The sequence below is a fragment of the Microbacterium sp. SORGH_AS_0969 genome, assembly GCF_030818255.1.
GTDB lineage: Bacteria > Actinomycetota > Actinomycetes > Actinomycetales > Microbacteriaceae > Microbacterium.
Genome location: NZ_JAUTAG010000001.1, coordinates 1,943,487 through 2,001,157 on the forward strand (window position 1 = coordinate 1,943,487; position 57,671 = coordinate 2,001,157).

Genomic DNA, 57,671 nt, shown 5'->3' on the forward strand with positions numbered 1-57,671 from the left:
ATGCAACGGGGCGGTTGGGACGACGACGGCACCGACGGATACGTTCACAGCATGAGCGGCGACGAGGGTGGCAAGACGAGCCTTGCGGACCACGGCGGGACGGTGATAGCGCGCCGTCGCCACTACGCGGAGTTCTTCGGCGAGGCCCCGCTTCCCGCCCGCTTCGGCGTGGTCGTCGGCAACTGCCAGGCCGAGTCCCTGCGTCTCGTGATCGCCTCCGACGCGCTCCCCACCATCCGGGTTCCGGCCGTGCACGAGCTCACCAAAACCGACGCCGTGCGCCTGCATGACGTGCTCGCGCGGGCCTCGTTCCTCGTCGCACAGCCGGTCCGTGACGATTACCGGGGCCTCCCGCTCGGCACCGCGCAGCTGCGGGCGTCCCTCCCGAGCGGTGCCCGCGTGGTCCTCGTCCCCTCGATCCGTTACGCCGGTCTGCACCCGTTCCAGGTCGTGCTGCGCCTCCCCGGTTTCGAGCCCGATCCGCCGCTGGTCGCCTACCACGACGTGCGCCTGCTGGCCGAGGCCGCGGGCCTTCCGGTCGCCCGCGAGCTGCCGGCGGAGTCCGTACGCGAAGTCGCTGCGGACTCGATCGCCGAGCTGCGACGGCGTGAGGCGCTCGGCCTCGACGTCGCGGCATCCGACCTGTTCACCCCCGTCGTCGCCGACCTCGCCCGCACGGTCAACCACCCCGGCAACGCCGTCTTCCTCCCTCTCGGCGAGCGGGTGGTCGCGGCCCTCGGCGCGCCCGGACGAGCGGTCGATCCCGGGCGTCCGATCCTCGCCGGGGTGCGCGCCCCGCTCGAGGAGTGGGTGGTTGATGCCTGGAACCTGGATGCCGAGCCCCAGCCCGACTGGACCGTCGGGGGCGAGATCCTCCCCACCGCGACCGTGTCCGAGGCCCACCGCGCCTGGTATGCCGAGCGGCCGGAGTTCGTCGCCGCTGCCGTCACGCGCATCGCCCCGCTCCTGCACCGCTGGCGGGCGGCGTGACGGCCCCGGTCCTCCTCGTCCACCCCGGCCCTCACGGGGTCGCGGTGTACGGGCGTGACCTCGCCGACGCGCTGACGGATCTCGGGGCCGATCCTCGGGTGATCGACCCGGCGGAGATTTCATCCCTCACCCCGGGAACCCCTGTTCACGCGCAGATCACCGACCGGCTGTGGGGAACGTCGCCCGAGGACGCGACCGAGCACGTCCTGGCGCTGGCCGCCCGTCATCCGCTGACCGTGACCCTGCACGACGTTCCGCAAGCCTCGGATGGGGAGCGCAACCGGCCCCGCAGGCGAGCGTTCTACGCGGCGGTCGCCCGAGCGGCACGGGCGATTGCGGTCAACAGCGAGCATGAGCGCGCGTTGCTCGATGAAGAGGGCGTGTGGAGCGGGCCCGTCGCCGTGGTGCCGCTTCCCGTCACCGCGCACACGCTGTCGACCCGTCCCCGACTCGACGACGCCGTGGGGGTTCTGGGGTACTTCTACCCGGGCAAGGGACACGACGAAGCGCTCGCCGCGACCGTCGCGGCGGGACTGCCCCGGCTTCGCGTACTCGGGCGAGCATCGGACGGTCACGCCGACGAACTCGACGCCTTCGTCCGGCGCGCCCGCGATCTCGGGGTGACGACCGAGGTCACGGGCTGGCTCGACGACGCCGAGATGGCGGTGCAGGCACGCACGGTCGCTGTTCCGGTGATCGCCCATCGGCACGTCTCGGCGTCCGGGTCGCTGGCGTCGTGGATCGGCTGGGGCCGTCGACCCGTCGCGGTTCGGAACCGCTACGTCGACGAGATGTCTGCGCTGCGTCCGGGCACACTGCGCTCCGTCGAACCGGAGGCCCTGCCGGCTGCGATTCGTGAGGCTTTCGACGACCCGTCCTCGACCTGGCACGGCGTCGACCCCATCCCGTTCGATGGGGCCGAAGCCGCCCGCACGTACCTCCGGTGGTGGGCCGAGGTGCTCTCATGAGCGCACCCGGGTGGGTGGTCGGCAACCGGTGGGACGACGTCGCGGACGCACCGTCACGCCTCGCGCGGGTGAGCGTCATCGTGACGCACTACGACCAGCAGGCCGAGCTCGACCGGACGCTCCTCGCGCTGTCGCGTCAGGACTATCCCGCGCATCTCGTCGAGATCGTCGTCGCCGACGACGGCTCTCCCTCCGCGCCGATCGTGCCTCCGGGCGTCCGGGTCGTGAGCCAGCCGGACCTCGGGTTCCGGGCCGCCGCCGCGCGGAACAGGGGAGTCACCGCGAGTACGGGCGAGATCCTGTGCTTTCTCGACGCCGACACGGCGCCCGAGCCGGGGTACGTCCGAGCGATGACGCGCCTGCCCGGGCTCCTGCCCGAGGCGGTCACGGTGGGGCGACGCCGGCACGCCGCCCTCGCGGGGACCGACCCCTCTGCGCCGATCGCCGAGATCGCTCCGACCGTCGAGCTGCCCGAGCCGCAGTGGCTTCTCGACGCATACGCCCGCACCGAGAACCTCCGGCTCTCCGACGACCGCAGCTACCGGTACATCATCGGTGCCGTGATGGCCTGCTCACGCGCGATGTTCGACGACGTCGGAGGATTCGACGAGAGCTTCTCGTCATACGGCGGCGAGGACTGGGAATGGGCCCACCGCGCGTGGCAGGCCGGCGCCGTCTTCGCGCACATTCCGGATGCCGTCGCCTGGCATGACGGACCTGAGTGGGCCGAACGACCGGGCGTCGATCGCGCCCGCGAGGGCAATGCGCAGACACTCACGCTCGCCGACCTGATCCCCGTCGACGGATCCTCCGGTCGCGGCCTGCTGCCCAGAACCCCCGACCTCGCCATCCACCTGGACGGAGAGTTCGCGCCGGCGGCGACCTTCCTGTGCGTCGACTCGGTCCTCGAAGCGTTCCCTCGTGCAACGGTGATCCTGGATGCCACCCCCACCGTGCCAGTCCTGACGACCGACCCGCGGCTCGTGGTGGGGAACATCCCCGACGCTCGCGTGGTGCTCCGGCTGACGCAGCCCGTCGTCGTTCTCGACGCCGACGAACTGCGCGAGCGGCTCGCGAGGCTCGGACAGGGAGACGAGGGGCGTCTCATCGTCCGGTCTGCGGACGGGACGGCCATCGGCGAGGCGACCTCGCGTCGGGCGCGGCGCCGTGAGGAGCGATGGCACGGAGCCGTCGGGTTCACGACGGGCACCGTCGTGACGAACGGAGTACTTCCCGTGCGCGACGAGCCGCACCTCGAGTCGTGGGTCGGCCGATGGGGCGGTGTCGAGCGCTGGACCTGAGATCCGCGTCTTTCCGCGGTTTCGGGGGTGCGACACGCCCGGGCGGTGGTGTGGATTGGACGAGTGCGCGGGATCCGCGTAACTTATTACTTGTTCGCCCCACAGGGGAGAGCGGAGCGGCCGAAAGGCCCCGCGTCCTCTCAAGCGGTGAACCACCCCCAACGCGGCACTTGAGAGTTTCGATTCTCTGGTCTACAGTTGGGATCCTGCCACTCGGCGCCTGTCATCGACACAAGCTCTTCCTCTGGAAGTCTGTTTCGTCGTGTTGACTGCCGTATGTGGCACATATAGAAGTGAACTGCCTCACGGGTAGGTCGAGAGATCGTTTCTGTGGGTGCGTCCGTTCCTTGAGAACTCAACAGCGTGCACTTGTCAAATGCCAATTTATTCCTCGTCGGTCCGTTTTTCGGATTGCGAGAAATTCCTTTGGATCAAAGTCCAACCCTTTGGGGTTGGCATCTGGATAGTCAGTTTTGACTTCCTGTTTGGTCAGATTGAACTCGCTTGTCCCGACCTTATTCCGGTTGGGTGGGCATTTTTCTTTTACGGAGAGTTTGATCCTGGCTCAGGATGAACGCTGGCGGCGTGCTTAACACATGCAAGTCGAACGGTGAAGCCAAGCTTGCTTGGTGGATCAGTGGCGAACGGGTGAGTAACACGTGAGCAACCTGCCCTGGACTCTGGGATAAGCGCTGGAAACGGCGTCTAATACTGGATATGAGACGTGATCGCATGGTCGTGTTTGGAAAGATTTTTCGGTCTGGGATGGGCTCGCGGCCTATCAGCTTGTTGGTGAGGTAATGGCTCACCAAGGCGTCGACGGGTAGCCGGCCTGAGAGGGTGACCGGCCACACTGGGACTGAGACACGGCCCAGACTCCTACGGGAGGCAGCAGTGGGGAATATTGCACAATGGGCGGAAGCCTGATGCAGCAACGCCGCGTGAGGGATGACGGCCTTCGGGTTGTAAACCTCTTTTAGCAGGGAAGAAGCGAAAGTGACGGTACCTGCAGAAAAAGCGCCGGCTAACTACGTGCCAGCAGCCGCGGTAATACGTAGGGCGCAAGCGTTATCCGGAATTATTGGGCGTAAAGAGCTCGTAGGCGGTTTGTCGCGTCTGCTGTGAAATCCCGAGGCTCAACCTCGGGCCTGCAGTGGGTACGGGCAGACTAGAGTGCGGTAGGGGAGATTGGAATTCCTGGTGTAGCGGTGGAATGCGCAGATATCAGGAGGAACACCGATGGCGAAGGCAGATCTCTGGGCCGTAACTGACGCTGAGGAGCGAAAGGGTGGGGAGCAAACAGGCTTAGATACCCTGGTAGTCCACCCCGTAAACGTTGGGAACTAGTTGTGGGGACCATTCCACGGTTTCCGTGACGCAGCTAACGCATTAAGTTCCCCGCCTGGGGAGTACGGCCGCAAGGCTAAAACTCAAAGGAATTGACGGGGACCCGCACAAGCGGCGGAGCATGCGGATTAATTCGATGCAACGCGAAGAACCTTACCAAGGCTTGACATATACGAGAACGGGCCAGAAATGGTCAACTCTTTGGACACTCGTAAACAGGTGGTGCATGGTTGTCGTCAGCTCGTGTCGTGAGATGTTGGGTTAAGTCCCGCAACGAGCGCAACCCTCGTTCTATGTTGCCAGCACGTAATGGTGGGAACTCATGGGATACTGCCGGGGTCAACTCGGAGGAAGGTGGGGATGACGTCAAATCATCATGCCCCTTATGTCTTGGGCTTCACGCATGCTACAATGGCCGGTACAAAGGGCTGCAATACCGTAAGGTGGAGCGAATCCCAAAAAGCCGGTCCCAGTTCGGATTGAGGTCTGCAACTCGACCTCATGAAGTCGGAGTCGCTAGTAATCGCAGATCAGCAACGCTGCGGTGAATACGTTCCCGGGTCTTGTACACACCGCCCGTCAAGTCATGAAAGTCGGTAACACCTGAAGCCGGTGGCCCAACCCTTGTGGAGGGAGCCGTCGAAGGTGGGATCGGTAATTAGGACTAAGTCGTAACAAGGTAGCCGTACCGGAAGGTGCGGCTGGATCACCTCCTTTCTAAGGAGCATCTGGCACGGATGGCCTTCGGGTTGTTGGTGTCCAGGCGCCGGATCAGACCGAATGTGTCTGCCGGTTAGCTCATGGGTGGAACATTTGATGAGGTGTCAGGGACGAAGGTTCCGGGTTTAGTACGTGGCTTGCCACTGGAACGGTTCGGGTTGGAGTGTCTGATACATGCACGCTGTTGGGTCCTGAGGGGCCGGGCGCTGATCGCGCTAGTCGTGTGGCTGGTGGTGGTTGGTGGCTGTTTCCTTGAGGGCCTGTCTCGGTGCCGGTGTTCCGGTGGCTGGGGTGGGTACCGCCCGTACTTTGAGAACTACACAGTGGACGCGAGCATCTTCCATGCAACTCTTCGGGGTTGTGTGGTGTAGATGATCTTAAAGATCATTAGTCAATTTTTTGACGATTCAACTCATGTGATTTCAAGTCTTTAAGAGCAAACGGTGGATGCCTTGGCATCTGGAGCCGAAGAAGGACGTAGCAATCTGCGATAAGCCTCGGGGAACTGATAAGCGAGTTTTGATCCGAGGGTGTCCGAATGGGGAAACCCCGCCAGGGCGCGTGCGTACCTGGTGACTCCCGCCTGAATATATAGGGCGGGTAGAGGGAACGTGGGGAAGTGAAACATCTCAGTACCCACAGGAAGAGAAAGCAACAGCGATTCCGTGAGTAGTGGCGAGCGAAACCGGAAGAGGCTAAACCTAGCGTGTGTGATAGCCGGCAGGCGTTGCATGTTGGGGGTTGTGGGACTTTTCTGATTGTTCTGCCGAGCAGTCGACGTGACAAGAGGGTATAGACGAACGGTTTTGAATGGCCGGTCATAGAGGGTGCGAACCCCGTAGTCGAAATGCCTGTTCTTGGCGTGAAGAGTATCCCAAGTAGCACGGGGCCCGAGAAATCCCGTGTGAATCTGTCAGGACCACCTGATAAGCCTAAATACTCCCAGATGACCGATAGCGGACAAGTACCGTGAGGGAAAGGTGAAAAGTACCCCGGGAGGGGAGTGAAATAGTACCTGAAACCGTTTGCTTACAAACCGTTGGAGCCTCCTTAGTAGGGGTGACAGCGTGCCTTTTGAAGAATGAGCCTGCGAGTTAGCGATACGTGGCGAGGTTAACCCGTGTGGGGTAGCCGTAGCGAAAGCGAGTCTGAATAGGGCGATTCAGTCGCGTGTCCTAGACCCGAAGCGAAGTGATCTATCCATGGCCAGGTTGAAGCGACGGTAAGACGTCGTGGAGGACCGAACCCACTTAGGTTGAAAACTGAGGGGATGAGCTGTGGATAGGGGTGAAAGGCCAATCAAACTTCGTGATAGCTGGTTCTCTCCGAAATGCATTTAGGTGCAGCGTTGCGTGTTTCTTGCCGGAGGTAGAGCTACTGGATGGCCGATGGGCCCTACAAGGTTACTGACGTCAGCCAAACTCCGAATGCCGGTAAGTGAGAGCGCAGCAGTGAGACTGTGGGGGATAAGCTTCATAGTCGAGAGGGAAACAACCCAGACCACCAACTAAGGTCCCTAAGCGCGTGCTAAGTGGGAAAGGATGTGGAGTTGCTTTGACAACCAGGAGGTTGGCTTAGAAGCAGCCACCCTTGAAAGAGTGCGTAATAGCTCACTGGTCAAGTGATTCCGCGCCGACAATGTAACGGGGCTCAAGCACGCCACCGAAGTTGTGGCATTGACATTTTTGGTAGGCCTTCGTGGTCCAGCCGTGTTGATGGGTAGGAGAGCGTCGTGTGGCGAGTGAAGCGGCGGGGTGACCCAGCCGTGGACGCTACACGAGTGAGAATGCAGGCATGAGTAGCGAAAGACGTGTGAGAAACACGTCCTCCGAAAGACCAAGGGTTCCAGGGTCAAGCTAATCTTCCCTGGGTAAGTCGGGACCTAAGGCGAGGCCGACAGGCGTAGTCGATGGACAACGGGTTGATATTCCCGTACCGGCGAAGAACCGCCCAAGCTAATCCAGTGGTGCTAAGAGTCCTAGCTCAGAATGTTTCGGATCCCTTCGGGGTGATGATCGTCTGTGTGAACGCTCGACCCCATGCTGGTGCGGCTAGCGTATTAACAGGTGTGACGCAGGAAGGTAGCCCAAGCCAGGCGATGGTTGTCCTGGTGCAAGTGCGTAGGCCGACTCTTAGGCAAATCCGGGAGTCATTCAGGCTGAGACACGATGCGGATAAAAAGTGGGTGATCCTATGCTGCCGAGAAAAGCATCGACGCGAGGTTCTAGCTGCCCGTACCCCAAACCGACTCAGGTGGTCAGGTAGAGAATACCAAGGAGATCGAGAGAATCGTGGTTAAGGAACTCGGCAAAATGCCCCCGTAACTTCGGGAGAAGGGGGGCCATCCACTTATTAGGACTTGCTCCGAAAGGGTGTGGTGGCCGCAGAGACTAGTGGGTAGCGACTGTTTACTAAAAACACAGGTCCGTGCCAAGTCGCAAGACGATGTATACGGACTGACGCCTGCCCGGTGCTGGAAGGTTAAGAGGACCGGTTAGCCGCAAGGCGAAGCTGAGAATTTAAGCCCCAGTAAACGGCGGTGGTAACTATAACCATCCTAAGGTAGCGAAATTCCTTGTCGGGTAAGTTCCGACCTGCACGAATGGCGTAACGACTTCCCAACTGTCTCAACCGCGAACTCGGCGAAATTGCATTACGAGTAAAGATGCTCGTTACGCGCAGCAGGACGGAAAGACCCCGTGACCTTTACTACAGCTTGGTATTGGTGTTCGGTGTGGCTTGTGTAGGATAGGTGGGAGACGTTGAAGCATTCACGCCAGTGAGTGTGGAGTCATTGTTGAAATACCACTCTGGTCACTCTGGATATCTAACTTAGGACCGTGATCCGGTTCAGGGACAGTGCCTGGTGGGTAGTTTAACTGGGGCGGTTGCCTCCCAAAATGTAACGGAGGCGCCCAAAGGTTCCCTCAACCTGGTTGGCAATCAGGTGGCGAGTGTAAGTGCACAAGGGAGCTTGACTGTGAGACTGACAGGTCGAGCAGGGACGAAAGTCGGGACTAGTGATCCGGCAGTGGCTTGTGGAAGCGCTGTCGCTCAACGGATAAAAGGTACCTCGGGGATAACAGGCTGATCTTGCCCAAGAGTCCATATCGACGGCATGGTTTGGCACCTCGATGTCGGCTCGTCGCATCCTGGGGCTGGAGTAGGTCCCAAGGGTTGGGCTGTTCGCCCATTAAAGCGGTACGCGAGCTGGGTTTAGAACGTCGTGAGACAGTTCGGTCCCTATCCGCTGCGCGCGTAGGAAGTTTGAGAGGATCTGACCCTAGTACGAGAGGACCGGGTTGGACGAACCTCTGGTGTGTCAGTTGTTCCGCCAGGAGCACCGCTGATTAGCTACGTTCGGGATGGATAACCGCTGAAAGCATCTAAGCGGGAAGCCGGCCTCAAGATGAGACTTCCATACCTTCGGGTGAGAGGCTCCCAGCCAGACTACTGGGTTGATAGGCCGGATGTGGAAGCGTAGTAATACGTGAAGCTGACCGGTACTAATAAGCCGATGACTTGATAACACACCGTTTTTGGTGCTTGCGTCCACTGAGTGGTTCTCGATGTACGGTCGGGAACACAACAATGAAAGTAATCGTTGTTGGTTTTTGAAACATCAATAGTGTTTCGGCGGCCATAGCGAGAGGGAAACGCCCGGTCACATTCCGAACCCGGAAGCTAAGCCTCTCAGCGCCGATGGTACTGCAGGGGGGACCCTGTGGGAGAGTAGGACACCGCCGGACTTCTTCTAACGAAATGGCCACCCAAAGCTGGGTGGCCATTTCGCATTTACGGGTAGTTTTTTCCCGAGGAGGACTGTCATGTCGACCGACGACGCGAACGATCGCAAGGGCAACGGAGGGCGCTCGGGCGACCGTGCATCCGGTGGTGGACGGTCCTCGGGCGGAGCTCCGCGAGGGGATCGCCCCGCTCGGCGTGATGGGGATCGCCCTATCCGCCGCGACGGCGATGGACGTTCGCCGCGGGACGGCGGCCGCCCCTCCCGTCGTGACGGGCAGGGTGCTGGTCGCCCCGCACGCGAGGGCGATCGTCCGTTCCGTCGCGACAATGATGCGCGGCCGCCGCGGGATGGAGAGCGCCCGTTCCGTCGTGACGGGCAGGGTGCTGGCCGACCGCCGCGCGACGGTGAGCGCCCGTACCGTCGCGAGGGCGATCGTCCATTCCGTCGCGACAACGACGCGCGGCCGCCGCGGGATGGAGAGCGCCCGTTCCGTCGTGACGGCCAGGGTGCTGGCCGACCGCCGCGCGACGGTGAGCGCCCGTACCGTCGCGAGGGCGATCGTCCGTTCCGTCGCGACAACGACGCGCGCTCGCCGCGGGATGGTGAGCGGCCGTTCCGTCGTGATGGGCAGGGTGCCGGCCGTCCGACGCGCGACGGCGACCGGTCGTTCCGCCGGGATGGTGACGCGCGTCCGCAGCGTTCCTTCGATGGCCGCCCTCAGCGCGACGGGGAACGGTCCTTCGGTCGCGACTCTCGCGGTGCGGGTCGACCGGCCCGTGACACGGACCGTCCGTTCCGCCGTGACGGTGACTCGTCCGGTCGACCGCGGCGCGAGGGTGAGGGGCGCAGCTTCGGCGGCGGTGACCGCGGTCCGACCGGCGATCGTCGTCCCGGCGCCGGCGCGCCCCGACGCTTCGATCGTGAGGACTTTCGCGCGACGCGACCGCCCCAAGATCGCCGTGAGCGCGGACCGGAGATCCCCGAAGAGGTCACTGCATGGGACCTGCCGGGTGCAGCGCGCAACGAGCTCAAGACTCTGAGCAAAGACAACGCCGAGAACGTCGCCCGACACCTCGCCATGGCCGCCCGGCTCATCGACGAAGACCCCGACCTGGCGCACCAGCACGCCCTGGCGGCGTCACGCAGCGCCGGCCGCGTCGGAGTCGTTCGCGAGACGGTTGCCATCACGGCTTACGCGGTCGGTGACTTCGCCCTGGCGCTGCGCGAACTGCGCACCCACCGACGGATCACCGGCTCGGACGAGCAGCTGCCCCTGATCGTCGACAGCGAGCGCGGCGTCGGTCGCCCGGATCGTGCGCTCGAGGAAGGTCGGGCGGTCGATCGGATGACCCTCTCGGTTCCGGTGCGCGTGCAGCTCGCCATCGCGATGTCGGGTGCCCGCCTCGATCTCGGGCAGACGGACCGCGCCCTCCAGGAGCTCGACATCCCCGAGGCAGACCCGGACCGCGCCTTCGAATGGAGCCCCGCACTGTTCTCCGCGCGCGCCGCAGTTCTGGAAGAACTCGGCCGTCACGACGAAGCAGCCGAATGGGAGCGCCGCGCGCAGATCGCGTCGGACGCGCTCGACGCCGCCTCCGGTGTCGCTGATCGCGAGGTCATCGTCGTCGAGGAGATCGACCTCATCGACGATGAAGGTGGCGTGGATGTGGCATCCGGAGTCATTCCCGTCGCTGACGTCGACTCGGACGACGACACGGACGACGACGCTTCCGAGGAGACGCCGTGATCTTCGGGCGGAGCAAGCAGGAACAGACTCCGCTCGACGGAGTCGACGTGGTGCTGGCCGACCTGGACGGCGTGGTGTACGCCGGTCCGGGCGCGCTCCCGCACGCGGTCGACAGTCTGAACCGTGCCCAGGAGGAGGGGCGTCGTCTCGGGTACATCACGAACAACGCGTCCCGTACCGATGCCACCGTCGCCGCTCATCTGTCGTCGCTGGGGCTGCGGGTCGCGGCGGGCGATGTCGTCACGAGCCCTCAGGCGGCGATGCGACTCATGCGCGACCTCGTTCCGGCCGGCTCCACGCTCCTCGTGATCGGCGGAGAAGGTCTTGTCGTCGAGGTCGAGAAGGCCGGCTTCGTCGTGACGCGCAGCGCCGAGGACGCACCCGCTGCGGTGGTGCAAGGATTCGCGCCCGAGGTGGGCTGGGCGCAGCTGGCGGAAGCCGCCTACGCGCTCGCCACCCCCGTCGAAGAGGGCGGCATCCCGTGGGTCGCGACGAACACCGACTGGACGATTCCGCAGGCCCGGGGGATCGCGCCGGGAAACGGCACCCTCGTCTCGGCGGTCCACACCGCCGTGGGACGTCTCGCCACGATCGCAGGGAAGCCCGAGCGTCCCATCTTCGACGAGGCGGTGACCCGCACCGGCGCGAGGAATCCGCTGTTCATCGGCGATCGCCTCGACACCGACATCCAGGGTGCGCGAGCCGCCGAGATGGCGTCGCTCCTCGTCCTGACCGGGATCGATCGTCCGAAACAGGTGCTCGCGGCTCCGCCCTCGCAGCGTCCAGACTTCATCGTCTCCGACCTGCGCCAGCTGTTCGAGCCGTACCCTGCGACGATCGTCAAGGGTGAGCGGACTCGCGTCGGCGACGCTGTCGTCGAGATCGACGGCGTCGATCTCCGGATCGTGTCCGAGGGCTCGCGCCAGATCGATCTCCTGAGGGCGGGAGCGGCCGCGATCTGGAACTCCGGCCGTGCGATCTTCGGGTTCCGCGTTCCGGAGCAGCTCTACGCGGACCCGTTCCGCGTGCGCTGACGCCGGTACCATGGCATCCATGTCGGAGAGCCGAGAGCACGACGCCGACCTCGAGCTGATCAGCCGACTGCGCATCATCGAGGAGCAGCCGCTGGACACCCGGGCGGACGCGTACGCGGCGCTGCACGACGAGTTGGCGCGAAGGTTGGAGTCCGGCCCTCGCGACGCGCCGCCGGCCGCACGCGCATGACGCGCCTGGATGCCGAACTCGCGGCCCGTGGTCTGGCGCGATCGCGCTCGCACGCCACGCAGTTGATCTCCGCGGGCGAGGTCAGCGTCGACGGGAGGGCGGTCGTCAAGTCCTCCGCCGCGGTGGACGAGAACAGCGTGATCGAGGTGGCGAGCCCCGACCATTACGTCAGCCGGGGTGCCCACAAGCTGATCGCCGCCCTCGACGCTTTCGAGATCGAGGTCCCGGGCCGCGTCGCCCTGGATCTCGGGGCGTCGACGGGCGGGTTCACCCAGGTGCTCCGTGAGCGCGGAGCGCGTCCGGTTCTCGCCGTTGACGTCGGACACGGCCAGTTGTCCACAGCCCTCGCGGCCGACCCCGACGTGGTGTCGGTCGAGGGGTATAACGTGCGGTTCATGACCGCCGCCTCCCTCGCACAAGCCACGGGTGTCGCCGAACGCCCGACGCTCGTGACGGGCGACCTTTCCTTCATCTCCCTGCACCACGTGCTGCCCGCGGTGGTCGACACCGCCGCGGCGGACGCCGATGTCGTCCTGCTGGTCAAGCCGCAGTTCGAGGTCGGGCGCACCGCGGTCAAGGGCGGGCTCGTCACCGATCCGGCCCTGCGATCCGACGCCGTGCACAGTGTGCTCTGGGCCGCCTGGGACGCCGGGCTCAAGACGAACGGCCTGATCTCGTCGCCTCTCGTCGGAACCCACGGCAACCAGGAGTACGTCGTGTGGTTCTCGGCCGCTCACGGCACCGACCCCTCAGAATGGGAGAGCACCGTGACCCGACTGACCGGAAGCCGATGACCCCCAGCGATCGCCGAATCCTCCTCGTCGTCCACGCGCGCCGCGACGACACCGTCCAGGCCGCCCAGCGCATCATTTCCGCGGTGCTTGCGGCGGGGGCTGTGCCCGTGGTCTCGGCCGAAGACCGGCCCGAGCTCGCGGAACGCCTGTCGCTCGAGGGCGTTGCGACTCTCGGGACCGACGTGGGCATCGACGACGTCGAGCTCGCCATCGTGCTCGGCGGAGACGGGACGATCCTTCGCGCGGCCGAGATGGTGCGGGGGAGTACGGCTCCCATTCTCGGCATCAACATGGGCCACGTCGGCTTCCTCGCCGAGATCGAGCGCGACGACATGGACGACGCGGTGCGTCGCGTGATCGCTCGGGACTACACGGTCGAGGAGCGCCTCGCCCTGGCGGTCAAGATCCAGGATGCCGATGACCGCGTCATCTACGAGACCTGGGCCCTGAACGAGGCGACCGTCGAGAAGGCCAGCCGCGAGCGCATGCTCGAAGTGGTCATGGCCGTCGACGGGCGCCCCCTCTCGTCGTTCGGCTGCGATGGGGTGGTCATCGCGACTCCGACCGGGTCGACCGCATACAACTTCTCCGCCGGGGGTCCGGTCGTCTGGCCGACCGTCGAGGCGATCGCGGTGGTTCCGCTGTCCGCGCACGCGCTCTTCGCCCGACCCCTGGTCGTCGGCCCGGACGCGAGCGTCGCGGTCGAGGTCCTCGAACGCACGAGCGGAAGCGGCATCCTGTGGTGCGACGGGCGCCGTTCGCACGAGCTGCCCCCGGGTGCTCGGGTCGTCGTACGCCGCTCGTCGCGGCCGGTTCGTCTCGCGCGCCTGCATCCTGCGGCGTTCACCGAACGACTCGTGCGCAAGTTCCGTCTCCCCGTCACGGGATGGCGCGGCGCGTCGGGAGGTGCCTCGTGATCGAGGAGATGCGACTTCGCGACCTCGGCGTCATCGCCGACGCGACGCTGCCGATCGGGCGCGGCTTCACGGCGATCACGGGCGAGACGGGCGCCGGTAAGACCATGGTCGTCACCGGGCTGGGTCTTCTCCTGGGCCAACGCGCCGACTCCGGCGCCGTGCGCAAGGGCGCGGCGCAGGCAGCGGTCGAGGGCGTCTGGATCGTCCCCGAGGACGGTCCGGTCGCTGCTCGCGTGCGCGAAGCCGGCGGCGACGTCGAGCCCGTGGGCGAAGGATCCGCCGAGCTGTACCTCGGCCGCACGGTCTCGAGCGAAGGACGAGGACGCGCCACTGTCGGCGGTCGCACCGCTCCGGCGGGCGTGCTCGCTGACCTGGCGGACGAACTCGTCGTCGTGCACGGACAGTCGGACCAGCTGCGGCTGAAGTCGTCGTCGGCGCAGCGCGAGGCTCTCGATCGTTTCGGGGGCGAGACGATCACCGTCGCGCGCTCCGCCTATCGCGCGGCGTGGGATACCTGGCGGACTCTCGATGCCGAGCTGACCACGCTCACGACCGACCGCGACGCGCGCGCGCGGGAGGCCGAGGAGCTCCGCGCCGCGATCGCTGAGATCGAGGCAGCCGCGCCCCTTCCGGGCGAGGAGGAGGAGCTCGCCCGCCGCGCCGAGCGCCTCGCGAACGCGGAGGAGCTGCGGATCGCGGCGGTCACCGCGCATGCCGCGCTCTCGAACGAAGACGGCGCGCCCGACGTGATCACTCTGCTCGCCGAAGCGCGTCGCGCCCTCGACAGGATCGCCGGGAGCGACGACGCGCTCGCCGCGATCGGGGAGCAGGTCGCCGACCTCGGGTACCGCGCCACCGACGCGTCCGTCGCGCTGTCGGGTTATCTCGCCGATCTCGACGAGTCCGGGCCGCACGAACTCGCCGCCGTCGACGAGCGGCGCGCGGTGCTCGCCGGGCTGACGCGAACACACGGATCGGTGGAGGCCGCCATCGCGCTGCTCGAGACGGGCTCAGCCCGTCTGGTGGAGCTGGACGATGACGGTGACCGCCTGCAACGCCTCGAGACGCAGCGCGACGCGGCGGCGGCCGAACTCGACGCGGCCGCCGAGAGACTCACCGCGGCGCGGCGCGATGCGGCGGCGCGACTGGGCGCGGCGGTCACCGAGGAGTTGCACGCCCTGGCCCTGCCCGACGCGCGTCTGACCGTCGACGTCGCCCCCGCGACCCCCGCGGGTCACGGGCGCGACGAGGTGTCGATCCTGCTCGCGCCGCACCCCGGTGCCGATCCGCGTCCGGTGTCACGCGGTGCATCAGGGGGTGAGCTCAGTCGCGTCATGCTCGCGATCGAGGTCGTGATCGCCGGGGTCGATCCGGTGCCCACGTTCGTGTTCGACGAGGTCGACGCCGGGATCGGCGGCGCGGCGGCGATCGAGGTCGGGCGCCGTCTCGCGCGTCTCGCCGAGTCGTCGCAGGTCATCGCCGTCACGCACCTCGCGCAGGTGGCCGCGTTCGCGGGCAACCACCTCACGGTCGTCAAGGGTCACGACGGCGCGGTGACGGCATCCAGTGTCCGTCGGCTCGAGGGGGCGGAGCGGGAGGCCGAGATGGCACGCCTGCTCTCGGGGCTGAGCGACTCGGATGCCGCGCTGACGCACGCCCGAGAACTGCTCGAGACCGGGCGCACCGTCGACTGATCCGACGGATCGACCCGCGATCGTCACGACCCCGTGACGTGGATGTCGGAGGTCGGTGCCAGACTTCCGGACGAGGCGGAGAGGATCCGCGAGCCCACCGGACAGATGCGACTGATAGGATCGAAGCCCGTGATGCAGACTTCGGACGCGGCGGGAAATTCAGACAACAAGACCTTCACGACGAAGCACATCTTCGTCACCGGAGGTGTGGTCTCCTCCCTGGGGAAGGGCCTGACGGCGGCAAGCCTCGGCAACCTCCTCACGGCCCGCGGTCTGCGCGTCGTGATGCAGAAGCTCGATCCGTATCTCAACGTCGACCCGGGAACGATGAACCCGTTCCAGCACGGTGAGGTCTTCGTGACCGACGACGGCGCCGAGACCGACCTCGACATCGGCCACTACGAGCGCTTCCTCGACATCGAACTGAGCCAGGCGGCGAACGTCACCACCGGCCAGATCTACTCGCAGGTCATCGCGCGCGAGCGCCGCGGCGAGTACCTCGGCGACACGGTGCAGGTCATCCCGCACATCACCGACGAGATCAAGCGCCGCATGCGCCTGCAGGCGAGCGAGAGCCCGCAGCCCGACGTGATCATCACCGAGATCGGCGGCACGGTCGGCGACATCGAGTCGCAGCCCTTCATCGAGTCGGCGCGACAGATCCGCCACGAGCTGGGTCGCAAGAACGTGTTCTTCGTGCACGTCTCGCTCGTGCCCTTCATGGGCGCATCCGGCGAGCAGAAGACCAAGCCGACGCAGCACTCCGTCGCGACGCTGCGTTCCATCGGCATCCAGCCCGACGCCCTCGTCCTGCGCAGTGACCGCCCCGTCACCGAGTCGAACAAGCGCAAGATCGCGCTCATGTGCGACGTCGACGAGGACGCGGTGGTCAACGCGATCGATGTGCCGAGCATCTACGACATCCCCACGATGATGCACGACCAGGGGCTCGACGCCTACATCGTCGACGCACTCGACATCGACAAGGCCGCCGACGTCGACTGGTCACGCTGGCAGCGCGTGCTCCAGGCCGTGCACAACCCCAAGCACGAGGTGACCATCGGCCTCGTCGGAAAGTACATCGACCTCCCCGACGCGTACCTCTCGGTCACCGAGGCGATCAAGGCCGGCGGTTTCGGTCAGGAGACGCACGTCAAGATCACGTGGATCCCCTCCGACCTCTGCGAGACCCCCGAGGGTGCGGCGAAGGCCCTCTCCGCGGTGGACGGCATCATCGTGCCGGGCGGGTTCGGCATCCGGGGCATCGAGGGGAAGCTTGGAGCCCTGCGTTTCGCGCGCGAGCAGGGCATACCCACGCTCGGCATCTGCCTGGGCCTCCAGTGCATGGTCATCGAGTACGCGCGGACCGTCGCAGGCCTCGAGGGCGCGTCGTCGAGCGAGTTCGACCCCGACACTGCGCACCCGGTCGTGGCGACCATGGCCGAGCAGGTCGACATCCTCGAGAGCGGCGACCTGGGCGGCACGATGCGTCTCGGCCTCTATCCCGCGGACCTGGCCGAAGGTTCGCTCGCGGCCGAGCTGTACGGGGCGAACCGCATCTCGGAGCGTCACCGCCACCGCTACGAGGTCAACAACGCGTACCGTCAGCAGCTGAGCGATGCCGGTCTGGTGTTCTCGGGGCTGAACCCCGACCTCGATCTCGTCGAGTTCGTGGAGCTGCCGCGCGACGTGCACCCGTACTACATCGCCACGCAGGCGCACCCCGAATTGCGCTCGCGGCCGACCGAGCCGCACCCGCTCTTCCGCGGCCTCGTCGGCGCGGCACTCGAGCGCCACCGTTCGAGCGAGCTGTTCGACGTCGAGGAGGACTGACGTGGAAGAGCTGCGCGACGAGCGGGTCGACCTCGAGGTCGTCTCGACCGACCTCGTCTACGAGGGTGCGGTGTGGAACGTGCGCAGCGACACCGTGCGGTACGGCGACGGGCAGATGACCCGGCAGTACGTCGAGCACCCGGGCGCGGCGGCGGTCGTGGCGATCGACGACGACGGGCGTGTCGTGCTCATCCAGCAGTACCGACACCCCATCAAGGAGCGCGACTGGGAGATCCCGGCCGGTCTCCTCGACGTCGCGGGCGAGCCGCCGATCGAGACGGCGAAGCGTGAGCTGACCGAAGAGGTCGACCTCGAGGCCGACCGGTGGCAGCACCTCATCTCGATGCACACGACCCCCGGCGGAAACGACGAGGTCGTGCACGTCTTCCTCGCCCGCGGGCTCCGATCGGTCGAGACCGATTACGAGCGCGAGCACGAGGAGTCCGACATGCGCGTCGAGCGGGTGGCTCTCGCCGATGTGATCGACGGTGTGCTGGCGGGGCGCTTGCGCAACGGCATCCTGGCCACCGGCGCGCTCGCCGCCGCCGAGGTCCTTCGCCGCGAGGCCGCCGCGAGCTGACGTGGAGCTCGAGCGCGCGGTCGAGACCTACCTCAGGCACGTTGCGCTCGAGCGCGGGCTCTCGGACCACACCGTGTCCGCCTACCGGCGCGACCTCGCCGTGTACGTCGAGTGGCTGCGCGCGCGTGGCGTCGATCAGATCGAGGCGGTGACGACCGCGCTCGTCACGGAGTTCGTGGCTGAGCGCGCATCGGCGGAACCACCGCCCGCGGCATCGTCGCTCGCGCGACTGCAGTCGTCTGTTCGGGGGCTGCACCGCTTCCTGGTGCGCGAAGGACGTGTCGACGACGACCCGAGCGGTCGGGTGCGACCGCCGAAGACGCCGCGACGGCTACCCAAGGCGCTGACGATCAGCCAGGTGGAGGATCTCCTGGATGCCGCGGGACCGGGGCCGGGGTCTGCCGACGCGTCTGCTGCCGATCCCGCCGCGGTCCGAGATCGGGCGCTGTTGGAACTGCTCTACGCGACGGGAGCTCGCGTGTCGGAGATCGTGCACCTCGACGTGGACGACACCGCGCACGGCGATCTGCTGCGGGTGCGCGGCAAGGGCGACAAGGAGCGCGTGGTGCCGGTGGGCTCGTACGCGCGCGCGGCGATCGAGGCCTACCTGACGCGGGTGCGCCCAGCGCTCGCGGCGAAGGGTCGGGCCAACACCCCGGTTGTTCCTGGGCGTCCGGGGGGCGCCGCTGTCGCGGCAGAGCGCGTGGCTCATCATCCAGGCCGCGGCCGAGCGGGCGGGGTTGACCGCCCACGTCTCGCCGCACACGCTGCGGCACTCGTTCGCGACGCACCTGCTGCAGGGCGGTGCGGACGTGCGCGTGGTGCAGGAGCTGCTGGGGCACGCCTCCGTGGCGACGACGCAGATCTACACGCACGTCACCGCCGACGCTCTTCGCGATGTGTACGCCACCGCGCATCCGCGGGCGCGGTGAGCGAGCGGTGTCCGGTCCCTTCGACGGGCTCAGGGACCTCTGCGCTGTGGGGAGTGTGCCGGTGGCCGGTCCCCGAGACGGGCTCGGGGACCGGCGTGCGGTGGGGAGGTCGGGCGGGCGGTGCCCTGAGAGACTAGGGGCATGACCGCCACCCTCGTCGCGCAGAACCTCATCGGGGGCCACGGGCACCGCACGCTCTTCGAGGGCGTCGACCTCACGGTCGCGCCGGGCGACGTCATCGGCGTCGTGGGGGCGAACGGCGCGGGCAAGTCGACTCTGCTGCGTCTGCTCGCGGGCGTCGACGAGCCTCAGGGCGGGTCGATCAGCCTCGCGCCGGCCGACGCCTTCGTCGGCTGGCTTCCCCAGGAGCATGAGCGCGTCGCCGGCGAGACCGTCGCGCAGTACATCGCGCGGCGGACGGGATGCGCCGAGGCGACGCGCGAGATGGATGCCACGGCCGCGGCCCTCGGCGATCCCACCGTCGTGGGTGCCGACGACGCCTACGCGACGGCTCTCGAACGGTGGCTGGCGAGCGGTGCCGCCGACCTCGACGAGCGGATGCCGCAGGTGCTGGCCGACCTCGGACTCGACGTGGGACCGGATGCCGAGATGACGGGCCTCTCGGGAGGTCAGGCGGCTCGCGTGGGCCTGGCTGCGCTGCTGCTGTCGCGCTTCGACATCGCCCTGCTCGACGAGCCGACGAACGACCTCGACCTCGACGGCCTCGAACGACTCGAGACGTTCGTGCGGGGTCTGCGCGGGGGAGTGGTGCTGGTCAGCCACGACCGCGAGTTCCTCGCCCGTTCGGTGACACGGGTGCTCGAACTCGACCTCGCCCAGAACTCGCACCGGGTCTACGGCGGCGGTTACGACGCGTATCTCGAAGAGCGCGCGACGCTGCGTCGCCAGGCCCGCGAGAAGTACGAGGAGTACGCCGACACCAAGGCCGACCTCGTCGCGCGCGCCAGGACCCAGCGGGAATGGTCGAGCCAGGGCGTGCGCAACGCGATGAAGAAGTCGCCCGACAACGACAAGATCCGCCGCAAGGCCGCGACCGAGTCGAGTGAGAAGCAGGCGCAGAAGGTCCGCCAGATGGAGAGCCGGATCGCGCGACTCGAGGAGGTCGAGGAACCGCGCAAAGAGTGGCAGCTCGAGTTCACGATCGGTTCGGCTCCGCGCTCGAGCTCCGTGGTGTCGACGCTGTCCGGGGCGGTCTTCCGGCAGGGTGACTTCACTCTCGGTCCCGTCTCTCTGCAGGTGAACGCCGGTGAGAGGATCGGCATCACCGGACCCAACGGTGCCGGGAAATCGACGCTGCTGCGTGGCATCCTGGGCCGTCAGACGCCGGACGACGGAACCGCGAGTCTGGGGGCGAGCGTCGAGATCGGCGAGATCGATCAAGCGCGATCGCTGTTGGTCGGAGCGCGGCCGCTCGCCGAGACGTTCGAGGGGTTCGTGCCCGAGATGAACTCCGGCGAGGTGCGGACACTGCTGGCGAAGTTCGGGCTGAAAGCCGACCACGTCATGCGTCCGGTCGACGGACTGTCGCCGGGTGAGCGTACGCGCGCGGGCCTCGCCCTGCTGCAGGCACGGGGCGTCAACGTGCTCGTGCTCGACGAACCGACGAACCATCTCGACCTGCCCGCGATCGAGCAGCTCGAGCAGGCCCTGGAGTCGTACACGGGCACGCTGCTCTTGGTCACGCACGACCGGCGGATGCTCTCGGCGGTTGAGACGGACCGCCGCTGGCGGGTCGAGGCCGGCGCGGTCACCGAGCTGTAGGCGGACTCCGCCGCGCGCCAGGACGCACATAAACGCGATCCGCTCGCAGAAACACGTGCAGAACGCGTTTATGTGCGCGAATCGCGTTTATGCGTGGTGCGACGGGATCAGCGGCCCTGGCGCTTCTTGTAGGGCTTGGGTTGGCCCTTCACGATGGGGGCGCGGCCCTTGCCCTTCGACGCCTTCGCCTTGCCGCCGCCCGGAGCCTTCTGCCGCGGCGCGGGGGGCGGGGCGTCGGCGATGCGGGCGTACGCCTCGTCGAGGAGCAGGACGCCGGCGGGGAGCAGGCGCGTCGGCGGGGTCCGCTGCACGAGCGGCTGCCCCACCTCTTCTTCGAGCTTGTCGAGCGTCGTGTACAGGGAGGGGAGGGGGATGCCGAGCTTCTCGGCCGCGCGCGGAAAGTGCAGCTCCTCGGCGAGGACGGCGAACCGGCGGAGATGCTCGAGCTTCATGGCATCCATTCTCCCGTGTCACGCGACGAGACGTTGAGTGTCCAGGACACGCCGCTTCGCGCGGCGCGGATGCGGCGTTTCTTGGACACTCGATAGGGAGAGGCGGCGGGGAGAGACGACGGTCGGGATCAGGCGACGGATGCCAGGAGGCGGTCGGCGGTGCGCAGGGAAAGCGCCATGATCGTCAGTGCCGGGTTGGCGGCGATCGCGGACGGGAACACCGAGTTGTCGCTGATCCACAGATTGGGGATCTCGTGGGAGCGGCCGTCGGCATCCACCACGCCGTCGGCGGGGTCCAGCGACATGCGGCAGGTGCCGATCGTGTGGGCCGTCCGGGCGAGCACGAGCGTTTCGCGCGCGCCCGCGGCCTCCATCACCCGCAGCATGAACGCCGTCGCGTGCGCGTCGAGCGCCTTCTCGTTCGCCCCGGCGGTGAAACTCACCCGAGCGCGGGGGATCCCGAACTCGTCGGTCTCAGACGCGAGCTCGAGACGATTGTCGTCGGACGGCAGGCACTCGGCGTTGATACCGATCCCCGCCATGAATCGCGACTGCTCGAGCCGCTGCATGAGCTCGGGGCCCCACAGTCCGCCACCGCGCACGAGCGTGGTCGAGAAGGTCAGGGGCATCACGCCGAGGCTCTGCACGAGGTAGCCGCCGGCGAAGTCGGCGTCGGCCGGCCGCATCATGTCTTCGCTGATGAGCGACGACGGGTACCCGCGGTGTCCGCGCACCGGCTCGTCGAAACGACCCCACACCTGCGTCGCCCCGTGCGCGAGGAAGTTGCGGCCGACCTGACCGTTGTCGTTCGCGAGGCCGGTGTGCAGCAGCAGACGCGGCGTCTCGACCCCGCCACCCGCGAGCACGAGCGTGCGACAGCGCTGACGCACGTCCACGCCGCCCTGGCGGTAGACGACGGCGGCGACGAGGCCCCGCGCGTCGACCTCGATCGCGTGCACCATCGCCTCGGCGCGGATCTCGGCGCCGGCGGCGACCGCCGCGGGCAGGTACGTGTTGGCGGTGGAGGCCTTGGCATCCGTCCGGCACCCCTGGTGGCACTCGCCGCAGTTGACGCACGCTCCGCGCTCGCCGTGGTGATCCTGCAGTCGCGCACGGGTGAGGACCGCGGCGGGCGCGTCCGCCCAGGTGACCCCGAGGGCATCGCATCCCTTGGCCACGAGGTTCGCGGGAGCGTTGCGCTTCGCGGGAGCGTAGGCGTAGCGGCGCGACGGGTCCCAGGGGTACGGGGACGGGCCCGACACCCCGATGTCGCCCTCGACGCGTTCGACGTACGACAGCAACTCGTCGGGGTCGATCGGCCAGTCGCGGCCCTCACCGGTCTCGGTGCGCAGAGCCAGATCGCGACGGTCGGGACGCGGGGTGAAGGCACCCCAGTGCAGCATCGAGCCGCCGACACCGCGTCCGCTGTTGTTGGGACCGAATGCGGTCGGGTCGTCACCGTCGCTGAGGCGCTCCGACATCCAGTTGATCTCGACCGCCTCGCTCTCGTCGGGCGTCAGGTCGTCGAGGGCGAAGTGGCGTCCGGCCTCGATCGCGACGACGCGGAGGCCCTTCTTCGCCAGCTCGGCGGTCAGCGGAGCGCCGCCCGCACCGGTGCCGACGACCACGACGTCGACGGTCTCGTCGGTGCCGAACGTGCGCATCTGCTCGAGCTTCATGCCGCGTCTCCCTCGGCTACGGTGCCGCCGACGCCGACGGGCTCCCAGTCTTCGCGGCGCCCCAGCCGCAGTTCCACGTACCCGCGGATCGGGCTGCCGCCGGTCGCGAAACCGTCGTAGCCGATGAGCGCCATGCTCGCGGGGTGGGCGAGCCACTGACGGACGAGGTCGTTGCGGACGTCCTCGAGCCACAGCTTCAGCCGACCCGCGTTCAGGGGGCCGTCGGCATCCGTCGTCCCCTCGATCGCCGCGCGAAGGACATCCGCGCGCTCCGTCGGATCGGTCGGCCAGACGCGGGCGAGCGTGTCGAGGCCGGCGCGGTAGGCGTCCGGGTCGGGTGGGAGCTCGGCGTTGCGCCAGCCGTCGCCTTCGCCGCGCGCGAGCTGCGTATCGACGCGCGCCGCGATGTCGATCGCGGGCCCGTCCTGCGGGACGACGAGGTCGGCGATCTCGCGCAGCAGGGTGAGTTGGGCGAGATCGAGAACGACGGGGGCGTATCCGCGGTCGTCGGGAACCGCACGGCGGTTCAGGATGCCGCGCACCCGGGCATCCACGCGGTCGCCGGCGATCAGGGCGGCCCAGTCGTCCGGCACCACGGGCCCGAGCAGGACCTCGTCGGCGACGAACTCCGCGATCGCTTCGGCGGCTTCGGCGGCGCGCTCGAGCGGGATCATGTGGCCGGTGTCGCTCAGAGCCACGAACCGTGCCCGGGGATACACGGATGCCAGCAGCTCGGGCTGAGCGGCCGCGCCGAGGTCGGCGTCGTCGGCGCCAGCGAGCACCAGGGCCGGAAGGTCGAGGGTCCCGACTTCGGCGGAGGCGTCGACCCGGCTCCCGGTCTCGAGCCACGCGCGCCAGGCGGCGGGGGAGGTGCGCCGGAGGTCGGTCAGGGCGCGTTCGTGTGCCTGAGGTTCGAGCGACTCGGCGGTGTTCTGATCGATGAACGTCTCGGCATCCTGGTCCGACAGGGAGCCGTCGACCACCCACGACAGCATGCGTTCGCGTCGCTCCTCGTCCATCGGCTCCGGGCGCGGCGGAGAGGGCGCCATCAGCACCATCCCGGCGAGACCTGTCAGGGGCGCGTCGCCGCGGAGGACCCGGGATGCCACGAGCGCGGCGACCTTCCCGCCCATGCTGTGCCCGCCGAGCATCCAGCGTCCCCGAGCATGGCGGGCGAGGTGATGCACCACGTGCTCGACGGTCGCGTCGAGCGAGGAGTCGGGAGCCGATGCGAGCGTGCCGAAGCCGGGGAGATCGACGCCGCGCACATCGACGGTGCCGTCGAGGAGATCGCGCAGGTGCGAGAACTCGTCGGCGCTGGAACCCAACGCGTGCAGCAGGAAAAGGGTGACGGGCATGCCTTCACGCTCCCGCACGCCCCGGTCGGGAACGGGCCGCTTGCCAATTCGGACGATATGCGCAAGTGCGGTCGCACGCCCCGGGCCGAGCCCCCGGGAAACGCGCGAGACGAGGGTCTCGCACGCGGAGACGGAGGGGTTCGGCCCGGGCGTGAAGATCAGGGCGTGACCATGCCTCCGTTGACGTTCAGCGTCTCGCCCGACACGTAGCTCGACTCGGCCGAGGCGAGGAAGACGAACGCGGGAGCGATCTCGGCGGGCTGACCGGCGCGCTGGTAGGTGCTCTCGTCGTCGAAGTGCTCCATCTGGTCGTCCGAGACGCCCTGGCTCACCTGCAGGGCCGACCACGTCGGTCCCGGAGCCACGACGTTGACCCGGATGCCACGCGGTGCGAGCTGCTGCGCCAACCCCTTCGACAGGTTGTTGATGGCCGCCTTCGTCGCCGCGTAGTCGAGGCGGTCGGGGGCGGGCACGTACGCCTCGAGCGAGGCGGTGTTGATGATGGTCCCGCCCTCGGGCAAGTGCGCGAGGGCCGCCTTGGTGATCCAGAAGGGCGCGAACACGTTGGTTCGGAACGTGAGCTCGAACTGCTCGTCCGACAGCTCGTCGACCCTCTCGACCATGACCTGCTTTCCGGCGTTGTTGACGACGATGTCGAGGCCGCCGAGCGCCTCTGCAGCACGGTCGACGAGCTCGCGGCACGCGTCGGGATCGGTGATGTCGGTGGCGATCGCGACGCCGGTGCGTCCGGCATCCCGAATCTGCTCGAGGATGTGGTCGGCGTCCCGCTGCTCGTCCGGAAGGTGCACGATCGCGACGTCGGCGCCCTCGCGCGCGAACGCGATCGCGACCGCTCCACCGATGCCGGAGTCGCCTCCCGTGATGAGTGCTTTTCGTCCCTCGAGGCGGCCGAGACCGCGGTACGTCTTCTCCCCGAGGTCGGGGATCGGAGTCATGTCGGCCTGCACACCCGGTTCGGGCTGATGCTGGATCGGGGGCTCGACACGCGCGTAGCGGGTGACGGGGTTGTCGAAGGTGAACTGATCGCGATCGGTGGTCATGTCTCGACGGTAGGCAGGATGCGCGCCGTGACGCGCGGCCTTGACGGCGGGACGGATGCCGCCCGCGCGGCGCGCCGACTCACCCGCTGACGAAGTCTCGGATGCGCTCCTCGAACACGTCGGAGGAGAAGCGCGCGGTCGTCGCGGGACCGTCGAAGGCGGGAAGAGCGAGCGCTCGGCGCGCCGCGTCGGCGAGATCGGCGGGGTCCACGCTCGCCGCCGTCACTCCGGACACGCCGTCGGTGTACGTCTCCACCTGTCCGCCGAGCGGCCCGGTGACCACGGGCGTTCCCAGGGCCTGGGCCTCCACGGGAATGATGCCGAAATCCTCGATCGCGGGGAAGACCAGCGTCGACGCGTCGCGGTACAGCGCCCGCAGGAGCGCGTCCGACGGCGAGATCACGAGGGTCACGGGGACGCGTGAGCGGGCGGCGCGCTGGCGCAGGGAGTTCTCGTCCGGCCCGCGGCCGGCCAGGACCGCCGCGATGCCGAGGCGGTCTGCCGTGTCGATGACGAGATCGAGGCGCTTGTAGGAGGTGAACCGAGAGGCTCCGAGGATGAAAGGGCGGGGGAGACTCGCCAGCTGGCGCCGTTCGGCGGCAGTGAGATCCGGTTCCCACCGCGGGACGTCGGCGATCGTCGCCACGTCGACCGGCGGGTGGATGACGACGGACTCCCGCCCCCAGCACGCCGCCACGCGGTCGCGGACGAACGCGCTGTTCGCCGCGATGGCGAGGGGCTCGCGAGCCCGTCGTCGGTCCACGGCCTGGAACAACGGCGCCACCGCGCGGACGGCCGGCCCTTGGCCACGCGGGTCGAACTCGGGCGTCCACACGTATCGCGCGGGGGTGTGCACGTACACGTACTTCGCGACATCGCCTGCTCCGCGCTGCCGGGCGTGATGCGCGAAGAGGTGGGAGCTGACGAGCATCCAGTCGATGTCGCGAGGGCGCAGGGTTCTCCAGGTGGGAAGGCAGAACGGTGCGGCGAGAGCTTTGCTCCGCCGCAGTGGCGTCCGCGCGAGCCACGTCTCCGCGACTCTCCGATCCGCCAGGCGATCAGGCGCATCCGTCCACAGGCACTGCACGTCGGCCGCGGGAAACGCGCGTGCCATGGCCTCGAGGACGTTCTCGGAGCCGCCGGCGGGGGCGATCCACTCGTGTACGAGGAGACCGCGGCGGCCGTCGTCGCTCGCGCGCGTCCCGGCGCTCATCGGGCCGTCTCCCCTCGTCGCACCTCGTCGACGATGCGAGCGACGGACTGCGCCGATGCGGTCCACGAGAACCGCTTCTCGTTCGCCCATCCGGCACGCACCAGCTCGGCGCGGAGCTCGGGGTCGCCGTCGAGGCGTTCGATGCCCCGGCGGATGTCGTCGACGTCGTGGGGATCCACCCAGACCGCACCGTCGCCGAGGACCTCGGGCATCGAGGCCGCGCGAGCAGCGAGTACCGGTGTGCCCAGTCTCTGCGCCTCGAGCGGGGGGAGCCCGAACCCCTCATAGAGGGAGGGGAACGCGAAGCCGACCGCGCCCCGGTACAGCTCTTGCAGGTGCTGGTCGTCGACGCGCCCGACGAAACGGACGCGTTCGTGCACGACGGTCTCGCCGGCGCGGAACGCCCGCGCCTGACGGCCCACGATCAGCAGGCGTCGGATGTGCGAGAGACGCGCTCCCACGAAGGCGTCGACGAGAGCGTCGAAGTTCTTGTGACGATTGGGTGAGGACACCGCCAGGAGGTAGGGCTCTCCCTCGTCGTGTCGGGGTCCCGTCGGATCGAAATCCTCCGACACGGCTGCGGGAACGACCCGGATCTTCGCGGGGTCGATCCGCAGGCCTCCGGCGAGCTCGCGGGCGGAGAAGTCGCTGACGGTGATCACTCGCTCGCTTTGCGCGAGCAAGCGAGGGATGACGATGCCGTAGAGCGTCCGGAAGGAGCGGGCGAAGCTCTCGGGATGCCGTAACCAGGCGATGTCGTGGTGCGTGACGATCTGCGGGCGGTATCTCGCCGGCCCCGTGTTGGCGAGACTGAGCAGGAGGGGTGACCCCGACCTGCGGAGATGACGCGGGAGGTCGAACTGCTCCCACGGATGTCCCCCGCGGCCGCCGACCTGCCGGACCTCGACTCCCAGATCCGCGTCGATCAGCGCGCCGGGCGGAGCGAGGACGACGAGGGGCACGAGGTGACCGAGTTCGCGCACGACCTCTCTGGCGTACCGCTGCACACCCGTGGGGACATGGGTGAGGAAGCGCCCGTTGACCACGAGCGGCGATTCGGATGGCATGAGCGACCTTCGGAGGAGCAGGGGGGGAGCATGACGTGTCTTCCGATGCTGCGGTTCGTCGCTTCGTCGTTTCGCCGCGGGGGCGTGAGGACTCAGCGGGTGAAGGAAAACCTTCACCCCTCTCATCACCTGGAGCGCGCGCTGCATCGTCCCCGGTCGCTGCGTCGCTCCGCGGTGCGCGCCCGACCGGGGCCCGCGGACCATGGTCGGACGGTCGCCGAAGAGGCGCCGGGGGAGACGGTCATGGCACACATCGTTCTGGACGCGCGCGGCTACTTCAGCACCACGGGCCGATACATCCGCAAGCTCGTGGACGGTCTGGCGCGACGGGACGACGACTCGAACCGGTACACCCTCATCCTTCCCGCCGACAGACTGGACGAGTGGTCGGCACCGTCCGCGCGTTTCTCGGCCGTCGGAACGCAGGTGCGGTTCTTCTCCCTCGCGGAACAGACCTCGCTCGCGCGAGAGATCAGAGCGCTACAGCCCGACTTGGTGCATTTCTGTCTCCAGCAGCAACCGGTGCTGCTCGGCATCCCTCGCGTGACGACCTTCCACGACATGACGCTGCTGAAGATCCGAAACGCGAAGAAGAACGCGGCCATCTCGCTGGTCCGGCGCGTCGCCGGAGCGCTGATCTTCGCGATCGCCGCGCACCGGGGAAGGGCGAATCTCGTCGTCAGCCGGTACAGCGGCGAGGACCTGCGGCGATTCACCGGGGTGCGCCGTGATCGCATCGTGCTGACCTACCCGGCCGCCGACCACATCGAGGAGACGCCGGAGCCCGTCGAGCTCCCCTTCGAGCGCTTCGTGCTCTTCGTCGGCAATCAGGTGCCGTACAAGAACCTCGAGCGGCTGTTCGACGCGGTGGAGAGACTCCGCGAAGAACGCCCCGGCCTCGGACTCGTCGTCGCGGGCCGCATCGACGACGACGGCGAACGCATCCTCGGTCGTCGGCCCGAGCTCGCCGAGCGAGCCCACTTCGCCGGTTACGTCTCGGAGGGCCAGCTGCGATGGCTCTACGAACACGCGAGCGTCTTCGCGTTTCCGTCGTTCTTCGAGGGCTTCGGGCTGCCGGGACTGGAAGCGATGCGGCACGGGTGCCCCGTCGCCAGCAGCTCGGCCACGTGTCTGCCGGAGGTCTACGGTGACGCCGCGGTCTACTTCGACCCGACGGACGCCGACGCGATGGCTGACACTCTGCGCCGCGTGATCGATGACCCCGTCCAGCGTGCCGCGCTGATCGAACGCGGACACCGTCGCGCCGACGGCTACTCGTGGCGGCGGATGACGGACGAGACCCTCGGCGTGTACCGGCGAGCGCTCGAAGGGACTCGACGTCGTCAGCGCCCCGTCGCCGCGGACTCGGGTGTCGCGCCCGGCAGGGGATAGCTCGGGCCGAGGCGACCACGCAGGCCTTCGGCATAGGCGCCCGCGACCGCGAAGAACGCGGGCAGGCGACGAGCGATCAGCGCAGCGGCGAAGAGCATGCCCGTGCGTGCGACGACGTTCGCCGCGAGTCGTGCGCGCGCTCGCGCCGAACGGGCCTGGGAGACGCTGAGGTAAGCGGCATTGCGGTTCTGGTAGCGGATCCGCCAGAGATGTTCGGGGGCGGTGTGCAGAACACGTGGCACCCGCATCGCTCCTCGAACGGGCTGAGAGCTTCGATGCCAGTCGACGGTGTCGGTGATCTCGATGTCCAGGCAGAGCAGGATCGGTATGCCGGCGGCCCGCATGAGCGCTGAGAAGGCGTTGTCGTCGCCGTACAGCACGAGATCCGCAGGCGGGAGCAGGCCGAGCGCGGCGACGGGGGCGGGGAGGAACAGGCCACCCCACATCGCGTTGGGAAGGGGGACGACCCGATGGGGCCCGTCCACGGTTTCGACGGTCGTGATCGGGTCGTTCTTCGCTCGTGCGCGGCGGCGATCTCGGAAGAGGTCGGTCGTCAGGAACGCGCCGGGGCGGAGCTCGGCGAAGAGGTCATCGCTCGGCACGCCGTCGCGCAGGTCGACGTGCACCGGATTGACCGCCCGCAGACACGCGAGCGCGCAGACGCGGCTCCCGCGAGCGGTGGCTGAAGCGACGGCGTCCAGTCGGGCCAGGGCACCCCGCGGGAGGGGATTGTCGTCGTCGAGCAGCAGAACGGCCGTCCCGCGTCGGTAGGCGGCGGACAGGCCCGCGGCGAAGGCGGGTGCCGAGCCGCGATTGGACGGAAACTCGATCATCTCGACCCGTCCGGCGTCCTCCGCGGCGCGGGCGCGCAACCGGCGCCGCGTCGATTCTCCGGCGCCATTGCAGACGACGACCAGATCGGCTCGCGGGTCGGCCAAGACGGACGCCACCGTCGCCGAGAGACCGGTGTCCCACCGATCGGCATACGTGACGGTGACGACGGTGACCCGTTCGTGCGGGCGGGGGCGATAGGTGTGCATTCGACCGTTGTAGAGCGCGCGGGTCGCGATCATCTCGCCGTGTCGATCGCGGGACAATGACCGTCTCGTCCCTGACAGGCCGGACGGGGCGGCTGACGCCCCGGTGATCTGCCGGCACCAGATCACCCTTCACCTCACCCGCCGGTGTTCCACAGTCCGCCCCATCGGACGGCGGCGCTCTCGGTCGCCGCGAGGGCGGGGACCTCGCGAGGATCGGCCGGTGAAATCCCATCGCCTGAGGTCGACGGCATGAGGTTGTTGGTCGCACGCATCGTCGGATTCGGATCGCTTCCCCTGCTGGCCTCCCTTGCGCCGTTGCTCCTTCTCGGAATCGTGACGAGGTCGTGCACGGTCCAGGAATGGGCAGCCCTCGGCATCGGTCAGGCGGTGGGGTCGTTCGCCACCGCCGCCACCCTGTTCGGATGGCAAGTCGTCGGCCCGCCCGCGATCGCGCTGGCCGCCGACGACGCGCAGCGCCGCCAGGTGTACCTGACGAGCTGGTGGGTGCGCATCGTCGTGTTCGCGACCGTGACGCCGCCGGCAGCCGCCGTCGCCGCCGCGGTGACGATGCCGCTCGCGACCCCGGCGGCGACGGTCCTGGCGGCGGTGATGTGCGTCGCGGCATCCCTGTCCGGGATGTCGATGACGTGGTACGCCATCGGCCTCGGCCGCGCTCGTATGATCACGGTCTTCGAGGTGATTCCACGGCTCTGCGCGCTCGCCGTCGGTGCCGGTCTCGTCTGGGCGACCGCCGAAGCCCTGTGGTACCCGTGCGCGGCGATCGTGGGCGTCGCCGTCACGCAGACGATGTTCCACCGCCGCGTGTTCGGGTGGTTCGCTCCGCCCTGGCCGGGCCGGGCCGCGGTGTGGGCGGCCGGTCGTCGAAGCGCCCCCGGTGCCGGGGTCACGATGATCGCGGGCGTGCGTTCCGCCGCGCCCACCGCGCTCGCTCCCTCGATCGGGACGGCAGCTGCCGTCGCTGACCTGTCGTCGGCCGACAGGCTGTACCGCTACGCGCTCTTCAGCGCCTCTGCTCTCGGGGACGCGCTGCAGAACTGGGTGCTCGAGTCAGGCCGCCGCCGTCGGCAAGCCGCTGCCCTTGCGCTGCATCTGACACTGGGGACGGTGGGTGCCGTCGGCCTCGTCCTGCTCGGCCCGTGGGCATCGGGTGTCTTGTTCGGTGAACGTCTCGCCGGGTCGCGGGAGACGTTCATCGGATTCGCTCTGGCGTTCTTCTTCGTGTGCGTCGGCACGCCACTCGTGCGCAACGTCCTGGTGCCGCTCGGGCGGACGCGACGCGTCGTCGTCTGCGACCTCGTCGGGCTCGCCTGTGGTGCCATCGTCGGAGCCCCCCTCGTCGCCGGGCTGCAGGTGCCGGGTATCCCCATGGCACTCGCCGTCGTCGAAGGGGTGGCCGTGCTCGGTTACGCGATCTCCGTCGTGGCTGCGAGACGGTCGGTGTCATCGGACTGAACGTCGCGGGGTCGAGACCGTCTGATCGTTCCGAACGGTCGGGGAAGAAGACTGCCGAACGCGAGCAGGACGAGGGGGAGGTGCCACACCTGCTCGTCGAACGAACCGCCCATCACCGCGATGAAGGTCGCCACGGCGATGGCGAGGGCTCCTCCGCGCAGCGACCAGCCGAGGACCGCGCAGAACAGGATCACCGCGACAAGGCCTGACAGCGCGAAGAGCGAGATGTACGCGTTGTCGAAGAACACCAGAGAGCTCGCGCCCCTGACCACGCCGGATCGGAAGAGCTCCTGCGTGGCACCGGCACCGGAGCCGAACCAACGGGTCGCATCGTCGCGCGCCCACAGCGCGTTCCACGAATTGAGCACGAGATTGCGGTGGATGAAGGAGACGGAGCTCTCGAAGCGCTCGTCGAGGGCCAGCAACCGGGGGAGATCGACCACGAGTGCCGCGATCGCCAGCACCCCCGACAGCGCGAGGAGCGGCAGCAGCCGACGCCAGCGCACATTCGCCAGCATGTACGCGGCGAGGGCGGCGAGGAGGGCGACGATCGCGCTGCGTGTGCCGGAGAGGATCAGCGCGGCGACGCACACGAGGATTCCCCCGCTGTCACGCCAGCGCCGCGTCTGCAGGGCGGTGTGCAGAAGCACGAGGAGGGCGACGCACGCGAAGACGGCGAACGGGATCGGGTGTCCGAAGGTGCTCTGGGACCGGCCGGTGAGCCAGCCGGCCAGGACGTTCTGGCGGTCGTCGATCGTCTCGAGGGACTTCTCACGGAGCTCCCAGAAGGCCCCGACGGTGCCGGTCTGCTCGAGGACTGCGTACGCGGAGTGAACGAGGACCAGGACGAGGAAGACGTTCGCGATCACCGGCAGGTCATGGGTCGTCAATCGAGGGACCACCATGGCGAGAGCAGCGACCGACACCAGCATCCCGACCTGCAGGAGGGTGGCGCGCGGGGTGAACTCCCCGACGATCCGCGCGATGAGCCAGGCGAGGAAGAATGCGAACAGGATCGAGCCCCACGGGGAGACGCGTGGTGCGGAGGCGGGATGACGTACGAGCGCGATCACGCACGCGATGACGATCGTGCTCAGCGTCGCGAACACCGCGAGGTCATCGAGGATCGACGTGACCGGCACGAGCGTGGCCAGCACGAGGGTGCCACTGACCGCTCGGCCCGCGGCGGCTCGGGGCTCGGCGCGAAGAGTCGCCCACAGCGTGCAGAGGCAGACGACGAGGGTGAGCGAGAGGGACGGCGTCATATCGGGGGCTCCGTTCTGCGGTTGCGGCGGCGTGTGCCGTTCCACCACTGCCGGAGGCCGCGCACGAGGCGGCGTCTGCGGGCACGGGCGGGATCATCCAGGGGTTCGCCGGCCGCGCGGGCGGACGCGAGGGCCACGTCATCCGGGGGCCACAGGACGCGCAGCGCGGTGCGCAGGCGCGCGGCGCGCGGGATCATGCGAAGGGCGGTGAGGTAGGCCCGAGCGCGATCGGGGCGTGACCTCCAGGTCCAGTCGCGGGGAAGGGATGTCCCCTCTTCGTCGCGGAGCGCGGCTGGCTCGATGCGCACGATCTCATCGCGGAGCACGGGCACGGCGCCGAGGGCGTGCGCGCGCCTGGTGGACCCCGGGGCCGCTCGCAGCAGCGCCCGGGCGACCGCGGCGGCCTCGTCGGAACGTCCGGAGTCTCCGATGCCCGGGCGCACGGCGTTCACCGCGGCGAGCACCGCGTGATCGTCGATCGCGGGCACGAGAACATCGACGCCCGCCAGACGCAGCGTCGTCGCGCGCTCGGAGACAAGGGCGAACGCGGCCGCATCGTCGAGGGCGAGGCCCGGGAGACGGCGGTGGACGTCGATCTCGCAGCCCCAGACTCGGGGGCTCATCGTCATGCTGTGCGGCACCGCGCTGCCATGCCACGGATCGGGAAGGCGTTCCCAGCCCCAGCTCTCAAGCGCCGTCGCCAGTGCGGTCCAGCGCGACGGCTCGCACCAGACGTCGACGTCGCCCGAGTGCTCACGTTCCCGCAGGCCCTGCAGGTGGAGCGGGGGCCCTTTCACGAACACGCACGGGACGGCGATGTCGGCCGCCACGCGCGCGGTCAGCGCGTAGACCAACTCGTGGAGGGGTGAAGACAGCACCGGTTCCGACAGGAACGTCACCCGGGCGGGATGAGTCTCCGCGAATGCGGCGAGACCATGCTCGGCGAGGGCCTCGACGATGGCCAGTTCGTCGGCGCCCATCGAGGTGGGGGAGAGGGGGGATTCGTCGATGAGCCGCCGCCACAGGGCAGCTCCGGCCCCGACGAGGCACATCGCCTCACCGGGAACAGTCGGGGCGACGAGGATCCCGGCGGTATCACCGAAATCGGTGAGTCCCCGGACGTCGAGGGCGCCGTAGGCGATCGGCATCCATCCCTCGACGGGTGAACGGTCAGAGGGCATGCGAGGCTCCCGGGACGTGGCAGGCGACCTCACAGTGTGGCCCGGACCGCTCGCACCCGATCTCGGGTTCGCGACAGTCAGCGTCTGAGGGAAGCCCTCTTCGCGCGCCGCATCATCTGGTGGTGCCGCGCTTCTCACCTGCGAAGTGATCGGGACCGCGGCAGTTGTGGGGCCAGTCGAAGCCCGGCAGGCCCGAGAGGTCGGGCACAGGCGGTGTGCGAACGGGAGCGGGCGCGGCGTCCCCCAATGCCGCCGCGCCCGCCGACGAGAACAGGGGCGGCCCGGCGTCGATCCGACGCGCACGAGCGACGGAGGAGTCGGGGGCCTCACACCATGTCTCTCGCTTCATCCAAGCACAGCGGTTCGTAAATAGCACTGTTTGATTCACGTAAATACGATCAGGGGGGCGGTCGTCTACGATCGAAGGGTGGGTCGGGGTGCTGTCGGACCACCTTCTCGGTACTCCCGGCGAGTGGTGGCGAATGTGGATCGCCTGCGGAGGGCGAAAGGGCTCACCGTCGGTGAGCTCATCAGCCGCGCCGGGATGACGAAGAGCTACTACCAGTCACGTGCGGGTTTCTCGCTGCCGTACAACACCAACGACATCGAAGCGCTCGCCGCCGTGCTCGAGGTGACGCCCGAACAGCTCGCGAGCCCCGACTCGGCCCCTCGCATCGAGATGCGCGTACCCGCCGCTCCCGTCGCCCAGCGTGTGCGTCGCCTGGTCGCCGGTCACGCCGCATCGGAGTCGGATCTGCTCGATCATCTCGAAGCCGTCGATCCCCGTGCCGCCGACGGCGCGCGGACCCTGCTCACCGCCACGACGAACACGGTGGTCCTCGACGAAGAGGTGCTTCGACTCATCACACAGTGGGCCGACGTCCCCGTGGAATACCTCACCGATCACACCGACGAAGCCTTGACCGATCGGACCGAGGCCGAACTCGAACTGCGCGACGCGATGCGGGAGGCGGGCGCAGAGAGGATCCAGTTCCGCGCGCTCGGACAGATGTCTCCCGACGCGCTCCGCGCGATCGCACGATCTCTCCGGGGCAGGCCGCCGGCGTCATGATCCACCGGACGGGGAGGCGGCGGTGACGGCGACCGACGACATGCTCGCGCGGGTGCGGACGCGTGGCGATCGCGCGCTCGCCCGCACGACGCTGGCTCCGGGGGCGACCTTCGACGAGGTCGTCCGCGCGGTCGAGCAGGCGGTCGGCATCCGGCTCCGGGTCATCGCCGAGACCGACACCGCATCGTGGGGCACGCTGACCGGCTACCTCGTCTCGTTCCCCGATCGTCGCGAGGGGACCATCCACGTCCGGGCGGCCGACGCGCCCGTCTATCGCGAGTTCGCGGCCTCGCACGAGTTGGGCCACCTTCTCGACGACGCGCACTGCTGCGGCGCGGTGCACGAACGCTCGTCTGTCGCCCCGCACGCCAATCCCGATCTCGACACGGTGCAGGTCGAGGCCGAGCTCGTGGCCGAACACGTCGCCCACGCCATCGCGCGTCTCATATACGCCAGCCCGAGGGTGGCGGAGCTCGCATGGTGACCATGCTCCTCATCGACGCGGCGCTCGTCGGACTCGCGCTCGTCGTGATTCTGCGGGCGCGCGTCGCATGGCGGCAACCGCGCGCGCGGATCGCCTGGCTCGCGGCCCTCCTGGGCGTCATCGCTCTCCTCACCCAGGGCACCGTCATCCCTCTCGCGACGCTGGACAGTCCGCTCGGCGGAACCAACGTGCTCAAGCTCGTGCAGAACGTCCTGACGATGGTCGCGCTGTGGCTCGGCATCCAGGCCGGCACGGCTCCTGCGAGCGCGCGGATCAGGACCCTCCGGTGGGGCTTCCCGCTGACCCTGGCAGCGCTGTTCGCCGTGGTCTTCTTCGTGGCGATGCCGGAGCGTGGTCCCTCATCGTTCCTGTTCCTCGAGACGGCGGCGCACACGTCGACCGGTGCGTGGGCCTACGGCATCCTGCACATGTCGGGAATCGCCCTGGTCGGGGTCCTGCTCTACCGATCGGCGCGCACTTCGCTCCCCGTCGCGCGCCGGCTGTTCCGCGTGGGCGCCGCGGGCATCGTGCTCGGCTGTCTCAGCGAGGTCGTCGACATCACCCTCACGCGGTTCTTCGTCCCGAACGCCGTCGTCAGCGCCCTCTTCGACCCGCTGTTCTATCTCGGCGTGGTGTCGTTCGTGATCGGGATCTTCATGGCATCCCGGACCGTCGCAGAGATCCGTCGTCGGGGGCAGAGCCTGCTCGCACGCGCCGAGCGGCTCGCTCGGGATCGTGCGGCGAGCGTGCCGGTCGGACCCGCGGCGTTCGGGGAACTCGACACCCGACTCCACGCCCTGCGCGTCGCCATTGAAGACGACGCGATCGCCACCTCGACCCCTCTGCGGGACGAGGAGCGCGCTCTGCTGGACGCCATCGACACCCACCTCACCCGCCCCACCTCAGGAGACCGCGCATGACTCGCCGCCTCATCGTCGGAACCGGCATCGCCGCGGCGGCCGTCGGCGCTGTGCATCTCGCGCTCGGCGGTTACGTCGCCCGGCGCCTGATCGCACCGCGCGCAGCCAAGCCCTTCGTCCCCGTCGAGATCGACGGCGACACGGTCTCGGTGCCCGCGACCGCCGAGAGTCGGCAACCGGGCACGTACGGCGTCTGGCTCGACGACGGCGCGCACCTCACGGTCGGCGAGATCGTGCGGGACGACGGAGCGCGCATCGTCCGATCCCTCGTCGCGCGTCCGGACGGCCTGGCCGACGGCCCCGCGCGAGGGGCGTGGACGTCGCAGAGCATCGGGGCCCCCGAGGAGGTGGGCCCGACGCAGCACGTCGCGATCCCCCTCCGGCGCGGCGGGGATGCCCGAGCGTGGGTCATCGGGGATCCGGATGCCGCGCGCTGGACCATCCACGTGCACGGCCTGCGGTCGAGCCGGTCCGGCGCGCTGCGCTCGGCCCCCGCCGCTCACGACGCCGGGTGGACCTCGCTCGTCGTGTCGTACGCGGGTGACGAGGAAGCGGCTCCCGCCGAGGCGCTGCCCTCGTCGCTCGGGATGCGGGAATGGCGCGACGTCGACGACGCGATCAGCTACGCCGTCGAGCACGGCGCGCGCGAGATCGTGCTCGTGGCGTGGTCGATGGGGGCGACGATCGCGATGCTCGCGCTCGAGGAGTCGCGTCATCGCGCGGCGATCACCGGTCTCGTGCTCGTCGCCCCTGCCCTGGATTGGAACCGGATCGTTGCCCGCGCGGTGCGGGGCGTGCACCTCCCCGGTTCCGTCGGCGCCACCGCCCTGCGGGTGCTCGAAAGCCGGCTCGGATCGCGGGTACTCGGACTCATCGAGGCGGTCGACGCCCGCGCGCTGAACTGGGTCGACGGCCCGCGTCCCGCGCCGGCTCTGCCGACCCTCATCGTGCACAGTCTGCGTGACCCGGTGGTGCCGGTGACCGGTTCGACGGCTTACACGGCGCGGCATCCCGAGGCCTCGCTCGTGGCGTTCGACGCGACGGGGCACTGCAACGAGGCGAACCAGGATCCCGAGCGGTTCCGCGGGGCGATCACCGGGTTCTTGCGCGGGCTCCCGCGCGCCGATTAGAGCCCCAGCGTCCGCCGCAGGAAGTCGTTGCGGAAGACGCCGCGCGGGTCCGCCTCCCTCGCCGTCGCGAGGAAGTCGTCAGCGCGGGGGAGCGTGGCGCGGACGGCGTCTCCGGGCATGGTGAAGGCTTTGCCCCAGTGCGGCCGGACGTCGAACGGCGCGAGCGCCGCCTCGATGCGGGGCAGCACGCCGAGGACGCCTTCGGTGTCGTTGCGCCAGGTGAAGTGGATTGCGAGCACGTCGCGCTGATACGCGGGGCTCAGCCACAGTTCGTCGGCGGCGACGGTGCGCAGCTCGGTGACGAGGAGGTGCGCGTCGAATGCGGGCGCGATCGCCCGCACGGCGGCAAGGGCTTCGCGCGCGGACGAGAACGGGACGAAGTACTCGGACTGGATCTCGTCGCCGTCGCTGGGGAGGGCGTCGGCGCGGAAGTGCGGGAGCCGCGTGTGCCACGGGCCGGCGGTCCCGCGCGGGGTGGTGTTGTCGACGGTGCGGATCCGTCCGAGCTGGATGTCGTCTCCGACGGGTCGACCGCCCAGCTCTTCGACCCGGTCGGGTGCGCCGTCGTCGCTCTTCGCCCAGACGAGATCGTGGGCGGGGTCTCCCCACGTCGTGAAGACGCTGACGCTGCGCGAGCCGCCGAACACGCGCTCGGGGTCTGCCACGATGTCGTCCCACGCCACGCCGGTGTACGCCTGCTGCGTCACCCGGTAGGTCGGCTCGGTCTGCAGTTCGACCGCGGTGACGACACCGAGGGCGCCGATGCTGAGGGCGGCCGTGGGGAACCACGCATGCGTCTGGTCGATCCGGTGCGTTCGGCCCTCGGCATCCATGATCTCGACCGCCCGCACGGCGCTCGACAGGTTGCCGTTGTGGGTACCGGAACCGTGCGTTCCCGTGGCGGTGGCGCCGGCGACGGAGATGTGGGGGAGCGAACCGAGGTTGTGCAGGGCGCGGCCCTCGGCCTCGATCACGGGCGCGAGCTGCGCGAACGTCACGAGACCCTCGACGCGCACGCGGTCGCCGGTCACCTGGACGCGGGTGGGCATGCGCTCGAGCGACACCAGCGCCGCGTCGGAGTCGGCCACGTCGTTGAACGTGTGCCGCGTCGCCTGGACGCGGAGGGTGCGGGCGGATGCCACGACCTCGGCGAGCTCGTCGAGGTCGGCGGGCAGCAGCACTTCGGTGGCGCGGTAGCGGTGGTTTCCCGACCACGTGGCTCCGGCGGGGCGTGTCTCGGTCATGGTTCTCCTCGCGTCGACGTGTCCATCCTGCCCTGGGTCGCCGACGTCGGGGCCGGCGCGGCGCGCGCGGGGCGGAAAGGAGGGGCGGGGACGAGCGGAGGACGTGTCGGCCGGGGGCGTCCTCCCTTCGTCCCTGGTCCTCCCCGCGTCACGTGGTTGCGGCCCGAACGGGAGGAGATGCGCGGGGGTCGGTACGCCCTCCCGACCCGGGATGTCCTCCCGGTGGGAGCGCTCAGCGCCCCGGGAAGAGCTCGGCCTCGAAGACCGCCTCAGCCGCGCCTACGAGCAACCGGTCCTCGCCCAGCTCTGCGACCGCGAGACGCAGGCCCTCGGCGCACGCGGGCACCGTCTGCGCGCGCACCGCTGCGTCGAGCCCGTCGAGATCGCGCGCCGCGAGCACGGCCAGGAAGCCGCCGAGCACGATCACCGCCGGGTTCAGCACGTTCGCGGCGTTGGCGAGAGCTGTCGCGAGGATCCGCCGCTGCCGATCGACTTCGGCGGCCGAAACGGGGTCGGATGCGGATTCCAGGGCGTCGGACAGGGCCGCGTCGTCACCGCCTTCGAGCCCCACGGCGGCGAGCAGCCGCGAGCGGCTCACCTCGTCTTCGAGCACCCCGTCGGCGGCCCGACGGTCGGCGGCATCCACGATCCCGGGGCGGTTCTGCCCGAACTCGCCCGCGTATCCGCCCGCGCCGCCGAGCGAGGTGCCGTCGACGATCACGGCACCGCCGATGCCGCTCGCGCCGCCGTTGAGGTACACGACGTCGTGGGCGCCGCGCGCGGCGCCGAAGAGGTGCTCGGCGACAGCGCCGAGCGCGGCGTCGTTGCCCACCCGGGCCGGCAATCCCGTCGCTTGTTCGATGAGCGTGCCGATCGCGGCATCCGTCCACTCCAGGTGCGGGGCCGTGCGCACGAGGCCGTCCGAGGCACGCACGGGACCGGGGACCGCGACTCCGACACCGACCGTGCGGCGATCGCGGAGCGGTCCGTCGGCCCAGGCGGCGAGGCGCTCGCCGACGATCTCGGCGGTGCGCTCGGGGGTCAGCAGCCGCCTCTGTGGGAGGCGTTCGCGGGCGATCAGCGTGCCATCGAGCGCGATGGCGCCGATGTCGAGCGCGTCGACCTCGGGGTTCACCGCCACCGCGACGACACGCGGATCGGGGGCCACCGTGGGCGACGGGCGGCCGACCCGGCCGATCGGATCGGGGGCGCGCTCGACGACGAGGCCATCGCTCACGAGCTCGCCGACGAGATCGGCGATCGTCGAGCGGTTCAGGCCCGTTGCCTCGGTCAGGGCCGCGCGGGAGCGGGGGCCCTCGCGGTGCACGGTGCGCAGCACCAGCGCGAGATTGGCGCGGCGCATGCCGTCGCCTCTGCTCGCGGTGACCATTCGTCCACTGTGCCATGAGGCGCGTCGACGCGTCGGCATCCGGGACCTCCGTTCGTGGCCATAAACGCCATCCGCGCACAGAAACGCGAGTACAGCGTGTTTCTGTGCCCGGATCGCGTTTATGCCGACGACGCGGACGCGGAGGTGCGCGGGCCGCCCACCGGACCCGCCGCGCGTCGGATCAGCCCACTCCGCCGCGGTCGACGAGGCGCGTCGGCACGAGCTGGGTGTGCGACCCGGTGGCCGGTTCGGCCCCTCGGGAGAGCAGGGTCTGCGCCGCACGCGTGCCGAGGTCGGCGATGTCGTAGTCGACGATGCGGATGCGTCGGGGCAGCAGCCGGGAGAGCTCGAAATCGTCGAATCCCGCGATGGCGACGTCGGCTCCGCGCGGCAGGATCGACTCCAGCGCGCCGATCGTGGCGCGGTTGTTGGCGCAGAACACCGCGGTGGGCGGGTCGTCGGCGGCGAGGAGGCGCTCCATCGCGTCGCGTGCGGCGGTCGGCGTGTGCAGGTTCTCGACCACGAGCGCGGGATCGGGCGTATGACCCGCGGCCGCGAAGGCGTCGCGCACCCCCTCCCAGCGCTCGGCCATCGTGTAGATCCCGAGCGAGTCCTGCAGCACGGCGATGCGCCGATGCCCCTCGGCGAGCAGCTCCGCGACGGCGGACCGGGCTCCGCCGCGGTTGTCGAGCAGGATCGCGTCCGCGGGGATGCCGCTACCTGGGCGGTCGAGGAAGACCACCGGGGTGCCCAACTCGACCTCCCGCGCGAGGTAGGAGTGGTCGGCGGCGGTGGGCACCACGATCAGCCCGCCGACCTGGCGCTGGCACATGTCGAGGGCGAGGGCGCGTTCGATGTCGGCGTCTTCTTCGCTGGATGCCATGACCACGTGCATGCGCTGGCGTGCCGCGATCGACGACACGGCGGCGGCGACCGCCATGTAGAAGGTGTTCGACAGGTCGGCGGCGATGAAGCCGATCGTGTCGCGGCTGCCCGACCGCAGGTTCGCGGCCAGGGCGTTGCGGTGGTAGCCGAGGCGGGTGACGGCGGCGTTCACGCGCTCGGTCAGCGCGGGGTCGACGTGGGGCTCGCCGTTGACCACGCGCGAGACCGTCTTCAGGCTCACGCCGGCCTCGGCGGCGACGTCGATCATCGTGGGGCGGCCGGATTTGCGCATGCGTCTCCTCGGGGTGCCGTCGGGCGGCGTCCTCCGAGCTTAGGGAGCCGCGGGGCGGCATCCGGCGCTCGCCGCTCCGGGCGCGGAACCCGGGCGCGCCGCGAGCAGGCGGCGCGCCCGGGCGGGTGGATCAGTGCTCGGGCGCGACGAACGTCCCGGTCTCGTGCGAGGCGATGGCCGCGGCGAACAAGCGGTGGGTGAGCGCCGCCTCCTCGGGGCGGACGCAGCCGAAGCCGTCGCCCAGCTCACCCACGTACTCGGCGAGGAAGGCCGCCCACATCTGCAGGATGGCATCCGAGAATCCGGACTCGAAGTTCGGACCCGTCACCGTCGGCCACACCGACTGGCTGCCCGCGTCGACCTTCTGCCAGCTCTGCTCGCGGCCGACGCCCGGCACGTCGATGAAGGCGAACACCTCGACCTGCTTGGGGTTCTTCGTGCTGAAGCGCACGCCGCCGTCCATGCCGATGGCCTCGAACTCCCACGTGTTCTTCTGCCCCGGCGCGATGCGCTTGGTCTCGGTCGTGAGGGGGAACGGGGCGCCGTCGTGCCGGGCCCACGAGTGGATCACGGCGTTGTCCCACGTGTCGCACGGCTGCGGCGTGCCGTCGGGGCCCGGGCGCTCGGTGACGATGTCCTGCAGGATGCCGACGACCTTCTCGGGCGTCCAGCCCAGGCGCAGCGGCACGTGCCAGGTGTGCATGCCGAGGTCGTTGAGCACCCCGGCCTCACCGCAGAACTGCTTCTGCCGCTTCCAGTTCAGCGGCTTGTTCACGTCGATGTCGCTGGCGTGAAGGAAGGTGCACTTCGCCTCGACGATGCGGCCGAGGGCACCCGAACGCACGTAGTCGACGGCCCACTGCGCGCCGGGGAAGAACGGCATCTCGCTCGAGACGCGGACGAACGACTCGGGCGTCTCGTCGATGGCGGCGACGACCGCGTCGGCGGCGGCGCGGTCGATGCCGAAGGGCTTCTCGGCGAGCAGGGCCTTGCCGGCGCGGACGGTGTCGACGTAGAGCCGCTCGTGCAGATCGTGGCGCACGGCGATGTAGACGACGTCGACGCGCGGGTCGGCGAGGAGCTCGTGATGGTCGGTCGTGGTCAGCTGCACCGTGTCGATGCGCTCGAAGAACTCGAGAGCGGCGGGGTTGATGTCGCAGACGGCCACGAGCTCGGGCTCGGCGGGGTGGTCGATCAGCGCGGGCCAGCGGCGCAGGGCCGCGGCGATCTCGCGGCCCATGAGGCCGCCGCCGATGATGCCGATTCCGACCTTCTTGCCGGTCATGCGGCACCACCGATCAGGGTCAGGGCCTCGTCGACAGAGGCATCGTCGTGCACGACCGCCATGAGCGCCGCGGTGATGCCGGCGGGGTCGTCGTGCTGGATGACGTTGCGGCCGTAGACGATGCCGCGGGCGCCCTGTTCGAGGACGGCCTTCGTCCGCTCGAGGAGCGTGCGGTCGTCGACGCGTCCGCCGCCGCGCACGAGCACGGGGGTGTCGCCGGCCGCCTGGATGACCTTGTGGTAGTCGGTGATGTCGTCGGTCGGGTCGGCCTTGATGAGGTCGGCGCCGAGCTCGCGGGCCTGTCGCACGAGGGTGACGATCTTGGCGGTGTCGCCGTCGACGCCGTATCCGCCGGTGCCGGGTTTGGTCTGCATGACCAGCGGTTCGATCATCAGCGGCATCCCGTACCGCTCCGCGTCGGCGCGCAAGGCCAGGATCGACCGGATGCACTGCTCGCGGATCTGCGGCTCGCCGGGCAGATCGAGCAGGTTCACGCAGACCGCTACCGCGTCCAAGCGGACGGCGACCTGGATGGCATCCGGAACGAGGACGCTGTGCAGCGGCGACTCGAGCGGGTCGCCGTAGACGTTGGCGATGTCGGTGCGCAGCACCAGGCCGGGCTTCTGCTTGCCGGGGACGGACTGCAGCAGCGGCGCCTGGCCGAGAGTGAGCTGCACGGCGTCGGGCCCGGCGTCGACGAGGGTCGCGACGGTCTTGGCCATGTCTTCGATGCCGGTCAGGAACGAGGGCTCGTGGAACGCGCCGTGGTCGACGGCGACGTCGAGAGCGCGCCCGGAGCGCGCGTTGAAGAGGCGGTTGAGGCGGGGTTTCGACATGGGGTGTGGGTCTCCGAAGCGTCGTGTCGGGGCGCGGCTCTGCGCTCGACGGTCAGTATGCGGTCTCGAGACAACGTTGTCAACGACTGCTACCGTGTGACCGCACACGGCGAGGAAGGCGGAGCTCATGGGCGAGCAGGACGACGAGATGATCTCGACGGGGCGAGAAGGCCAGCGAGGCCGCGGGACGGAGGCGGCCATCGAGGCCTCGATCCGCACCGACGGACCGGATGCCGGAACCCGGCGTCTGCGCGTCATCGCGGGCGACCTCGACATCGAGCTCCTTCCCGACCGAGGCCTCGATCTCGGGCAGGTGCGGCACCGCGGGGTGCCGTTGGCCTGGGTCTCGCCCACGGGGTGGCCCCGCCCGAGCGGCGGGGCGTTCGGGGCGACGTTCGGCGGCGGGCTCGTCACGACGTGCGGGCTGCTGTCGTTCGGGCCGTCCTCGCGCGATGACGAGGGCGAGCATCCGCAGCACGGGCGGTACACGACGCTCGCCGCGATGGTGACCCGAGCGGAGGTGCAGGTCGACGCCGTCGTCGTGGAGGCGACGATCGTCGAGGCGACCGTGCTCGGCGCGCACCTCGAGCTGCGCCGAAGCATCCGCGTGCCGCGGGGCGAGGCGCGCATCGAACTTCGCGACGAGATCGTCAATCGCGGCGCGCGCGCCGTCGAGCCCATGGTGCTGTACCACGTGAACCTCGGGCGGCCGCTGATCCAGGAGGGGACGCTGCTGCGCTCCCCGGCGGAGCGCGTCGTGCCGCGCGACGCCGACGCCGAGGCCGGCCTGGCGACCTGGGCGCGGTTCCCCGCGCCCGCCGACACGTATCCCGAGCAGGTGTTCGCGCACGAGCTTCCGGTCGGAACCCGGGTGAGTGCCGAGGTGCACGCGCCGTCGGGGCTCGGCATCCGGGTCTCGTTCGACACCGCGGCGCTGCCGGGGTTGTTCCAGTGGCGCGTCGCGCAGCGCGACGGTGTCGTGCTCGGCGTCGAGCCGGCGACGGCGGCGACCATCCTCGGGCGTCAGGATGCGCGTGAGCGTGGGCTGCTGCGCCCGCTGCCGGAGGGGCAGTCGTGGAAGCTGGGGCTGGACATCGGTGTCATGAGTACCGAATTGTGACTTGACAACGTTGTCCCGGACGCCCATGCTCAATCCCGCGAGGTCGCGAGAAGACCTCCTTCGAGCAAGACAACGATGTCTGGACAGCCATGACGCACTACGAACGAGCGACCGCCGCGGCCGCCCCTGAGCCGATCGGGGCCGCCCGATGAAGCCCGTCCTGCTGCCCCCCAACCCCGTGCAGCACTTCTACCTCGGCGGCGACCGCATCGCGGCGCTGCGCGGGATCGTGCCCGAGACCGACCGTCAGCCCGAGGAGTGGCTCGGCTCGACCGTGTCGCGCTTCGGCTGCGACGAGATCGGTCTCGCCGTGACCGACGACGGTGACTTCTTGCGCGACCTCGTGGCCGGCGATCGCGCCGCGTGGGTGGGGGCTCGTGCGGGACGGGATGCCGCGGACCTGGGCATCCTGGTCAAGCTCCTCGACGCGCGTCAGCGCCTCCCCGTGCACGTGCACCCCGACCGCGGATTCGCGAGCGCCCACCTCGACTGCCCGTACGGCAAGACCGAGGCCTGGTACGTGCTCGAGACCCAAGAGGACTGCGCCGTGCACGTCGGCTGGAACCAGGACGTCGACCGCGACGAGCTCGACCGCCGCCGCGATGCGCAGGACAGCGAGTGGATGCTGTCGCGCATGAACCGCGTGGTCGTCCGCCCCGGCATGGGCGTGCTCGTGCCCGCGGGCACCGTGCACGCGATCGACGGCGGGATCTTCGTCGCCGAGGTGCAGGAGCCGACCGACTTCTCGATCCTGCTCGAGTGGTCGATCACGACGTCGACGCGCGACGAGTCGCATCTCGATCTCGGCTTCGACGCCGTGATGCCGTCGGTGTCGACCGCGAAGATGGATGCCGAGGCCCTCGACGCCCTGATCAGCACCGTCGGTGAGACCCCGGCGGGGACGGACTTCCGCTCGCTGCTGCCCGCGGTGGCCGACCCGTACTTCCGCCTGTTCGACGCCGCGGGAGACACCGCTGCGCGCGAGGCCGGCTTCGCTGTGGTGCTGGTGCGCGAGGGCTCCGGTGCGCTGGTGTCCGACTCGGGGTCGATCGATGTCGAGCGCGGCCAGGTCTACGCCGTGCCCCACGCGTTCGGCGCCTGGCGTCTGACCGGTGCCGCCGAGATCCTCGTCGCCGCCCCCGGTGCCGGGTGGCCCGGCACGCTCCGCGGGGGTGACGTGCGATGAGCGACTACGTCGTCGGAATCGACATGGGCTCCACCAGCACCAAGCTGCTGGTGGCCACCCCCGAGGGGCATCAGGTGCTCGTCGTGAGCCGGCGCTCGCCGTGGACGAACCTCGACCACGGCCGGGCCGAGATGACCGCCGCGCAGGCGATCTCCGTCGTGCACGAGCTCGCCGCCGAGGCCGACGCCCGCCTCGACGAGGGATACCGCATCGTCGCGCTCGGCGTCTCGGGCATGGCCGAGGCCGGCGTGCTCCTGGATGCCGAGGGCACGGCGCTCGCGCCGATCATGGCCTGGTTCGACCCGCGGGGGGCCGCGCAGATCATGGCGACCCCCGACGCCTTCCGCGCGGAGTTCCCGGGCCGAACGGGTCTGCCGGTCGGGCCCCTGGCATCCATCGCCAAGCTGCTCCACCTGCGCGACAACGGAATCGCCCTCGTCGGAACGACGTTCCTCAACGTCCCCGAGTACGTCGTGCACGCGCTCGGCGGACCGCGGGTCGCGGAGTACTCGCTCGTCTCACGCACGGGGCTCATCGATCAGGACGACAGCACCCCCTGGCGGGCGGCGCTCGACGTGCTCGGCGTGGACGCGTCGATCCTCGGGAAGCTCGTCAGCGCGGGGGAGGCCGTCGGCACGCTGAGCGACCCCGGGATGCCCGCCGGGTTCCGCGGGGCCGCGCTCACCATCGCCGGCCACGACCACCTCGTCTCGGCCGTCGCGGTCGGCGCGACCCACACGGGCCAGCTCTACGACTCGATGGGCACCGCCGAGGCCCTCGTGCGCGTGCTCGACGACACCCTTCCCTTCGCCGCGCGCGAGCGGCTCGCCCACGCGGGCATCAACTGTGTGCGGCACGTCATCCCCAGCAAGTACGTGCTCCTGGCGGGCACGAAGTCGGGCCTGCTCATGCGCCGCGTGCTCCAACTGCTCGGGATCACGGATGCCGTGGGCCGGGCGCGCATCGACGACGAGACCATGGCGCTCCCCGCGCTCGGAACGGTGTCGGACGCCGGTCTCGCGGTCTCGGGTGCGCGCAACGACGACGGCGTGCTGAAAATCGTCGCGCAGAGCGACGGGCTCAGCCCCGCGGAGCTGTTCGCCGCCGCCCTGCGCCACGGCAACGACATGCTCGCCGAGTACACGGCGGTGATGGACCGCGAGGTCGAGCCGCCGACCTCGACCGTGCTGACCGGCGGGTGGTCGTCGATGGCATCCGTCGTCCGCTCCCGCTCGGCGCTCCTGCCCGAGGTCACCGTCTCGACTCACGATGAGGGCACCGCCTACGGGGCGGCGCTGTTTGCCGCTTTCGCCGTGTCCGCCGCTTCTTTCGAGGACGTCGCTGCGACGTTCCTCTCTTCCGCCCTCCTCACTCCTGAAAGGAGCTGACGATGTCGTCAGTCAGCACGAGCGTCCCGGTGCTGCAGGCGCGGGGCCTGTCGCGCCAGTTCGGATCCGTCCGCGCCCTCAACAACGTCGATTTCGAGGTCTACCCGGGCGAGGTGACCGCGTTGATCGGCGACAACGGCGCCGGAAAGTCCACTCTCGTGAAGGCGCTGTCCGGGAACCTCGCGGTCGACGAGGGCGAGATCCTCTTCGACGGCAAGCCGATCGACATGACCAATCCGCAGGTCGCGTCCTCGCTCGGCATCGAGACCGTCTACCAGGACCTGGCGCTGGCCCCGCACCTCGACCCGGTGCAGAACATGTACCTCGGTCGCGAGATCCGCCGCCCCGGGCTGGCCGGTGCTCTCGGCTTCATGAAGACCAAGGACATGGCCAAGGCCTCACGCGCCGCGTTCGACGAGCTCGGCGCCACGGTCCGCAGCCTCACCTCCCCCGTCGGCGAGATGTCCGGCGGTCAGCGGCAGGCGATCGCGATCGCCCGCGCCGTGCACTGGGCCTCTCGCGTCGTGTTCCTCGACGAGCCCACCGCAGCCCTCGGGGTGCGCCAGACCAAGAACGTCCTCGAGACCATCCGCCGGGTACGTGACAAGGGCATCGCCGTGGTCTTCATCTCGCACTCGATGCCGCACGTCATCGACGTCTCCGACCGCATCCAGGTCCTGCGCCTGGGCACCCGCGTCGCGAACATCAACGCGAAAGACACCTCCATGGAAGAACTCGTCGGGCTCATGACCGGCGCCGTCACGAAGGACGACCAGAAGTGAGCACCACGACTCCCCCCACCGAGACCGTCGCGATCGGCACGTTCGAGGACACCAAACCCAACTTCTTCAGGGGACTGTTGAAGGCGCAGGCCTTCCAGATCCTGCTCATCCTCATCGTCATCGTGCTGATCTTCAGCGCGCTCGCTCCGGACTCGTTCGCGCAGTGGTCGAACTTCCGCTTGATCATCCAGAACGCCTCGATCCTCGCGGTGCTCGGCGTCGGCATGACGTACATCATCATCACCTCGGGCATCGACCTCTCGATCGGCTCGGTCCTGGTGTTCTCGGGCGTCGTCTCGGCCCTGACGATGAGGGCGCTCGGCGGCGAGGGCTGGGGCGTGGCCACCATCGGCATCCTCGTGTCGATCCTCAGCGGCGTGTGCTGGGGGCTGCTGAACGGCTTCCTCATCGCGAAGGCGAAGATCCCGCCGCTCATCGTCACCCTCGGCTCGCTCGGTATGGCGCTCGGTCTCGCGCAGATCCTCACCGGCGGCGTCGACATCCGCGATGTGCCGACCGTGCTGACGGTGTCGATCGGCTACGGAAACGTCTTCGGGTCGCTGCCGATCATCAGCGTCATCGCCCTCGTGGTGGTCGTGATCGGCGCGGTGGTGCTCCACTTCACCCGTTTCGGGCTGTACACCTACGCCGTCGGCTCGAGCGAGCTCGCCGCGCGCCGCGTGGGCGTGAAGGTCGACCGCCACCTCATCTCGGTCTACACCCTCTCGGGGGCGCTCGCGGGGACTCGCCGGCATCCTGGCCCTGTCGCAATTCTCGACGACCGCGATCGCGGGGCAGTCGCAGACCAACCTGAACGTCATCGCGGCCGTCGTGATCGGCGGGACCTCGCTCTTCGGCGGGGTCGGCACGATCTTCGGCACCGTGGTGGGCCTGTTCATCCCCGCCGTTCTGCAGAACGGCTTCGTCATCACCGGCGTGCAGCCGTTCTGGCAGCAGGTCGCCGTCGGCGCGGTGCTGATCACCGCCGTGTACGTCGACCAAGTCCGTCGTACCGCCGCGACCCGCGGCAACACCCAAAGCCTCTGGCGCAAGTTCGTCAGCGGAGGACGCCGCGGCTGAGTCCCGGCATCCGGAATCACATCAAGAGAGAACGGTCAATCACAATGCAGTGGAACAAGCAGGTTCTCGCGGTCGCCACCCTCGGCGCCGCAGCCACCCTCGTCCTCGCCGGGTGCTCCGGCGGCTCCTCGTCGGGATCCGCCTCGGGCGGCTCCGACGGCGGCTACAAGATCGCGTTCGTGCAGGGCGTCGCCGGGGATGAGTTCTACATCTCCATGCAGTGCGGCATCGAAGCCGAAGCCAAGGCCGAAGGCGCCACCGTCACCACCCAGGGCCCCGAGAAGTTCGACCCCACCCTCCAAAAGCCGATCGTCGACGCCGTCGTGGCGTCCAAGCCCGACGCGCTCCTCATCGCGCCGACCGACGTGTCGGCGATGCAGGCCCCGATCGCCGCGGCCGAGGCCGCCGGGATCAAGGTCGTCCTCGTCGACACCACCCTCGAGGACCCGTCGGGTGCGGTGTCGCAGATCTCCAGCGACAACGAAGGCGGTGGCGCCGCGGCGTTCGAGGCGATCCAGAAGGCCAACCCCAACGGCGGCAAGGTCCTCGTCGTCTCCACCGACCCCGGTGTCTCCACCACCGACGCCCGCGCGCAGGGCTTCGAAGACGCCGTGAAGAAGGACTCCAAGTTCACCTCGGTCGGGGTGCAGTACTCCCACAACGAGCCCTCCACCGCCGCCGAGATCGTCACCGCCGCGCTGCAGAAGGACCCCGACATCGTCGGCATCTTCGCCGCCAACCTCTTCGCCGCCGAAGGCTCCGCCACCGGTGTCCAGCAGGCCGGCAAGCAGGGCCAGGTCACCATCGTCGGTTTCGACGCGGGCCCCGCCCAGGTCAAGGCCCTCGAAGCCGGAACCGTCCAAGCCCTCGTCGCCCAAGAACCCGCCACCATCGGCGAAGACGGCGTCAAGCAGGCCATCGCCGCCCTCAAGGGCGAACCCACCGAGGAGAAGATCCAGACCGGATTCACCATCCTCACGAAGGACAACATCAACGGCGACGGCAAGGACGCGGTCTACAAGTCCAGCTGCTGATCGACCCCGGATGCCGGGACCCCGACGCACACGCCCAGGGTCCCGGCATCCACCCCCTCCCGCCCGGAGGCTTCGACAAGCTCAGCCACCGGACTCCCGCAACGAAGGTCCCTGAGCCTGTCGAAGGGACCGGACCCACCGCCCGGAGGCTTCGACAAGCTCAGCCACCCGGCTCCCGCAACGACCGAGCTCAGCCACCGGGCTCGTACCACCTCCAACGAGAGAGACGCCGCCGTGCCGCTGGCCGATATGCCCGAACTGCTCGCCGCGCACCGCGCGGTCGGGGCCTTCAACTTCATCACCCTCGAGGTCGCCGAGGCGATCGTCGCCGGGGCCGAGGCCGCGCGGACGGGCGTGATCCTGCAGCTGTCGCAGAACGCCATCGCGTTCCACGGCGGGCTGGCCCCGGCCGCCTCCGCGGCCCTGCGCCTGGCCGAGAGCGCCCGCGTCGACGTCGTGGTGCACCTCGACCATGCCACTGACGAGCCGCTCGTCGACGAGGCGTTGGCCGTCGGTATCCGCTCGGTGATGTTCGACGCCGCCCATCTGTCGGATGCCGAGAACCTCGAGCGCACCGCGGAGGTCGCCGCCCGTGTGCACGCCGTCGGCGCCTGGGTCGAGGCCGAGCTGGGCGAGATCGGCGGCAAGGGCGCGCACGCTCCGGGGGTGCGCACCGATGTCGCCGAGGCCGTCCACTTCGTCGCCGCCACCGGCGTCGATGCCCTGGCCGTCGCTGTCGGCAGCGAGCACGCCATGCGCGAGCGCAGCGCGCGACTCGACGAGCGGCTCATCACCGAGCTCGCCGAAGCCCTGTCCGTGCCTCTCGTGCTGCACGGATCGAGCGGGGTCGCCGACGCCGGGATCGATGGCGCTGTGCGCGCCGGAATGCGCAAGATCAACATCGGCACGCACCTCAGTACGGTGCTGACCGCGGCCGTCCGCGACGAGCTGGAGCGGGACCCGGATGCCATCGACCCCCGCCGCTGGCTCGCTCCGGGACGGGCGGCGGTCGCCGAGGAGGTGCATCGCTTCCTCGACGTCATCACGGGGAACGTCATCACGGGGAACGTGATCACCCGGAACGTCGCGACCGGGGTGGACGCATGACCGGCATCGTCACGCTCACCGCCGCCGGGGCGATCGACGCCACGTATCGCGTCACCGCCCTACGCCGAGGGACCTTCACCCGCGCCGAGAGCTACACGCGCGAGGTGAGCGGGAAGGGCGTCAACGTCTCGGCCGCCCTCGCCGCCGGGGGAGCCGACACCGCCGCCGTGGTCGTGCTCGGCGCCGACGACGTGCGCTTCGCCCGATGCGGGCTCACGGCTCCTCTGCTGCGGATCGTCGAGGTGCCGGGCGCGACGCGCGTGAACACCTCGGTCATCGATGCCGAGGGGGCCACGACGAAGGTCAATGCCCCCACTCCGCCCCTGTCGCCCGAGGCGTGGGAGGCCACGATCGAGACGCTCCGCGCGGAACTGGCGGCGCGCACCGAGCCGTGGCTCGTGATCTCGGGGAGCGTGCCAGAGCTCGCGGGGACGGGTTCACTCGTCGACCTCGGGGTCGTGCGGGCGGTCGCGCGCGAACTCGGCGCCCGGGTCGCCGTCGACACGAGCGGTGCGGCCCTCGACGCGCTCCTAGCCGACCCGGCCGGCATCGACCTGCTCACGCCGAACGTCGACGAACTCGCCGCGGCGGTGGGGCGTCCGCTCGCGACCCTCGGCGACGTCGTGATGGCGGCGCGAGAGATCGTCGCGCGTGGTGTGGTGACGGTGCTCGCGAGCATGGGCGCCGATGGCCTGCTCGCCGTGACCGCGGACCGCGCGGTGTTCGCGCGCGCCGACGCCCCCTACGTCGCCAACACCGCCGGTGCGGGCGACGCCGCCCTCGCGGGCTTCCTGCTCGGCCTCACGCGTGCACCGGCGGCGTCCGCCGCGGGTGCCGACCCGCTCGCTGTCGCGGCCGCGAGCGCCGCGGAGTGGGGGGCGCACGCGGTCGCGCACGCCTCGACCGTCGTCGCGGGGCCGCCGCTCGGCATCCGGGCCCTCGTCGAGACCGAGCCGGATCTCGCGCGTGTGCTCACTCCGGAGGGGGAACTTTCGGCCTCCGCGGGCACGTCCACCGCCGGAGCGACCGCATGAGCACCGTCACCCCCGAGGTCACCGCGGCCGTCGCCGACGTCTCGCGCATCCGCACGCGCGCGATCGACCGCGTCGCCTACGCCAACGACGCCTCGCACTACCTGCTGACCCCCGAGGCCGTGGTCGTCGCCGCCGACGCGGCCGAGGTCGGCGCGATCCTGCGCGCAGCCACGGGTTCGCGGACCCCGGTGACGTTCCGCTCGGGCGGCACGAGCCTGTCGGGCCAGTCCTCGGGCGCGGGGCTGCTCGTCGACGTGCGGCAGGGGTTCGGCCGTATCGACGTGCTCGACGGCGGCCGCCGCGTGCGGTCGCAGCCCGGCGCCACGGTGCGTCAGGTCAATGCACGGCTCGCGCGGCACGGCCATCGCCTCGGCCCCGATCCGGCGAGCGAGGCCGCGTGCACGATCGGCGGCGTCGTTGCCAACAACTCCAGCGGGATGGCGTGCGGGACGGTGGAGAACTCGTACCGCACCCTCGACGGACTCGTGCTGGTGCTGGCATCCGGAACCGTCGTCGACACCGCGGCGCCCGACGCCGACGCGCTGCTGCGCGACCGCGAACCCGCCCTCGTCGAAGGGCTCATGCGTCTGCGCTCCCGCGTCGTGGCCGACGCCGCGAGCGTCGCTCTCATCGAGCGGCAGTTCGCGATGAAGAACACGATGGGATACGCACTCAACGCCTTCCTCGACTTCGACACCCCGGCGGCCCTGCTGGCGCACCTCGTCGTCGGCTCGGAGGGGACCCTCGCGTTCGTCGCCGAGGCGACGTTCCGCACGGTGCCGATCCGCCCCGCGATCGCCACCACTCTCGCGGTGTTCCCCACGCTCGACGCGGCGACCCGATCGCTTCCGGCGCTGGTGGCGACGGGCGCGGCGACGCTAGAGCTGATGGATGCCACGTCCCTCCGCGTCGGCCAGCGTCTGGCCGGCACGCCCGCCGCGATCCACGGCTTCGAGGCGACGACGCAGGCGGCGCTGCTCGTGGAGTATCACGCCGACGATGCCTCCGCGCTGCGCGATCTCGCCGCAGCCGGTGCTCGCGTGCTGGGGGAGCAGCCGCTGCTCGACCCCGCCGTCTTCTCGAGCGACGCAGCCGACCGCGCCGCCGCGTGGAAATTCCGCAAGGGCCTCTACGCCTCGGTCGCCGGCGCCCGGCCCTCGGCCACCACGGCGCTGCTCGAAGACGTGGTCGTGCCTGTCGAGCGTCTCGCCGACACCTGCAAGGGGCTGCAGGAACTCTTCGCGCGCTTCGGCTACGACGACAGCGTCATCTTCGGCCACGCCAAAGACGGCAACATCCACTTCATGCTCACCGACCGATTCGAGGGCGCGAGAGCCCTCGGCCGCTTCGGGGGCTTCACCGACGCGATGGTCGACCTCGTGCTCGACGCCGGGGGCAACCTCAAGGCCGAGCACGGCACGGGGCGCGCGATGGCCCCGTATGTGCGTCGGCAGTACGGCGACGAACTGTACGACGTGATGGTCGAGCTCAAGCGTCTGCTCGACCCGAGCGGCATCCTGAATCCGGGCGTGATCATCGACGACGACCCGACCGCGCACCTGCGGAATCTCAAGACGCCCGTGTCGATCGAGCCCGAGGTCGACCGCTGCGTGGAGTGCGGGTACTGCGAGCCGGTGTGTCCGAGCCGGTCGCTGACCCTCACCCCGCGGCAGCGGATCGTCGTGCGGCGGGCTTCCACGGCGGCCCGCGAGAGGGGCGACGGGGCGCTCGCCGCCGAGCTGCAGGACGACTACGACTACGACGGCGTGCAGACGTGCGCGGTCGACGGCATGTGCCAGACCGCGTGCCCGGTGCTGATCAACACCGGGACGCTGATGAAGCGCTTCCGCCGCGAGGACGCCAACCCGGTGCTCGCCGCCGGATGGTCGGCGGCGGCGACCGGATGGGGCGCGGTGACGCGGGCGGGGTCCGTGGCGCTCTCGGTCGCCTCGAAGGTGCCGACGCCGGTGGTGAGGACGGCGACGGATGCCGCGCGCGCGGTGTTCGGAACGGATACCGTGCCGCGGTACTCGGCGGAGCTGCCGGCAGGCGGGGCGTCGCGAAAGGCGCTGGGGTCCGTCGTCGGTTCTTCGGGGGTCGAGCCGATCGCGGTCTTCCTCCCGGCCTGCGTGGGCAGCATGTTCGGCCCCGCCGACGGCATCGGCGCGACCGCGGCGTTCACGCGCCTGCTCGAGCGCGCGGGTGTCGCGGCGGTGGTACCCGACGGCATCGATGCGCTGTGCTGCGGCACGCCCTGGTCGTCGAAGGGCTACGCGAAGGGGCACGAGACGATGTCGGCGCGCGTCCGCGCCGCGGTGCGTGAAGCCTCCCGCGACGGTGCCCTACCGGTCGTCTGCGACGCGTCGAGCTGCACGGAGGGCTTCGCCTCCACCCTCCGCGACGAGGGCGTGGAGGTCGTGGATGCCGTGGCCTTCGCGGCATCCGTTCTTCTTCCGCGTCTCGCGCCGACGCCGGTGGCCGATCTGCTGGCGCTGCATCCGACCTGTTCGTCGACGCAGCTGGGCATCGACCCGGCGCTGCGCGCGGTGGGGGAGGCCGTGGCTTCGGAGGTGCGCGTGCCCGACGCGTGGGGCTGCTGCGCCTACGCGGGCGACCGCGGCATGCTGCACCCGGAACTGACCGAAGCGGCGACCGCCCCGGAGGCCGCCGAGGTGGCGGGGTGGGCCGCCGACGCGCACGCGTCGTGCAACCGCACGTGCGAGCTCGGCATGACCAAGGCCACGGGGGAGTCGTACGTGCACGTGCTGGAGTTGCTGGAGCGGGCGACGCGGTAGCGAGCGGGAGGCCCGGGTGCGGCGTCGCCCTGCGGCGCCCGCCCGCGTCTCACGCCGTTTCGAACAAGCGGGTGAGGCACGCGTTCAGGAGGGGGGAGCGCTCGGCGGGTTCCGCGTCGAGCGCGGGGCGGATCAGATCGCGCAGGCGGTCACGTTGGCCCGCCTCGACGAACCAGGGGCCGACCATACCGAGATGGTGGGGGAACTCGTCGACCAGCCGGCAATACAGATACGCGGTGGACAGCAGCTCCTCGGCGAGATCGAGGGCGGCATCGATGTCACCCTGCAGGTACAGCTGCACGGCGCGGGGCGCGAGCACCCACAGGCGACTGAGGCCCTCGGCGTCCTCGCGCAGGGGAGTGTCGAGCAGGGCGAGCGCTGCGGTCCGGTCGCCTCGGGCATCGGCGGCCAGTGCGCGCTGCACGCGGATCGTGATCTCGGCGATCCAGTCCTCGATCACCGGGTGGGCCGCCACGAGCGCGTCGAGATCGTCCCACCGGGCGAGGGTGCTCAGGGCCAGGGCCTGATTGGCGACGGCCTGCTCCTTCGTGGGCCCGTGTCCCGCCGCGATCGCCGCGGTCAGCGCCTCCTGGCCGATCTGCACCGCCGACTCGAGGTCTTCCTCGAGTTCGAACGCGTGGGCGACGAGCAGGCACGACGACAGCTGCGCCGTCAGGTGATGATCGCGGGCGTAGTCGACCGCGAGTCGGCGCAGCTCACGGGCGATCACGCGGTGGCCGCGCAAGCTGCTCGACTGTGCCACGTAGCTGAGGACGGATGCCATGACGGCGGGCTGACCGCTGCGCTCGGCGAACGTCACCATGCGGTCCTGCCAAATCAGGGCCTCGGTCCACTCAGCGTGCGTCTCGAACCACAGCATCATCCGCAGCGCGATGGACGCGGCCGTCTCGGGCCGGAGCGGTGCGAGGCTCTCCTCATTGAGGAAGGGTTCGAGCACCTGCCATTGACGTGCCGTATCGCCGTCGAGGGAGTGCGCCCGTGCGACGAGCGCGGCCGCCCGAGCCCGCTCGTCGGGATCGCTCGCGCCGGTGATGACCGGCCCGAGCACGTCGGCGACCTCGGCAAACCGCGACTGCGCCATCGCAGCCTCGCCCATGGCGAGGCGGGTCGACACCTCGAGCGCCGGATCGGAACCGAGGTCGAGGATCTCGGCGCCGAGGGCCAGCACCTGGTCGGCGCCGCCCACGTCGGCGGCAGCCTGAAGCGCGGCGCTCAACCACGAAAGCAGCTGCGCGGTGAGCGATTCCCGCCGGGCGTCGTCGGGCGGAAGCAGCGTCCGCGCATCGCGGAGGTGCTGGGCGATGACGGCCGCGAGTTCTCCGTTTGCGTCGCTCACACCTCGCAGGTGTTCCACGGCGGCGAGGTGCAGCGCCGCGCGGTCCCGACGCGACTGCTGCGCGTAGGCGACGTCTCGCACCGACGGCTGCAGGAAGGACAGGCGCCCGCCGTCGGAGGAGAGACGGTCGCGGACCCAGGCGAAGACGTCGCGGGCGGCGAGCTCGGTGACGAGGCGCTGCGTCTGCGCCTCGGAGAACCCGGTGAGCGAGCGCAGACCTGCCAGGGTGAAGACCTGCCCGAGCACCGACCCCGCCGTGACGAGCCGGCGCTGATCGGCCGTGAGCAGATCGAGTCTGCTCGCGATCAGCGCTTGCAGGCTGGCGGGTGCGCTCATGCGTTCGATGATCGCGAGGTCGGCGCCGTGGCTCACGCGAAGCGGCGCCCGCGGAAACTTGGCCCCGCTCGACTCCAGCAAGGCACGGTCGTGCAGGGCGCGGATCGTCTCGACGGCGAAGAGCGGGTTGCCCTCGGCGCGGCGCACCAAGGCTTCGCGCGCCTCTCCGGGAAGGTCCTCGACGACCAGCGAGAGCAGCTGCTCGATCTCGGCGGCGGTCAGCAACGGGAGATTGACGACGGTTGCGCGCTGATGGGTCGCCAGCCGCGGAAAACGCTCCAACAGCTCGGGGCGCGCCACCAGAACCACGAGCCCAGGAAACGCCACCGAGCTGACGAGGTGTTCGACGAACGCCATGAGCCCTGCGTCGGCGTGATGCGCATCGTCGATGATCCACACGATGGGCGTCGGAGCATCGGGGCCATGCGTCGACAGCAGCTCGAACCACCGCGCCCACGCGGCGAAGGCGTCGTCGAGGTCGGTCTCGTCGTCATCGCCGCGTCGGCCGACCCCGAGCAACCGTTGGAGGTGCGTCTGGATCCACTGCCGCTCGCCGTCGTCGGCGACGATCGTGCGCAGCCCGTCGCGCAGCTTGTCGTGCACCTCGGCGGGAGTGTCCCCGTCGGTCGCGCCGATGCGCACCCGGACGGCCGAGGTGAGGGCGGCGAACGCGACACCGTCTCCGTAGGAGAGGCACCGGCTGCGGTGCCACAGCACATCGGAGGGGAGGCCTTCGACATAGTCCTCGATGTCGCGCAGGACGCGTGACTTGCCCACCCCGGCCGGTCCGTTGACGACGGCGATGCGCGGGGTCTGCTGCTCCTGGACCGCGTGGAGCAGCTCGCGCAGCACCGCCACGTCGCGACGCCGCCCGACCAGGGGAACCTCGAGGCTGCGACGGGCGGCGCCGCCGTCCCCGGTCAGCGGCGCGTCGACCTCGAACAGATCGATCCCGCCCTTGCGTCCCTTCAGGGCGTGGCGACCCGTCGCGCGCGTCGCGATCGTCGCCGCGATCAAGTCGGCGGTGGTCCGGTCGCACCAGATGTTCCCGGGAGGGGCGAGGGCCTGTATCCGGGCGGCGGTGTTCACGGGGTCGCCGGCGACCATTCCCTCGCCCACCGCGCCGACCGTGACGGCCACCTCGTCGGTGGTGATT

At 69.5% G+C, this 57,671-nt stretch carries 41 protein-coding genes, 3 rRNA genes and 3 pseudogenes (1 of these 47 only partly in view); 32 read left to right on the top strand and 15 right to left on the bottom strand.

The annotated features are described in order from the left end of the window. Positions 1 to 51: 51 nt before the first annotated feature. The 16 genes and pseudogenes from QE388_RS09005 to QE388_RS09080 all read left to right on the top strand — a co-directional run bounded on the left by QE388_RS09005 (position 52) and on the right by QE388_RS09080 (position 20,577). The gene (locus QE388_RS09005; RefSeq protein ID WP_307384866.1) at positions 52 to 990 is read left to right on the top strand and encodes a WcbI family polysaccharide biosynthesis putative acetyltransferase; all 939 of its coding nucleotides are present in this window, start codon (positions 52 to 54) and stop codon (positions 988 to 990) included. Continuing rightward, positions 987 to 1,958, top strand: a complete 972-nt coding sequence (locus QE388_RS09010; RefSeq protein WP_307384867.1) for a hypothetical protein — start codon at positions 987 to 989, stop codon at positions 1,956 to 1,958. Before QE388_RS09005 ends, QE388_RS09010 begins: the two co-directional genes overlap by 4 nt. Beyond that, positions 1,955 to 3,259, top strand: coding sequence for a glycosyltransferase family 2 protein (locus QE388_RS09015; RefSeq protein WP_307384868.1), 1,305 nt, complete (start codon positions 1,955 to 1,957; stop codon positions 3,257 to 3,259). Before QE388_RS09010 ends, QE388_RS09015 begins: the two co-directional genes overlap by 4 nt. Positions 3,260 to 3,801: 542 nt before the next feature. Beyond that, positions 3,802 to 5,323: ribosomal RNA gene (locus tag QE388_RS09020) — 16S ribosomal RNA — on the top strand. Between the two features lie 423 nt (positions 5,324 to 5,746). Then, positions 5,747 to 8,856, top strand: a 23S ribosomal RNA gene (locus QE388_RS09025). A 102-nt stretch (positions 8,857 to 8,958) separates the two neighbouring features. Next, positions 8,959 to 9,075 (top strand): 5S ribosomal RNA (gene rrf, locus QE388_RS09030). Together the 16S, 23S and 5S rRNA genes form the textbook arrangement of a ribosomal RNA operon. 1,077 nt (positions 9,076 to 10,152) lie before the next feature. Continuing rightward, entirely contained in the window at positions 10,153 to 10,821 is a 669-nt protein-coding gene (locus tag QE388_RS09035; protein WP_307384870.1) for a hypothetical protein, read from the top strand. Next, positions 10,818 to 11,855: an HAD-IIA family hydrolase gene (locus QE388_RS09040; RefSeq protein WP_373426611.1), complete on the top strand. Its 1,038-nt coding sequence runs from the start codon at positions 10,818 to 10,820 to the stop codon at positions 11,853 to 11,855. Before QE388_RS09035 ends, QE388_RS09040 begins: the two co-directional genes overlap by 4 nt. 19 nt (positions 11,856 to 11,874) lie before the next feature. Continuing rightward, positions 11,875 to 12,045 carry a hypothetical protein gene (locus QE388_RS09045; protein WP_307384872.1) on the top strand — a complete coding sequence of 57 codons (171 nt, stop codon included), beginning with the start codon at positions 11,875 to 11,877 and terminating at the stop codon, positions 12,043 to 12,045. Continuing rightward, positions 12,042 to 12,839, top strand: a complete 798-nt coding sequence (locus QE388_RS09050) for a TlyA family RNA methyltransferase (RefSeq protein ID WP_307384873.1) — start codon at positions 12,042 to 12,044, stop codon at positions 12,837 to 12,839. The genes QE388_RS09045 and QE388_RS09050 overlap by 4 nt, the downstream gene beginning before the upstream one ends. Continuing rightward, positions 12,836 to 13,756, top strand: coding sequence for an NAD kinase (locus QE388_RS09055; protein ID WP_058626887.1), 921 nt, complete (start codon positions 12,836 to 12,838; stop codon positions 13,754 to 13,756). Before QE388_RS09050 ends, QE388_RS09055 begins: the two co-directional genes overlap by 4 nt. Continuing rightward, positions 13,753 to 15,450 carry a DNA repair protein RecN gene (recN, locus tag QE388_RS09060; RefSeq protein WP_307384876.1) on the top strand — a complete coding sequence of 566 codons (1,698 nt, stop codon included), beginning with the start codon at positions 13,753 to 13,755 and terminating at the stop codon, positions 15,448 to 15,450. Before QE388_RS09055 ends, recN begins: the two co-directional genes overlap by 4 nt. 132 nt (positions 15,451 to 15,582) lie before the next feature. Beyond that, a complete protein-coding gene (locus tag QE388_RS09065) occupies positions 15,583 to 17,283 on the top strand; it encodes a CTP synthase (RefSeq protein WP_275799703.1) in 1,701 nt (566 codons plus the stop codon). 1 nt (position 17,284) lies between these two features. Beyond that, a complete protein-coding gene (locus QE388_RS09070) occupies positions 17,285 to 17,863 on the top strand; it encodes an NUDIX hydrolase (RefSeq protein ID WP_307384878.1) in 579 nt (192 codons plus the stop codon). 1 nt (position 17,864) lies between these two features. Next, a pseudogene (gene xerD / locus QE388_RS09075) lies at positions 17,865 to 18,795 on the top strand (site-specific tyrosine recombinase XerD). 141 nt (positions 18,796 to 18,936) lie between these two features. Next, positions 18,937 to 20,577 carry an ABC-F family ATP-binding cassette domain-containing protein gene (locus tag QE388_RS09080; RefSeq protein WP_307384881.1) on the top strand — a complete coding sequence of 547 codons (1,641 nt, stop codon included), beginning with the start codon at positions 18,937 to 18,939 and terminating at the stop codon, positions 20,575 to 20,577. A gap of 107 nt (positions 20,578 to 20,684) precedes the next feature. Here QE388_RS09080 and QE388_RS09085 read toward each other — a convergent pair whose 3' ends face one another. From QE388_RS09085 to QE388_RS09110, 6 genes are all read right to left on the bottom strand, one after another. Continuing rightward, positions 20,685 to 21,029 carry a LysR family transcriptional regulator gene (locus tag QE388_RS09085; RefSeq protein WP_307384882.1) on the bottom strand — a complete coding sequence of 115 codons (345 nt, stop codon included), beginning with the start codon at positions 21,027 to 21,029 and terminating at the stop codon, positions 20,685 to 20,687. Positions 21,030 to 21,157: 128 nt separating this feature from the next. Then, positions 21,158 to 22,708: a GMC family oxidoreductase gene (locus QE388_RS09090; protein WP_307384884.1), complete on the bottom strand. Its 1,551-nt coding sequence runs from the start codon at positions 22,706 to 22,708 to the stop codon at positions 21,158 to 21,160. Next, positions 22,705 to 24,066 (bottom strand): alpha/beta hydrolase, encoded by a 1,362-nt coding sequence (locus QE388_RS09095; protein WP_307384886.1) that lies wholly within the window; start codon positions 24,064 to 24,066, stop codon positions 22,705 to 22,707. Before QE388_RS09095 ends, QE388_RS09090 begins: the two co-directional genes overlap by 4 nt. A gap of 158 nt (positions 24,067 to 24,224) precedes the next feature. After that, positions 24,225 to 25,127, bottom strand: a complete 903-nt coding sequence (locus tag QE388_RS09100; protein ID WP_307384887.1) for an SDR family oxidoreductase — start codon at positions 25,125 to 25,127, stop codon at positions 24,225 to 24,227. Positions 25,128 to 25,206: 79 nt separating this feature from the next. Further along, a complete protein-coding gene (locus tag QE388_RS09105) occupies positions 25,207 to 26,340 on the bottom strand; it encodes a glycosyltransferase (protein WP_307384889.1) in 1,134 nt (377 codons plus the stop codon). Beyond that, the gene (locus QE388_RS09110; RefSeq protein ID WP_307384890.1) at positions 26,337 to 27,407 is read right to left on the bottom strand and encodes a glycosyltransferase family 1 protein; all 1,071 of its coding nucleotides are present in this window, start codon (positions 27,405 to 27,407) and stop codon (positions 26,337 to 26,339) included. The genes QE388_RS09105 and QE388_RS09110 overlap by 4 nt, the downstream gene beginning before the upstream one ends. Before the next feature lie 243 nt (positions 27,408 to 27,650). Between QE388_RS09110 and QE388_RS09115 the strand changes: the two genes are divergently transcribed. Beyond that, complete coding sequence (locus QE388_RS09115; protein WP_307384892.1) at positions 27,651 to 28,799, top strand: glycosyltransferase family 1 protein; 1,149 nt, start codon at positions 27,651 to 27,653, stop codon at positions 28,797 to 28,799. On the opposite strand, the gene QE388_RS09120 is transcribed toward QE388_RS09115, so the two are convergent. Further along, positions 28,751 to 29,872, bottom strand: a complete 1,122-nt coding sequence (locus QE388_RS09120) for a glycosyltransferase family 2 protein (protein ID WP_307384894.1) — start codon at positions 29,870 to 29,872, stop codon at positions 28,751 to 28,753. The genes QE388_RS09115 and QE388_RS09120 overlap by 49 nt on opposite strands. 216 nt (positions 29,873 to 30,088) lie before the next feature. Here QE388_RS09120 and QE388_RS09125 point away from each other — a divergent pair, with 216 nt between their 5' ends. Continuing rightward, on the top strand, positions 30,089 to 31,312 hold the full coding sequence (locus tag QE388_RS09125; RefSeq protein WP_307384896.1) for a lipopolysaccharide biosynthesis protein: 1,224 nt from the start codon (positions 30,089 to 30,091) through the stop codon (positions 31,310 to 31,312). On the opposite strand, the gene QE388_RS09130 is transcribed toward QE388_RS09125, so the two are convergent. Further along, positions 31,264 to 32,577, bottom strand: coding sequence for an O-antigen ligase (locus QE388_RS09130; protein ID WP_307384898.1), 1,314 nt, complete (start codon positions 32,575 to 32,577; stop codon positions 31,264 to 31,266). The two genes, QE388_RS09125 and QE388_RS09130, sit on opposite strands and share 49 nt — an antisense overlap. Beyond that, the gene (locus QE388_RS09135) at positions 32,574 to 33,758 is read right to left on the bottom strand and encodes a nucleotidyltransferase family protein (RefSeq protein ID WP_307384899.1); all 1,185 of its coding nucleotides are present in this window, start codon (positions 33,756 to 33,758) and stop codon (positions 32,574 to 32,576) included. Before QE388_RS09135 ends, QE388_RS09130 begins: the two co-directional genes overlap by 4 nt. Positions 33,759 to 34,242: 484 nt before the next feature. Here QE388_RS09135 and QE388_RS09140 point away from each other — a divergent pair, with 484 nt between their 5' ends. Genes QE388_RS09140 through QE388_RS09155 form a run of 4 tightly spaced genes read left to right on the top strand, consistent with a single transcriptional unit; the run spans position 34,243 to position 37,364 of the window. Beyond that, a complete protein-coding gene (locus tag QE388_RS09140; RefSeq protein WP_307384901.1) occupies positions 34,243 to 34,830 on the top strand; it encodes a helix-turn-helix transcriptional regulator in 588 nt (195 codons plus the stop codon). A 22-nt stretch (positions 34,831 to 34,852) separates the two neighbouring features. Beyond that, entirely contained in the window at positions 34,853 to 35,314 is a 462-nt protein-coding gene (locus QE388_RS09145) for a hypothetical protein (RefSeq protein WP_307384902.1), read from the top strand. Beyond that, the gene (locus tag QE388_RS09150; RefSeq protein WP_307384904.1) at positions 35,308 to 36,234 is read left to right on the top strand and encodes a hypothetical protein; all 927 of its coding nucleotides are present in this window, start codon (positions 35,308 to 35,310) and stop codon (positions 36,232 to 36,234) included. The genes QE388_RS09145 and QE388_RS09150 overlap by 7 nt, the downstream gene beginning before the upstream one ends. Further along, positions 36,231 to 37,364 (top strand): alpha/beta hydrolase, encoded by a 1,134-nt coding sequence (locus tag QE388_RS09155; RefSeq protein ID WP_307384906.1) that lies wholly within the window; start codon positions 36,231 to 36,233, stop codon positions 37,362 to 37,364. The genes QE388_RS09150 and QE388_RS09155 overlap by 4 nt, the downstream gene beginning before the upstream one ends. Here the strand turns inward: QE388_RS09155 and QE388_RS09160 are convergent. From QE388_RS09160 to QE388_RS09180, 5 genes are all read right to left on the bottom strand, one after another. Next, entirely contained in the window at positions 37,361 to 38,608 is a 1,248-nt protein-coding gene (locus tag QE388_RS09160; RefSeq protein ID WP_307384908.1) for a D-arabinono-1,4-lactone oxidase, read from the bottom strand. The two genes, QE388_RS09155 and QE388_RS09160, sit on opposite strands and share 4 nt — an antisense overlap. 232 nt (positions 38,609 to 38,840) lie before the next feature. Further along, positions 38,841 to 39,998 (bottom strand): ROK family transcriptional regulator, encoded by a 1,158-nt coding sequence (locus QE388_RS09165; protein ID WP_307384910.1) that lies wholly within the window; start codon positions 39,996 to 39,998, stop codon positions 38,841 to 38,843. A gap of 181 nt (positions 39,999 to 40,179) precedes the next feature. After that, positions 40,180 to 41,175, bottom strand: coding sequence for a LacI family DNA-binding transcriptional regulator (locus QE388_RS09170; RefSeq protein WP_275799663.1), 996 nt, complete (start codon positions 41,173 to 41,175; stop codon positions 40,180 to 40,182). Between the two features lie 130 nt (positions 41,176 to 41,305). Next, entirely contained in the window at positions 41,306 to 42,460 is a 1,155-nt protein-coding gene (locus tag QE388_RS09175; protein ID WP_307384912.1) for a Gfo/Idh/MocA family protein, read from the bottom strand. Beyond that, a complete protein-coding gene (locus QE388_RS09180) occupies positions 42,457 to 43,296 on the bottom strand; it encodes a class I fructose-bisphosphate aldolase (RefSeq protein ID WP_307384914.1) in 840 nt (279 codons plus the stop codon). Before QE388_RS09180 ends, QE388_RS09175 begins: the two co-directional genes overlap by 4 nt. A 127-nt stretch (positions 43,297 to 43,423) precedes the next feature. Between QE388_RS09180 and QE388_RS09185 the strand changes: the two genes are divergently transcribed. The 10 genes and pseudogenes from QE388_RS09185 to QE388_RS09220 all read left to right on the top strand — a co-directional run bounded on the left by QE388_RS09185 (position 43,424) and on the right by QE388_RS09220 (position 54,822). Then, positions 43,424 to 44,416 carry an aldose 1-epimerase family protein gene (locus QE388_RS09185; protein ID WP_275800774.1) on the top strand — a complete coding sequence of 331 codons (993 nt, stop codon included), beginning with the start codon at positions 43,424 to 43,426 and terminating at the stop codon, positions 44,414 to 44,416. Positions 44,417 to 44,564: 148 nt separating this feature from the next. Further along, a complete protein-coding gene (locus QE388_RS09190) occupies positions 44,565 to 45,602 on the top strand; it encodes a hypothetical protein (protein WP_275800775.1) in 1,038 nt (345 codons plus the stop codon). Beyond that, entirely contained in the window at positions 45,599 to 46,990 is a 1,392-nt protein-coding gene (locus QE388_RS09195) for an L-fuculokinase (RefSeq protein ID WP_307384917.1), read from the top strand. The genes QE388_RS09190 and QE388_RS09195 overlap by 4 nt, the downstream gene beginning before the upstream one ends. A 2-nt stretch (positions 46,991 to 46,992) precedes the next feature. Continuing rightward, the gene (locus tag QE388_RS09200) at positions 46,993 to 47,772 is read left to right on the top strand and encodes an ATP-binding cassette domain-containing protein (RefSeq protein WP_307384919.1); all 780 of its coding nucleotides are present in this window, start codon (positions 46,993 to 46,995) and stop codon (positions 47,770 to 47,772) included. Between the two features lie 224 nt (positions 47,773 to 47,996). Further along, positions 47,997 to 48,452: pseudogene (locus QE388_RS18520) on the top strand (ABC transporter permease); the annotation flags it as partial. 106 nt (positions 48,453 to 48,558) lie between these two features. Beyond that, positions 48,559 to 48,852 carry a hypothetical protein gene (locus QE388_RS18525; RefSeq protein ID WP_373426641.1) on the top strand — a complete coding sequence of 98 codons (294 nt, stop codon included), beginning with the start codon at positions 48,559 to 48,561 and terminating at the stop codon, positions 48,850 to 48,852. 182 nt (positions 48,853 to 49,034) lie between these two features. Next, positions 49,035 to 49,886 (top strand): annotated as a pseudogene (locus tag QE388_RS18530) (ABC transporter substrate-binding protein); the annotation flags it as partial. 234 nt (positions 49,887 to 50,120) lie between these two features. Beyond that, positions 50,121 to 50,993, top strand: a complete 873-nt coding sequence (locus tag QE388_RS09210; protein ID WP_307384922.1) for a class II fructose-bisphosphate aldolase — start codon at positions 50,121 to 50,123, stop codon at positions 50,991 to 50,993. Next, positions 50,990 to 52,027 carry a 1-phosphofructokinase family hexose kinase gene (locus QE388_RS09215; RefSeq protein WP_275799795.1) on the top strand — a complete coding sequence of 346 codons (1,038 nt, stop codon included), beginning with the start codon at positions 50,990 to 50,992 and terminating at the stop codon, positions 52,025 to 52,027. The genes QE388_RS09210 and QE388_RS09215 overlap by 4 nt, the downstream gene beginning before the upstream one ends. Next, entirely contained in the window at positions 52,024 to 54,822 is a 2,799-nt protein-coding gene (locus QE388_RS09220; RefSeq protein WP_307384924.1) for an FAD-binding and (Fe-S)-binding domain-containing protein, read from the top strand. The genes QE388_RS09215 and QE388_RS09220 overlap by 4 nt, the downstream gene beginning before the upstream one ends. A 49-nt stretch (positions 54,823 to 54,871) precedes the next feature. Here the strand turns inward: QE388_RS09220 and QE388_RS09225 are convergent, their stop codons facing one another. Then, a protein-coding gene (locus QE388_RS09225; protein ID WP_275799791.1) for an adenylate/guanylate cyclase domain-containing protein crosses the window boundary here: on the bottom strand, positions 54,872 to 57,671 show its 3' portion. It continues 488 nt past the right edge of the window; only the last 2,800 of its 3,288 coding nucleotides appear in the window; its start codon lies beyond the right edge, outside the window — the gene reads right to left on this strand; the stop codon is at positions 54,872 to 54,874.

Coding starts and splice junctions, on each gene's coding strand:
- QE388_RS09090 (WP_307384884.1), bottom strand. CDS start 22,708: ATGAAGCTCGAGCAGATGCGCACGTTCGGCACCGACGAGACCGTCGAC.
- QE388_RS09215 (WP_275799795.1), top strand. CDS start 50,990: ATGACCGGCATCGTCACGCTCACCGCCGCCGGGGCGATCGACGCCACG.
- QE388_RS09115 (WP_307384892.1), top strand. CDS start 27,651: ATGGCACACATCGTTCTGGACGCGCGCGGCTACTTCAGCACCACGGGC.
- QE388_RS09045 (WP_307384872.1), top strand. CDS start 11,875: ATGTCGGAGAGCCGAGAGCACGACGCCGACCTCGAGCTGATCAGCCGA.
- QE388_RS09195 (WP_307384917.1), top strand. CDS start 45,599: ATGAGCGACTACGTCGTCGGAATCGACATGGGCTCCACCAGCACCAAG.
- QE388_RS09130 (WP_307384898.1), bottom strand. CDS start 32,577: ATGACGCCGTCCCTCTCGCTCACCCTCGTCGTCTGCCTCTGCACGCTG.
- QE388_RS09200 (WP_307384919.1), top strand. CDS start 46,993: ATGTCGTCAGTCAGCACGAGCGTCCCGGTGCTGCAGGCGCGGGGCCTG.
- QE388_RS09110 (WP_307384890.1), bottom strand. CDS start 27,407: ATGCCATCCGAATCGCCGCTCGTGGTCAACGGGCGCTTCCTCACCCAT.
- QE388_RS09185 (WP_275800774.1), top strand. CDS start 43,424: ATGGGCGAGCAGGACGACGAGATGATCTCGACGGGGCGAGAAGGCCAG.
- QE388_RS09015 (WP_307384868.1), top strand. CDS start 1,955: ATGAGCGCACCCGGGTGGGTGGTCGGCAACCGGTGGGACGACGTCGCG.
- QE388_RS09080 (WP_307384881.1), top strand. CDS start 18,937: ATGACCGCCACCCTCGTCGCGCAGAACCTCATCGGGGGCCACGGGCAC.
- QE388_RS09055 (WP_058626887.1), top strand. CDS start 12,836: ATGACCCCCAGCGATCGCCGAATCCTCCTCGTCGTCCACGCGCGCCGC.
- QE388_RS09165 (WP_307384910.1), bottom strand. CDS start 39,998: ATGGTCACCGCGAGCAGAGGCGACGGCATGCGCCGCGCCAATCTCGCG.
- QE388_RS09150 (WP_307384904.1), top strand. CDS start 35,308: ATGGTGACCATGCTCCTCATCGACGCGGCGCTCGTCGGACTCGCGCTC.
- QE388_RS09065 (WP_275799703.1), top strand. CDS start 15,583: ATGCAGACTTCGGACGCGGCGGGAAATTCAGACAACAAGACCTTCACG.
- QE388_RS09180 (WP_307384914.1), bottom strand. CDS start 43,296: ATGTCGAAACCCCGCCTCAACCGCCTCTTCAACGCGCGCTCCGGGCGC.
- QE388_RS09035 (WP_307384870.1), top strand. CDS start 10,153: ATGGCCGCCCGGCTCATCGACGAAGACCCCGACCTGGCGCACCAGCAC.
- QE388_RS09170 (WP_275799663.1), bottom strand. CDS start 41,175: ATGCGCAAATCCGGCCGCCCCACGATGATCGACGTCGCCGCCGAGGCC.
- QE388_RS09005 (WP_307384866.1), top strand. CDS start 52: ATGAGCGGCGACGAGGGTGGCAAGACGAGCCTTGCGGACCACGGCGGG.
- QE388_RS09125 (WP_307384896.1), top strand. CDS start 30,089: ATGAGGTTGTTGGTCGCACGCATCGTCGGATTCGGATCGCTTCCCCTG.
- QE388_RS09135 (WP_307384899.1), bottom strand. CDS start 33,758: ATGCCCTCTGACCGTTCACCCGTCGAGGGATGGATGCCGATCGCCTAC.
- QE388_RS09190 (WP_275800775.1), top strand. CDS start 44,565: ATGAAGCCCGTCCTGCTGCCCCCCAACCCCGTGCAGCACTTCTACCTC.
- QE388_RS09105 (WP_307384889.1), bottom strand. CDS start 26,340: ATGAGCGCCGGGACGCGCGCGAGCGACGACGGCCGCCGCGGTCTCCTC.
- QE388_RS09085 (WP_307384882.1), bottom strand. CDS start 21,029: ATGAAGCTCGAGCATCTCCGCCGGTTCGCCGTCCTCGCCGAGGAGCTG.
- QE388_RS09095 (WP_307384886.1), bottom strand. CDS start 24,066: ATGCCCGTCACCCTTTTCCTGCTGCACGCGTTGGGTTCCAGCGCCGAC.
- QE388_RS09100 (WP_307384887.1), bottom strand. CDS start 25,127: ATGACCACCGATCGCGATCAGTTCACCTTCGACAACCCCGTCACCCGC.
- QE388_RS09220 (WP_307384924.1), top strand. CDS start 52,024: ATGAGCACCGTCACCCCCGAGGTCACCGCGGCCGTCGCCGACGTCTCG.
- QE388_RS09120 (WP_307384894.1), bottom strand. CDS start 29,872: ATGATCGCGACCCGCGCGCTCTACAACGGTCGAATGCACACCTATCGC.
- QE388_RS09160 (WP_307384908.1), bottom strand. CDS start 38,608: ATGACCGAGACACGCCCCGCCGGAGCCACGTGGTCGGGAAACCACCGC.
- QE388_RS09155 (WP_307384906.1), top strand. CDS start 36,231: ATGACTCGCCGCCTCATCGTCGGAACCGGCATCGCCGCGGCGGCCGTC.
- QE388_RS09175 (WP_307384912.1), bottom strand. CDS start 42,460: ATGACCGGCAAGAAGGTCGGAATCGGCATCATCGGCGGCGGCCTCATG.
- QE388_RS09050 (WP_307384873.1), top strand. CDS start 12,042: ATGACGCGCCTGGATGCCGAACTCGCGGCCCGTGGTCTGGCGCGATCG.